57 protein-coding genes, 1 pseudogene and 1 riboswitch (2 of these 59 running past the window's edge) are annotated in these 57,671 nt (G+C 34.2%); of the genes and pseudogenes, 15 read left to right on the top strand and 43 right to left on the bottom strand.

The window, feature by feature from the left end; genetic code table 11:
* Together HR057_RS04170 and HR057_RS04175 are read right to left on the bottom strand one after the other, a co-directional pair.
* On the bottom strand, positions 1-917 hold the 5' portion of the coding sequence (locus HR057_RS04170) for a DUF1538 domain-containing protein (RefSeq protein ID WP_173730162.1). It extends 577 nt beyond the left edge of the window; 917 of the gene's 1,494 nt are visible here — the first part of the coding sequence; the start codon lies at positions 915-917; its stop codon lies off the left edge, out of view.
* Between the two features lie 132 nt (positions 918-1,049).
* Positions 1,050-1,616 (bottom strand): site-specific integrase, encoded by a 567-nt coding sequence (locus tag HR057_RS04175; protein WP_173730163.1) that lies wholly within the window; start codon positions 1,614-1,616, stop codon positions 1,050-1,052.
* 239 nt (positions 1,617-1,855) lie between these two features.
* Here HR057_RS04175 and HR057_RS04180 point away from each other — a divergent pair, with 239 nt between their 5' ends.
* From HR057_RS04180 to HR057_RS04190, 3 genes are all read left to right on the top strand, one after another.
* Complete coding sequence (locus HR057_RS04180) at positions 1,856-2,725, top strand: YitT family protein (protein ID WP_173730164.1); 870 nt, start codon at positions 1,856-1,858, stop codon at positions 2,723-2,725.
* 175 nt (positions 2,726-2,900) lie between these two features.
* Positions 2,901-3,170, top strand: coding sequence for an autorepressor SdpR family transcription factor (locus HR057_RS04185; RefSeq protein ID WP_173730165.1), 270 nt, complete (start codon positions 2,901-2,903; stop codon positions 3,168-3,170).
* Positions 3,170-3,832 (top strand): SdpI family protein, encoded by a 663-nt coding sequence (locus HR057_RS04190; RefSeq protein WP_173730166.1) that lies wholly within the window; start codon positions 3,170-3,172, stop codon positions 3,830-3,832. Before HR057_RS04185 ends, HR057_RS04190 begins: the two co-directional genes overlap by 1 nt.
* 167 nt (positions 3,833-3,999) lie before the next feature.
* Here HR057_RS04190 and HR057_RS04195 read toward each other — a convergent pair whose 3' ends face one another.
* The 3 genes from HR057_RS04195 to HR057_RS04205 all read right to left on the bottom strand — a co-directional run bounded on the left by HR057_RS04195 (position 4,000) and on the right by HR057_RS04205 (position 5,841).
* Positions 4,000-4,584 carry a PilZ domain-containing protein gene (locus HR057_RS04195; protein WP_173730167.1) on the bottom strand — a complete coding sequence of 195 codons (585 nt, stop codon included), beginning with the start codon at positions 4,582-4,584 and terminating at the stop codon, positions 4,000-4,002.
* 188 nt (positions 4,585-4,772) lie between these two features.
* The gene (locus tag HR057_RS04200; protein WP_173730168.1) at positions 4,773-5,372 is read right to left on the bottom strand and encodes a diguanylate cyclase domain-containing protein; all 600 of its coding nucleotides are present in this window, start codon (positions 5,370-5,372) and stop codon (positions 4,773-4,775) included.
* A 94-nt stretch (positions 5,373-5,466) separates the two neighbouring features.
* Complete coding sequence (locus HR057_RS04205) at positions 5,467-5,841, bottom strand: HIT family protein (protein ID WP_173730169.1); 375 nt, start codon at positions 5,839-5,841, stop codon at positions 5,467-5,469.
* 210 nt (positions 5,842-6,051) lie between these two features.
* On the opposite strand from HR057_RS04205, the gene HR057_RS04210 reads away from it, so the two are divergent.
* On the top strand, positions 6,052-6,270 hold the full coding sequence (locus HR057_RS04210; RefSeq protein WP_173730170.1) for a hypothetical protein: 219 nt from the start codon (positions 6,052-6,054) through the stop codon (positions 6,268-6,270).
* Positions 6,271-6,412: 142 nt separating this feature from the next.
* Here HR057_RS04210 and pepF read toward each other — a convergent pair whose 3' ends face one another.
* Complete coding sequence (pepF, locus tag HR057_RS04215) at positions 6,413-8,203, bottom strand: oligoendopeptidase F (RefSeq protein ID WP_173730171.1); 1,791 nt, start codon at positions 8,201-8,203, stop codon at positions 6,413-6,415.
* Positions 8,204-8,548: 345 nt separating this feature from the next.
* Between pepF and HR057_RS04220 the strand changes: the two genes are divergently transcribed.
* The 4 genes from HR057_RS04220 (at position 8,549) to HR057_RS04235 (ending at position 13,097) form a co-directional block, all read left to right on the top strand.
* Entirely contained in the window at positions 8,549-9,418 is an 870-nt protein-coding gene (locus HR057_RS04220; protein ID WP_173730172.1) for a LysR family transcriptional regulator, read from the top strand.
* A 133-nt stretch (positions 9,419-9,551) separates the two neighbouring features.
* Positions 9,552-10,769, top strand: coding sequence for an MFS transporter (locus HR057_RS04225; protein WP_173730173.1), 1,218 nt, complete (start codon positions 9,552-9,554; stop codon positions 10,767-10,769).
* A 46-nt stretch (positions 10,770-10,815) separates the two neighbouring features.
* The gene (locus tag HR057_RS04230) at positions 10,816-12,030 is read left to right on the top strand and encodes a YbfB/YjiJ family MFS transporter (RefSeq protein WP_173730174.1); all 1,215 of its coding nucleotides are present in this window, start codon (positions 10,816-10,818) and stop codon (positions 12,028-12,030) included.
* Between the two features lie 650 nt (positions 12,031-12,680).
* The gene (locus tag HR057_RS04235) at positions 12,681-13,097 is read left to right on the top strand and encodes a CHRD domain-containing protein (RefSeq protein WP_173730175.1); all 417 of its coding nucleotides are present in this window, start codon (positions 12,681-12,683) and stop codon (positions 13,095-13,097) included.
* Between the two features lie 143 nt (positions 13,098-13,240).
* Here HR057_RS04235 and HR057_RS04240 read toward each other — a convergent pair whose 3' ends face one another.
* From HR057_RS04240 to HR057_RS04275, 8 genes are all read right to left on the bottom strand, one after another.
* A complete protein-coding gene (locus tag HR057_RS04240; protein ID WP_173730176.1) occupies positions 13,241-14,896 on the bottom strand; it encodes a b(o/a)3-type cytochrome-c oxidase subunit 1 in 1,656 nt (551 codons plus the stop codon).
* On the bottom strand, positions 14,896-15,375 hold the full coding sequence (locus HR057_RS04245; protein ID WP_173730177.1) for a cytochrome c oxidase subunit II: 480 nt from the start codon (positions 15,373-15,375) through the stop codon (positions 14,896-14,898). The genes HR057_RS04240 and HR057_RS04245 overlap by 1 nt, the downstream gene beginning before the upstream one ends.
* Positions 15,376-15,405: 30 nt before the next feature.
* Positions 15,406-15,546 carry a cytochrome c oxidase subunit 2A gene (locus HR057_RS04250; RefSeq protein ID WP_173730178.1) on the bottom strand — a complete coding sequence of 47 codons (141 nt, stop codon included), beginning with the start codon at positions 15,544-15,546 and terminating at the stop codon, positions 15,406-15,408.
* Between the two features lie 616 nt (positions 15,547-16,162).
* On the bottom strand, positions 16,163-16,825 hold the full coding sequence (locus tag HR057_RS04255; protein WP_173730179.1) for a GNAT family N-acetyltransferase: 663 nt from the start codon (positions 16,823-16,825) through the stop codon (positions 16,163-16,165).
* Between the two features lie 17 nt (positions 16,826-16,842).
* Positions 16,843-17,703, bottom strand: a complete 861-nt coding sequence (locus HR057_RS04260; protein WP_173730180.1) for a carbon-nitrogen hydrolase family protein — start codon at positions 17,701-17,703, stop codon at positions 16,843-16,845.
* Positions 17,704-17,993: 290 nt separating this feature from the next.
* Positions 17,994-19,775: a phosphomethylpyrimidine synthase ThiC gene (gene thiC / locus HR057_RS04265; protein WP_173730181.1), complete on the bottom strand. Its 1,782-nt coding sequence runs from the start codon at positions 19,773-19,775 to the stop codon at positions 17,994-17,996.
* A 176-nt stretch (positions 19,776-19,951) separates the two neighbouring features.
* A riboswitch (TPP riboswitch) is annotated at positions 19,952-20,068 on the bottom strand.
* A gap of 112 nt (positions 20,069-20,180) precedes the next feature.
* Positions 20,181-20,603 carry a DUF1284 domain-containing protein gene (locus HR057_RS04270; RefSeq protein WP_173730236.1) on the bottom strand — a complete coding sequence of 141 codons (423 nt, stop codon included), beginning with the start codon at positions 20,601-20,603 and terminating at the stop codon, positions 20,181-20,183.
* 194 nt (positions 20,604-20,797) lie between these two features.
* Positions 20,798-20,959, bottom strand: coding sequence for a hypothetical protein (locus tag HR057_RS04275; RefSeq protein ID WP_173730182.1), 162 nt, complete (start codon positions 20,957-20,959; stop codon positions 20,798-20,800).
* 307 nt (positions 20,960-21,266) lie between these two features.
* On the opposite strand from HR057_RS04275, the gene HR057_RS04280 reads away from it, so the two are divergent.
* Complete coding sequence (locus HR057_RS04280) at positions 21,267-21,653, top strand: OsmC family protein (RefSeq protein WP_173730237.1); 387 nt, start codon at positions 21,267-21,269, stop codon at positions 21,651-21,653.
* Positions 21,654-22,076: 423 nt separating this feature from the next.
* Here the strand turns inward: HR057_RS04280 and HR057_RS04285 are convergent, their stop codons facing one another.
* Complete coding sequence (locus HR057_RS04285) at positions 22,077-22,307, bottom strand: glutaredoxin family protein (protein ID WP_173730183.1); 231 nt, start codon at positions 22,305-22,307, stop codon at positions 22,077-22,079.
* A gap of 151 nt (positions 22,308-22,458) precedes the next feature.
* The gene (locus tag HR057_RS04290; RefSeq protein ID WP_173730184.1) at positions 22,459-22,755 is read right to left on the bottom strand and encodes a rhodanese-like domain-containing protein; all 297 of its coding nucleotides are present in this window, start codon (positions 22,753-22,755) and stop codon (positions 22,459-22,461) included.
* 558 nt (positions 22,756-23,313) lie between these two features.
* Between HR057_RS04290 and HR057_RS04295 the strand changes: the two genes are divergently transcribed.
* The 4 genes from HR057_RS04295 (at position 23,314) to HR057_RS04310 (ending at position 26,971) form a co-directional block, all read left to right on the top strand.
* Entirely contained in the window at positions 23,314-23,487 is a 174-nt protein-coding gene (locus HR057_RS04295; protein ID WP_173730185.1) for a Fur-regulated basic protein FbpA, read from the top strand.
* A 299-nt stretch (positions 23,488-23,786) separates the two neighbouring features.
* Positions 23,787-24,596 (top strand): squalene/phytoene synthase family protein, encoded by an 810-nt coding sequence (locus HR057_RS04300; protein WP_173730186.1) that lies wholly within the window; start codon positions 23,787-23,789, stop codon positions 24,594-24,596.
* 435 nt (positions 24,597-25,031) lie between these two features.
* On the top strand, positions 25,032-25,805 hold the full coding sequence (locus HR057_RS04305) for a 5-bromo-4-chloroindolyl phosphate hydrolysis family protein (protein WP_173730187.1): 774 nt from the start codon (positions 25,032-25,034) through the stop codon (positions 25,803-25,805).
* A complete protein-coding gene (locus HR057_RS04310) occupies positions 25,802-26,971 on the top strand; it encodes a toxic anion resistance protein (protein ID WP_173730188.1) in 1,170 nt (389 codons plus the stop codon). Before HR057_RS04305 ends, HR057_RS04310 begins: the two co-directional genes overlap by 4 nt.
* A gap of 118 nt (positions 26,972-27,089) precedes the next feature.
* Here HR057_RS04310 and HR057_RS04315 read toward each other — a convergent pair whose 3' ends face one another.
* The 6 genes from HR057_RS04315 to HR057_RS04340 all read right to left on the bottom strand — a co-directional run bounded on the left by HR057_RS04315 (position 27,090) and on the right by HR057_RS04340 (position 36,222).
* Positions 27,090-27,986: a metal-dependent hydrolase gene (locus tag HR057_RS04315; protein ID WP_173730189.1), complete on the bottom strand. Its 897-nt coding sequence runs from the start codon at positions 27,984-27,986 to the stop codon at positions 27,090-27,092.
* A gap of 633 nt (positions 27,987-28,619) precedes the next feature.
* Positions 28,620-29,855, bottom strand: coding sequence for an MFS transporter (locus HR057_RS04320; RefSeq protein ID WP_173730190.1), 1,236 nt, complete (start codon positions 29,853-29,855; stop codon positions 28,620-28,622).
* A 67-nt stretch (positions 29,856-29,922) separates the two neighbouring features.
* Positions 29,923-30,804: a putative RNA methyltransferase gene (locus tag HR057_RS04325; RefSeq protein ID WP_230474351.1), complete on the bottom strand. Its 882-nt coding sequence runs from the start codon at positions 30,802-30,804 to the stop codon at positions 29,923-29,925.
* A 341-nt stretch (positions 30,805-31,145) separates the two neighbouring features.
* Positions 31,146-32,546, bottom strand: a complete 1,401-nt coding sequence (locus HR057_RS04330) for an amino acid permease (RefSeq protein ID WP_173730192.1) — start codon at positions 32,544-32,546, stop codon at positions 31,146-31,148.
* A 567-nt stretch (positions 32,547-33,113) separates the two neighbouring features.
* Positions 33,114-35,231 (bottom strand): heavy metal translocating P-type ATPase, encoded by a 2,118-nt coding sequence (locus tag HR057_RS04335; protein WP_173730193.1) that lies wholly within the window; start codon positions 35,229-35,231, stop codon positions 33,114-33,116.
* Between the two features lie 70 nt (positions 35,232-35,301).
* A complete protein-coding gene (locus HR057_RS04340) occupies positions 35,302-36,222 on the bottom strand; it encodes an aldo/keto reductase (RefSeq protein WP_173730194.1) in 921 nt (306 codons plus the stop codon).
* Between the two features lie 93 nt (positions 36,223-36,315).
* On the opposite strand from HR057_RS04340, the gene HR057_RS04345 reads away from it, so the two are divergent.
* Positions 36,316-36,741, top strand: coding sequence for a VOC family protein (locus HR057_RS04345; protein WP_173730195.1), 426 nt, complete (start codon positions 36,316-36,318; stop codon positions 36,739-36,741).
* Between the two features lie 15 nt (positions 36,742-36,756).
* Here HR057_RS04345 and HR057_RS04350 read toward each other — a convergent pair whose 3' ends face one another.
* The 21 genes and pseudogenes from HR057_RS04350 to HR057_RS04445 all read right to left on the bottom strand — a co-directional run bounded on the left by HR057_RS04350 (position 36,757) and on the right by HR057_RS04445 (position 56,754).
* Complete coding sequence (locus tag HR057_RS04350; protein ID WP_173730196.1) at positions 36,757-37,539, bottom strand: SDR family oxidoreductase; 783 nt, start codon at positions 37,537-37,539, stop codon at positions 36,757-36,759.
* A 64-nt stretch (positions 37,540-37,603) separates the two neighbouring features.
* On the bottom strand, positions 37,604-38,239 hold the full coding sequence (gene folE, locus HR057_RS04355) for a GTP cyclohydrolase I FolE (protein ID WP_173730197.1): 636 nt from the start codon (positions 38,237-38,239) through the stop codon (positions 37,604-37,606).
* 207 nt (positions 38,240-38,446) lie between these two features.
* Positions 38,447-39,499, bottom strand: a complete 1,053-nt coding sequence (locus HR057_RS04360; RefSeq protein ID WP_173730198.1) for a DUF3231 family protein — start codon at positions 39,497-39,499, stop codon at positions 38,447-38,449.
* 237 nt (positions 39,500-39,736) lie between these two features.
* A pseudogene (locus tag HR057_RS17350) lies at positions 39,737-40,154 on the bottom strand (DNA topoisomerase III); the annotation flags it as partial.
* 253 nt (positions 40,155-40,407) lie between these two features.
* A complete protein-coding gene (locus HR057_RS04365; protein WP_173730199.1) occupies positions 40,408-40,686 on the bottom strand; it encodes a hypothetical protein in 279 nt (92 codons plus the stop codon).
* A 10-nt stretch (positions 40,687-40,696) separates the two neighbouring features.
* Positions 40,697-41,101, bottom strand: coding sequence for a hypothetical protein (locus HR057_RS04370; protein WP_173730200.1), 405 nt, complete (start codon positions 41,099-41,101; stop codon positions 40,697-40,699).
* A 15-nt stretch (positions 41,102-41,116) separates the two neighbouring features.
* The gene (locus HR057_RS04375) at positions 41,117-41,569 is read right to left on the bottom strand and encodes an Hsp20/alpha crystallin family protein (protein WP_173730201.1); all 453 of its coding nucleotides are present in this window, start codon (positions 41,567-41,569) and stop codon (positions 41,117-41,119) included.
* Between the two features lie 115 nt (positions 41,570-41,684).
* The gene (locus tag HR057_RS04380; RefSeq protein WP_173730202.1) at positions 41,685-42,716 is read right to left on the bottom strand and encodes an AI-2E family transporter; all 1,032 of its coding nucleotides are present in this window, start codon (positions 42,714-42,716) and stop codon (positions 41,685-41,687) included.
* A 185-nt stretch (positions 42,717-42,901) separates the two neighbouring features.
* Positions 42,902-44,203, bottom strand: coding sequence for an efflux RND transporter periplasmic adaptor subunit (locus HR057_RS04385; RefSeq protein WP_173730203.1), 1,302 nt, complete (start codon positions 44,201-44,203; stop codon positions 42,902-42,904).
* Between the two features lie 20 nt (positions 44,204-44,223).
* Complete coding sequence (locus HR057_RS04390) at positions 44,224-47,358, bottom strand: efflux RND transporter permease subunit (RefSeq protein ID WP_173730204.1); 3,135 nt, start codon at positions 47,356-47,358, stop codon at positions 44,224-44,226.
* A 77-nt stretch (positions 47,359-47,435) separates the two neighbouring features.
* On the bottom strand, positions 47,436-48,350 hold the full coding sequence (locus tag HR057_RS04395; protein ID WP_173730205.1) for a TetR/AcrR family transcriptional regulator: 915 nt from the start codon (positions 48,348-48,350) through the stop codon (positions 47,436-47,438).
* 164 nt (positions 48,351-48,514) lie between these two features.
* A complete protein-coding gene (locus HR057_RS04400; RefSeq protein WP_173730206.1) occupies positions 48,515-49,228 on the bottom strand; it encodes an anthrax toxin lethal factor-related metalloendopeptidase in 714 nt (237 codons plus the stop codon).
* 426 nt (positions 49,229-49,654) lie between these two features.
* Positions 49,655-49,858: a cation transporter gene (locus HR057_RS04405; RefSeq protein ID WP_173730207.1), complete on the bottom strand. Its 204-nt coding sequence runs from the start codon at positions 49,856-49,858 to the stop codon at positions 49,655-49,657.
* 27 nt (positions 49,859-49,885) lie between these two features.
* Positions 49,886-52,282, bottom strand: a complete 2,397-nt coding sequence (locus tag HR057_RS04410) for a heavy metal translocating P-type ATPase (protein ID WP_173730238.1) — start codon at positions 52,280-52,282, stop codon at positions 49,886-49,888.
* 21 nt (positions 52,283-52,303) lie between these two features.
* Entirely contained in the window at positions 52,304-52,600 is a 297-nt protein-coding gene (locus tag HR057_RS04415) for a metal-sensing transcriptional repressor (protein WP_329955837.1), read from the bottom strand.
* Between the two features lie 163 nt (positions 52,601-52,763).
* Entirely contained in the window at positions 52,764-52,937 is a 174-nt protein-coding gene (gene yppF / locus HR057_RS04420; protein WP_173730209.1) for a YppF family protein, read from the bottom strand.
* A gap of 173 nt (positions 52,938-53,110) precedes the next feature.
* The gene (locus HR057_RS04425) at positions 53,111-53,872 is read right to left on the bottom strand and encodes a C40 family peptidase (protein WP_173730210.1); all 762 of its coding nucleotides are present in this window, start codon (positions 53,870-53,872) and stop codon (positions 53,111-53,113) included.
* A 307-nt stretch (positions 53,873-54,179) separates the two neighbouring features.
* A complete protein-coding gene (locus HR057_RS04430) occupies positions 54,180-54,833 on the bottom strand; it encodes a YpjP family protein (protein WP_173730211.1) in 654 nt (217 codons plus the stop codon).
* A gap of 154 nt (positions 54,834-54,987) precedes the next feature.
* A complete protein-coding gene (locus HR057_RS04435) occupies positions 54,988-55,242 on the bottom strand; it encodes a hypothetical protein (RefSeq protein WP_173730212.1) in 255 nt (84 codons plus the stop codon).
* Positions 55,243-55,265: 23 nt separating this feature from the next.
* Entirely contained in the window at positions 55,266-56,438 is a 1,173-nt protein-coding gene (locus HR057_RS04440) for an LL-diaminopimelate aminotransferase (protein ID WP_173730213.1), read from the bottom strand.
* Between the two features lie 181 nt (positions 56,439-56,619).
* Positions 56,620-56,754 (bottom strand): YuzL family protein, encoded by a 135-nt coding sequence (locus tag HR057_RS04445; protein WP_173730214.1) that lies wholly within the window; start codon positions 56,752-56,754, stop codon positions 56,620-56,622.
* Positions 56,755-57,144: 390 nt separating this feature from the next.
* Here HR057_RS04445 and HR057_RS04450 point away from each other — a divergent pair, with 390 nt between their 5' ends.
* Positions 57,145-57,671, top strand: the 5' portion of a protein-coding gene (locus tag HR057_RS04450; protein ID WP_173730215.1) for a C40 family peptidase. 55 nt of this gene lie beyond the right edge of the window; 527 of the gene's 582 nt are visible here — the first part of the coding sequence; its start codon is at positions 57,145-57,147; its stop codon lies beyond the right edge, outside the window.

Consider the following 57,671-nt stretch of genomic DNA (forward strand, 5'->3'; position numbering starts at 1 on the left):
AAGAGGACAAGTCCAACAAAAGTAAACAACACACCCATTAATATTTTATAGACCGCTTTCTTAGACATTTTAAACGAAATTTTCTGAAATACAAGAAAAATTATTAAAATAGGTGCTAATGCCATAGTTATTTCAAATGCAATAATTGGTAGTTTTTGTAAATACGGTCCTATAATTGACGATGAAAACTCATGATGTTCTAAACTCCCTGAGATTTTATCTGTACCTTTGATAATGTTCATGATCATAACAGAGATAATCGCCCCAGCTGAAGCTATTGCTACTAAACCAAAACTATCTTTTTCTGAAGCTTTACTATCTTTTTTTAATGAAGATACACCTAAAGCAAGTGCTAAAATGAATGGAACAGTTAATGCCCCTGTCGTTGCTCCGGATGAATCAAATGATATTGCTAAAAATTCTGGGGAAGTAAATAATGAAAGGACAAAAATAATTACATATAAAATTGTTAATAATTTATATAAAGGATAATTGTATACAATCCTCGCCAATCCTACAGCAATAAGTGCGCCAATACCAATTGAAACAACAACTACTAAACTAAACTTCGATATTTTCCCAGCAGAAACAAAATCAACTTGTCCTGCAAGAATATGCAAATCAGGTTCAGCAACTGAGATAAAAAAACCAAGTGCTAATCCAGCTAATAATACTACTAATAATTTATTTGATTTCGCAACTAATGCTCCCATTTTTTGTCCAATAGGTGTAATTCCTATATCAACACCAAACAAAAATATCGATAAACCAATGATGATTAAAATAGCTCCTAAAATAAACCGAATAATTAATACTGTTTCTAAATTCGTTAGAGTAAAGTTTAAAATTAAGACGATAAATGTTATGGGAAGAACAGCATACAATACTTCAATCAACTTTGAAACTAATACATTCAATGACATCTCATTCCTTTCTATTTGTTTTGATACAAATTTTTTTAAAAGCTGGACTGGTAATAAATTCTGGTATATTATTGAAATTTCTTATAGGATTTGACAAATTCCAATCATTCTTAAAGGTTCACAAAATTACAAATTCACATCAACTTTCACTAAATAATTTTCATTTTTGTCAATTCCTATATAATGCAAAGTTTCTGATGATGATTGGTGATTAAATATTCTGGATAATATGGAAATCGCAATCCCTTTTCGATAAGCATGGTAACCAAATGTTTTTCTTAACGTATGTGTGCCGATATTTCCAGGGATCCCAACCTCTTTAGCTGCACTATTAATAATTCGGTAAGCTTGTTGACGAGTGATTGGCTTTTCGTTTTTCTTTGATATAAAAAGATAATCGTCCTTTTTCAAATCAGCTTGTGCTAAATATTTTTTCAGCTCTTTTTTCACACTGTTGTTAATATAGAATGGGGTTAAAGCATCATTAACACTTCCATTTTTCACGTAAACAAATTCCTTTACATCCTCCCCATCCCATACATCACAAACCTTCAAGGAAAGCAAATCACTGACTCTCATTCCAGTATTAATTCCAAAAACGAAAAATAATAAATCTCTCTGTGAATGTTGCCTTAGTAATCGTTTCATGGCCTTAATATCTGCAATATTTTTAATTGGTTCAACGTATTTCACTGAAGTTGCCTCCTGAAATATATGTTACACAATCGAATTATAACATTTATTAAGTTACATTAAAACCCTTACATTTTATTTAAATTAAGATATTTTTCTTTCAATATTGAACCACGTATTTTTGATGGTGAACACTAAAAGTTTGTAAAAAAATATTGCTTCAAATAAACCTGTCCTGTTATTATAAAAGGTGCCTTAATTTCCCAAATATCAAGTAGTAAAATTGGAGGTGAACTTGAATGGGAGCGAATAAACATAAACAAAGCAAGTTAAAAATGATTATCAAGGGAATCATCATTATTCTTGGAGGATTTATTGCTGCATATGGATTGGAAGCTGTTTTAATTCCAAACAATGTATCTGATGGCGGTGTAACCGGACTTAGCATTGTTGGTTCACAATTATTCGGATTACCACTAGGAGCTTTAATCGCTTTGATCAATCTGCCTTTTATATGGATGGGGTACCAGCAAATTGGAAAAAGTTTTGCAATTTTTTCTATTATCGGAATTGCGTCCCTATCAATTGGCACAATGCTTATGCACCATATTCCAACTATAATAGAAGGAGATACTTTATTAATTACAGTTGTTGGCGGAATTATCCTCGGCTTAGGTATGGGATTAGCACTCCGTAATGGAGGTGCACTAGATGGTATAGACATGCTGGCAGTACTTCTTTCTAGGAAATTGCCTTTTGGTACGAGCGATCTCATATTAATTCTAAACTTTTTTGTATTTATTTTTGTTTCCATTGTCTTCGGTTTAAAAGGGGCTATTCTTTCAGCAATTGCTTACTTCATTGCCTCAAAGGTTATTCATATTGTTGAAGAAGGTTTAAGCGGTTCAAAAACTTTCAAAATTATTACTACTCAACCAGAACTAATGGTTGAAACAATTCGCAATCGCCTTGGCCGAAGCGCAACTTATTCCGATGTATACGGCGGATATACAAACAATAAATTTAAAGAAATTACTTGTGTTATTAACCGTTTAGAAGAAAGTAAAATGAAAGAAATCATTAATGAAATTGACGAAAATGCTTTTATTACGGTTTATGACGTTGCAGAAGTAAAGGGTGGAAGTTTTCGAAAAAGGAATATCCATTAATGGAAAAGAGGCAGGAAGTGTTGGAAATGTCATTTTCTTATACTCCCCTCTATAATCCCCCTTTCAAATTCCTCTCTCAAAGAATTTGAAAAGTTTTCTTGAATATAATAATGATTTGTTGTATTATAAATTTAGATAATTATCTAAATATCTAATTAAAAACGAGGCGATCTTTATGAATGAATCGTTTAAAGCTTTGTCAGATCCTACTCGCAGGAAAATCATACGCCTCCTTAAAGAAAAGGATATGACTGCTGGTGAAATTGCTGATCATTTTGAAATGTCCAAACCAAGTATATCCCACCATCTTAATCAGTTAAAGCAAGCAAAACTTGTGCTCGATGAAAGGCAAGGACAACATATTGTTTATTCTTTAAATACATCAGTGGTCCAAGAAATTTTGGGCTGGTTTTTAGATATACTAGGTAAAGAGGAGGAAAAGTAATGAACACCAGCAAAATAAAATGGAACAAAATTGATCTCATCAGCTTAATAATCGTTCTTATTCCGATTGTTATGACGATTTTTGTATATCAAAAATTGCCGGACGAACTCGCTGTTCATTTTGGTATTAATGGAGAACCGGACGGCTATCAAGGAAAAAGGAGTTTTTTGCTGTTAAATATCCTTATGCTTTTTGGGATTCCTATCTTATTGAAAATCATTCGTTATATCGATCCGAAAAAAAGGAACTATGAAAAATTCGAAGCAACTTATGATATGTTTCGCTTATTGATTACGATTTTTCTAAGTTTTATGGTTATAGCTATTCTTCTGTTTAATTTAGGTTTTTCGATTAATATCCAAATGGTTGTTTTAATTGGTATCGGCATAATCTTTATGTTTTTCGGCAATTATATGTCTCGGATCCGGTTCAACTATATGGTTGGGATTCGTACACCTTGGACTTTGGCGAATGAAGAAGTGTGGCGCCGCACCCATCGTTTAGGTGGACCACTTTGGTTTATTGGCGGAATTGCGATCATTTTTATTGCTTTTCTACCTGGAAAGATGGCATTTATTTTTATGATGGTACTTACAGCGATAATCACATTCATACCAGTTATTTATTCCTTTATTCTTTACAAGAAGTTAGATCAACAATAAGGTATAGAGAACAAGATTCCAAACCAATTTGCAGATTCTTACTAAAAAAAAAAACAGTACTCCATGATTTTCATTTTTTTAAATTCAATACTTTATATATGAATATTTTTGACTTGAGCATAAAAAAACCATTTGTCCTAAAAATGCAACAAATGGTTTCTTTTTTTTTAATACTTTGATTTATTTGAATCAGTAGGTTTTAGAAATTTCCTTCTATCGGTAATGAAAAAACTGTCAGGTGCTATTGATTTATCACGAAGTTTTACTTGCAGCTGATTTAATAATGAAGTGAGGTTTGCACGCTCATTTTCATCTACTATAAAGCTTATTCCATAAAGTTGGGTATGATCATTCGTTTCCCCTTTCCAAACGATGGAACCATACAACTCTATATTTTGCCCTAGAATCCTCGTGTTAAATTTTAAGACTAAATCTGATCGTACTGGAAGTTTTACAATGGATTCAATTTTTAATCCTCCAGGTCCGATATCCTTTATTAATACATTAGTCGAACCAAGTTGAACTTTTTTTCCTTTAAATTCTGAAATTGTCATACCCGCACCAAGCGGAATGGGTAAATTAATTCTAAAAAATTGTCTTCGGTTTACAAAATTCAAATCTTCTTTATGATCAGTGTTTTCTTTCATCAAATACATTTCTTCGATACTTCTATCCACAGAACAACCTATCCCTTCTGCTAGGTTTTGAAACTGAGTAATGTTGCCATTGAACATAGCAGCTGTTATTTTCAATCGATCAATTTCAAAATGATTGTTTTCAGAAGCTTAAGGAATCCATATTAATTTTATCATAAAAAGGTTGTCCCACTTTTATCAATAGTTATTTTCTTACATTATATAAAATATTATATTTTTATTCCGTTTGAATATTCCAATTCTTTATCGCAAATCAGAGTTATATTTCTCTTGTATTGAATTTTTTAGTCGATGAACTCCTCTAAATAAACATTATTCCATATTACTTGATTTCTGCCATTTTTCTTAGCGATATACATTGCTTGTTCAACAGCTTTTAAAAATTTATTTGAATCTTCCCAAATAAATGGCGTTTTTGTTCCTACTCCTACACTTACTGTGACATAATTTGATGTGATGGATTGACAGTGAGGAATTTTCATATTTTCAATACTTTGCCGAATTATTTCTGCGGTTTTCAATGCAGCATTAATGTTAGTCTCGGGGAGAAGTATAAAAAAAGTACCATCTGCAAATTTTGCTAATAAATCATCGGGGCCTTTCAATAAAGACTTCACTTTGATTACAATTTCCTTAACAGTTAGATCACCCAATTCTAAACCGTACGTTTCTTTATATAGTGGTAAATGATCAATATCAAAGACAACTAACGAAATCGGAGTTAATTTGTTCATAGCAGCTTCCCATTTTTTTCCAAAAATATCTTTGAAATAGTTGAAATTTGGAAGCATCGTTACCATTTCTTTAGTTTGGAGATGCTCAATTTTAGAATTTAAAACGATGCTCTCATTAGGGAAATTTAATGAATCTTCTAAATAATTCATATAATCCACCTCCACTTTTAATTATATAGAGTTTTATAAGTGGAAGATAGTACTTATAAAAATTTTCATAATTTATTTAATAAAAAATCTACAGCTACTCTGGATAGTCCACTAAATTTGGAATCATATTTCGGATACCTCCACGAGGATCTTCGATATCTCCTTTGTAACGAGGAATTAAATGAAAATGCAAATGGTGGATCGTTTGGCCCCCGTATGAGCCAACATTAACTCCAATATTGTAACCATCAGGTGAATACTCACGTTCAAGAAATTGTTTTCCTAATTTGATTAATTCATGAATGTCGTAGATCTGTTGATCGTTAGCATCAAAATATGATTCAACATGTTCTTTCGGTATTATAAGCATATGACCTTTTTGAACAGGATATTTATCAAAAAAAGCTATAGCGTTTTTATTTTCTAAAAGAATTTGCTTTTTTTCTATTTGACAAAATGGACAAGTCATCTTTTAACCTCCTTTTGAGCATTGAACCTATAAGACTGATCCAGTCAATAAACAACGTGGCTTGAAAGATTAAAAGAATAATACTTATTAATTTTTTAGTATGAAAGTCAATAGGTCTATTTTAAAAAAAAACCTATATCTTTATATGGAAGATACAAAATATGCTCTTCAGTTTTAATAATTTAAACCAAATGAAATGGGTGAAGGGTCATGTATACTGTCCATTTTTATGAAAACAAAAATTTATTGTTAAGCCAATGGCTAAAAAATATTCCTTCTGTAGGAGATGCATTAAAGATCAAAGGTCGAAAAGGAAAAGTTGTCGAAATTCAAAAGGTAAATGAAACCACCATTCATGTTCAAGTAAATTTAGAAAAAGAAATTAAAAAAGCACCTTTGTTAGATACAAATAAAAAGAAAAAACGGTGATGCTCTCCTAAGATTAACTCAGGTATCCTAAAGGTGGCTACTACAATCATATACTCCCTTGACAATTTAATACTTTAGAGATTTCTCATACAAAGGGGTGTCTTGACCAAAGATGACAAAGTCGACACCCTACTTTTCTGTTTCACAATAATGAACCAAATTCCTTTACTAAGCCTCCAAATTTTTTTAGAGTGTTTTCAATTGGAACTGGACTTGTCAAATCAACACCAGTCTTTTTTAGCAACTCAAGCGGATAATCTGAACTGCCGCTTTTTAAAAATTTTATATAAGAGTTGAGGGTTTTTTTATCGCCTTCTAGTATTTTTGTTGCCAAATGAATAGCTGAAGCAAATCCAGTCGCATATTTATATACATAAAACGGACGATAAAAATGTGGTATTCGAGCCCACCCATATTTTACTTCCTCATCAAAAACGATGTCTGGTCCATAATAATCCCTGAACAATGTTTCATATGTTTTGTTGAACACATCTACATTTAGCGGAATTCCTCGTTCTGCCATTTCGTGGGTTTTCATTTCAAATTCGGCAAACATCACTTGGGTAAAAAATGTCCCCTTGAATAGATCAATAAAATGATTCAAAAGATATTTCCTTACTTTTAAATCTTTTTCTTCATTTAATAAATACTGTATTAATAATACTTCGTTTACAGTTGAAGCTACTTCCGCAACAAATATGCTGTAGCTGGCTGTGATTTGCGGCTGATACTCACTACTGAGTTTACTGTGAACCCCGTGTCCACATTCATGTACGAGCGTAAACAAACTATCTAGATCATCACGATAGTTTAATAATATATAAGGATGGACACCATAAACCCCAAGATTGTAAGCTCCAGAACGTTTTCCCGGTGTTTCCCTTACATCAATATACCTAGAATTTTTAAATTCCTTTAAAATTTCCAAATAATCGTCCCCAAGCGGTGCCAAAGCTTTTAACATTGTTTCATAAGCTTTTTCGTAAGGGATTTCTTGTTTAACTCCAGATACTAGCGGAGCACTTAAATCATATTGACGTAATTCCTCAAGATTCAATTTCTCTTTGCGTATACGTATATATTCGTGCAACGGGGCGATATTTTGTTTAGTTGCTTCAATAAGATTTAAATAAACTTCTTTCGGTACGTTATCAGCAAATAAAGCTTTTTCCAATGCAGATGGATAATTACGAATTCTTGCTAATGTAACATTGTTTTTAATAGCAGCTGAGAGTGTTGAGGCGATTGTATTTTTTGCCTCAACATATGGTTTATAATATGCTTTATAAGCTTCACAACGTTTTTGGCGATTTTCATCTTCAATTAATTTTGCATAAAGGCCTCTTGTTAATGGAATTTTATTCCCATTTTTATCAGTGACTTCCCCAAATTTTATATCTGCATTATTGATCATTTTAAATGTTACGCTCGGTGCAGATAGAGCTTCACCTAATTGTGATAATAGTTCTTCTTGTTCTTTCTTTAAAACATGAGGCTTATATCGGAAAGAATCGAATAAATCTTCTTCAAAATACTTTAACCCTTCCACTTCGGCGATAAATTCTTTTAATGTTATTTCATCCAGACTAAGTAAAAAAGGCATAAAAAACGAAGTGGCAGAATTAACTTTTACACTGAGTGCTTTCGCTCGATCTAATAATGCTTGCGAACTTGTCACTCTTGTATCCTCATCTAGTTTCAACATGCTGTATGCATATAAATGTTTCAATTTGTATGAAACTTCTTCTTTTAGTTTTAAAAAAGCAAATAAAGTTTTCCCATTTGTAATTGCACCATCAAATTCCTTTAATTTTGCAATACTTTGTTCAATTCGTGTAAAGTCTTCTTCCCATTTTTCAAGATTAGGATAAATATCTGCCAAGTTCCATTTTTCATGGGCCGGTACTTCTGAGCGTGATTGATATGTTGTCATTTCAGTTGAACGCTCCTTTTTTTTAGTTTATGTATTAATCATATTATTAAATGAAGGTTTTCATATCACTTATTTTATCATACTTGCTGATCCCTCCCTTCCCTTTTTTATACCACTTTGTGTTCTTTGAGTTTGATCTTGTCTCTCAAATTCCCCAAATTTTTATGAGCGTTAACTATGTAAATTGAAATTAATTAAGACGTTTTACCGCCCCTTTTATCTTTTGCAATTAAAATATTAATAACTATTGGTTATTAATTTTATGCATATTAAGAATTAGAAGTTATATTTTAATGAGAGTATGATATTGTATAAAGAAAACTAAACATTAATGAGGTTTTATTTATGGAGTGGCATCAGATTTATTATTTTCAGACCGTTGCGAGAACACAGCATATTACGAAAGCTGCAAAGGAATTGTCTATTTCCCAACCCGCCCTTAGTCGGGCCATTCATAAACTTGAAATAGAATTAGGTGTTAAGTTATTTGATAGAAAAGGGAGAAACATCTTTTTAAATCGATATGGAAAAATGTTTCTCAACCGAGTAGAACAAGCGATAAAACAAATTGAAATAGGTAAACAAGAAATAATAGATGAAATTCATCCTGAACATGGGACAATTTCTTTAGCATTTTTACCATCGCTTGGAATCAGTTTTGTTCCTGATATTTTGAGCAATTTCCGTTCAAGATACCCACATATCAAATTTCAGTTGCACCAAGCTTCGAATGAAGAAATTTTTAACCAAGTAAAATCTGGGAAAGTTGATTTAGCGTTTCTTACGCTATTAACCACTGACGAGGATATTTGGTGGCAACCATTATTAACAGAGGAACTATTTTTAATAGTATCGAATACCCACCCGCTTGCTAATTATGATGAAGTCGAGTTAGCAATGATCAAAGGCGAGCCATTTATTACTTTCCGTGAAGGATATGGGTTACGTACAATTATTCAAAACTTCTGTATGAAGGCGGGGCTTTCACCTGATATTGTTTTTGAAGGAGAAGATATTGGGACGGTTTCAGGTTTAGTTAGTGCAGGATTAGGAGTATCGTTAGTACCTGATGTAAAAGTGATTGATAAAAGTAAAGTCAAGCTCATTCGTGTAAAAAATCCGCTTTGTACCCGGGATATTGGTATTGCACGATTAAAAAATAGCTATCTTTCACCTGCTACCAAAAAATTTATCGATTTTGTAAAAGGCTTGTAAAAAAATTGGACGAGCAGCTTGTCTAAATTTAAACACATTTGAAACATCTTTTTGAAGGACAATTGGTGTTGGGAAGAAAATTTAACCACAATTCAATACTAATTGAAATCAAATAAAGGGGTCTTCATTGATTATGGATTTTATACAACGTGGAACAAGACAATTTTTATTTGTTAATATTGCTTTATTTGCAGGTGGCTTTACCACTTTTGCAATACTTTGGGGAACACAGCCCCTCCTACCAGAAATAAGCAAAGAATTTCAGCTTTCACCAGCAGTGGCAAGTTTAAGCTTATCCTCAACAACAATAGCTTTAGCTATCAGCATGTTAATAGCCGGTTCTTTATCGGAAGTGTTTGGAAGAAAACCGGTCATGACATTCGCGCTATTAACATCTTCAATTATAGCAGTTTTTACTGCGTTTAGTCCTAACTTTCATCTGCTCCTTTTCGGTCGGATTTTGCTTGGGATCACTCTCGCCGGTTTGCCAGCGGTCGCAATGGCTTATTTAGGTGAAGAAATCGAACCAAAAAGCTTGGGAATGGCTATGGGGCTTTATATTAGCGGAAATTCAGTCGGGGGCATGGCCGGCCGAATTATTTGCGGAATTTTAACAGATTTATTTAATTGGCGAATTGCTCTAGCTGGAATAGGTATTATTAGTTTAATAGCAAGTATAATCTTTTGGTTGATTTTACCACATTCTTCTCATTTCAAAGCTAGAAAATTGGAGATTAAACCATTGGTCCTTTCGCTTTTTACGCAATTTAAAGAACCAAGTCTTGTTTATTTATTTATGATTAGCTTTCTGTTAATGGGAAGTTTCGTATCATTGTATAATTATATTGGTTTTCAACTTATTGCTCCTCCTTATTCATTAAGTCAGACGTTAGTTGGGTTTATTTTTATCGTTTATACGGTTGGTACTTTTAGCTCTACATGGATGGGAATGCTGGCAGACCAATATGGGAAAAAGAAATTATTACAAATTTCATTGGTAATTTTACTGGTCGGTGCCTTTCTAACACTAAATACATCTTTATGGATAAAAATTATTGGAATAGCAATCTTTACATTTGGTTTTTTTGCTGGACATTCTATTGCCTCAAGCTGGGTTGGACAATTGGCCACTCATGATAAAGCCCAGGCTGCAGGATTATATTTATTTTTCTATTATGCAGGCTCAAGTATTGGCGGTACGGTGAGCGGTACATTTTACAGTAGTTTTGGCTGGATTGGTGTTATAATGATGATTACTGTTCTTAGTATTTCATCTATTATTCTATCAATGCGCATAGCAGCTCGCAAATCAAGCCGATTCCTACAAAAGAGTTCACCCCATCAAGTTTAAACATGAAAAATTCAAATGCGTTATCTCGAAATAAGAAGGTGATTGTTTGGCAAAAAAACCTTTTCTCTTTTTAATTGGTGGAATATTTGCATTAATGGTTGCAATGGGAATCGGTAGATTTGCATATACACCACTGCTTGTACATATGCAAAATGATCTTGGTTTTTCAGATGCCGTTGCTGGTTATTTAGCAACAACCAATTATGCTGGTTACTTAATCGGTGCTATCATTGCTAGTATGATACCGATGAATGGACAAAAAACAAGCTACTTGCGCAAAAGTTTGATCCTCAGTGTTTTTACAACTACATTGATGGGAGCAACACATTTTTATTGGCTTATGTTTGTGCTTCGATTTTTATCCGGTGTTGCAAGTGCGTTTGTATTTATTGTTTCTTCAAGCATTGTGCTAGACAGACTTGCTAAAATAAAAAAAACATATTGGTCTGGATTATTTTACAGTGGGGTAGGCCTTGGAATCTTTTTTACAAGCCTTATCATTCCAAAATTCAATCAAATTTTTGAATGGGAAGGATCTTGGGCAGGTTTAGGTATAATTAGTGGCATCCTTACTCTTTACATTTCATTTTCTGTTATAGAATTGAAAACATATAAAGAAAATCAACAGAATCAACAATTTTCCCTTCAAATCCCATCGGACAAATCCCTTTCTTGGCTTATTATTGCTTACGGTCTTGAAGGATTAGGATATATTGTTACGGGTACTTTTATTGTTGTAATAGCTGAAAAAAATGTGTTATTAACTTTTGATCCTATTTTCATATGGATGGTTGTTGGTTTAGCTGCCATTCCTTCCTCCTATATGTGGTCAATATTAGGCAAAAAATGGAGATATGTCCACGCATTAATTTTAGCGATGCTTTTACAAGCAATCGGTATTTGTTTACCTGTAATTTCAGCATCTCCAAATTTATTGCTCATAAGCGCGGTTATATTCGGGGGGACTTTTATGGGAATTACAAATCTGGCAACTACACTATGCCGACAAATAGACCCAAACAATAGCAGCCGGACTATCGGGATTATGACAGTGGTTTATGCAATTGGCCAAATGATTGGACCTTCAATTGCAGGTATTATAGCAGATATTACAAATAACTATAATTCTTCCTTATTCGGTGCTGCCATGGTTGTATTTATTGGCGGTTGTTTGCTTATTAACTGTATCCCATTTGAAAAGAAACAAACGGAATTTGCCAATGAACAATTAACAACAGGAAAAAGAAAAATTAATCTTTAAAATAATACGGACAAGTAAGCATTAGTCAAAGCGCTTCTATTTTACAACAAGCAGAACAAAATCTTTATATAAAAACTTTCCTTAAATTAAAAAGTTCCATTTAACCTTTTTGAGGTCAAAAACTACTTATTAAAAAATTAAGATAACGATTTTCGATTTCATTTTTCTTAAAGAAAATTTTTGAATCAGCCTTAGATTAGAATTATGACAACTTATTTGTCCCATGTTCGACTTTAATAATTTATAGATAATTGGTTTCATCTCTCATCTTTTTTTAGAGTGTGGAAATAAAAATAAGCATTTGCAGCATTTTAAAGAACAAATACGGTAAAATTTTTTTAAATCGATTTGTTCATTAATGTCTTATAAAACTAAAATACGAATAACAATAAATCATCTACTCTCTTTTTGAACGATTTTTATTCTAAATCTAATACATATTGAAAAAAATAAAAATTTCGACCTAAGAGCTTCCCCTTTTCTAATCGAATACCCCTATTACCACAAAAAATAGCTCGTTCATATAAAACTTCAATTGTTTTACGATTTTCACCTATTGACAATGGAAAATTTATGATAAAAATACAGGCAAAAATGTCCCGGGATTAATAAGATACATTAATCGGAATTTCAATTGAAGGAGGACCATCATGGGACAAAATAATGAATTATTTTTTGCAAGATTATCGGGTGTAGAAGAAGTACCACCTGTGAGAACAAAAGCTTTCGGAGTTGCAAAGTTTAAAGTAAGTTCAACCGAAAGAAAAATTGGATATAAATTAACTGTCAATGATCTCAAAAATTTTACTGTAGCTCATATTCATCTTGGGAGGAGATGTATGAACGGGCCAATCGTGGCTTTTTTATTCGGTCCAATTGATCCTGCTATTAGTGTAAATCAAGGGGTTGTTGAAGGTATCATTACAGCAGAAAACCTTGTAGGGCCACTTCAAGGTAGGCCGCTTTCGGATTTATTAAATGCCATGCGAGCTGGAAGAGCTTATGTTAATGTCCATACAGTTCAAAATCCAAACGGAGAAATTCGAGGACAAATTCAACCATGCTGATCTAAATTATTGTATTGTAAAGAATAATTAAAAGGTCTGACAGCACTTCCTATCAGACCTTTGTTCATTTTATTACAATTATTGTTACTGTTTAACCACTTTCTTCTATATTAATACTTTTTCCTTTTATTATTTATTGACAATTAACGGCCAATCACACTTGTCCAACCAGGGGAGCCTGGAGGGGCATTTTGAATCATATCAATAAAAGGAATTGTATATGCAAATAAGATTAATGCAATACAAACTGCAATCCATATTTTGAAATTTTCAAAAATGGGTGGAACTGGTTCTGCAATATTATTTGTTTCAGCTATTGGGAAATCCTCTTGTCCATTTGGTGCTTTAAATGCAAGATAAAAAAATATATAAACGACAAGAAGTGCACCAATGAATAATATTGAACCACCCACCGCTTGGGCAATTTGGTAAGGGATCCAAGCGAGAGTATCTTCGTTTCCAGCATATGTCGAAAAAGCTGAACGGCGAGGAGCTCCAATTAGGCCGGCAGCGTGCATCGAACCCGACATAAATAACATACCAATTGTCCATATCCACGTTTGGATAAGGCCTAATTTATTTATTGCTGGAGTTAACTTCCGTCCGGTGATCGACGGAACCATCCAATACATCACACCAAAAAATGTTAGAGCAACTGCTGATGCAACGGTTAAATGGAAATGCCCTGTAACCCAAACAGTATTATGAACAACTTGGTTCATTTGATGAGAGGCGTTGATTAATCCGCCTACACCTCCAGGAATAAAGAATAACATACCCATAAAAGGTGCAAAAAAGCGGACATCTTTCCACGGCATCTTTTTCCACCATCCTAAGAGCCCAGTTGCCCCTAATTCGCGACCACGTATTTCAAATGTTGCAAATAATGCAAAAGCTGTCATTAAGGATGGTATTACTACTAAAAATGTTAATACAACTTGCAAGAACTTCCAGAATGGATCAATACCTGGTTCAAGCAATTGGTGGTGGAAACCGACTGGTATCGAAAACAAAATAAATAAAATGTATGATAATCGGGCTAAGCTGTCGCTAAAGATTTTTCCACCAATTACTTTCGGAATAATTACGTACCAGGCAGCGTAGGCTGGCAATAACCAGAAGTAAACGAGCGGGTGACCAAAATACCAGAATAAAGTTCTACTAATTAATACATCAATTGTTGGTATAAGTCCCAATGACCAAGGTATGATTTGAACTAAAACAGTTATTGCTAATCCAAGGCATGCTATTAGCCACATGATCATCGTGCTCACACCCATAAAACTTAAGAGCGGAGAAACTTTTTCAGGATTGTCCTTTTTCCAACGGAAATGGCGGTGAAAAACTACAAAGCCGCATACCCAGCTACCAACAACAACAAGTGTAAGGCCGATATAATGCAATGGATGAGCCATCATTGGTGCATACATCGTATAAAGGACGGTAGCTTCTCCGAGTAAGATAAATATAGCAGAAATTAATGTCCCAATCGTCATCATCCAATAGCCGATCCAACCGTAGCGCCGTTCCCTTTCACTGTAAGTTCCACAAGACTTGCTTTGTGTAGCAAAAATAAAGCCAATAATAAAAAAGGTTGTTAATACAAGACCAAGTAAAACACCGTGTACAGTTAGAATTTGGTAATAATTAATGCTTGCAGGAAGCATAAGTTTTCCAGTTCTTACTAACGTTTGGAAAAGTCCAGCAAATGCTCCAATGAATAAAGCAATAAAAGCAACATAAAAATGAGCCATTACAAGCTTCGCGTCTTTTGGATTAAAATTTTTAAGAGCTTCCATTATTCCACCACCTCCAAAGTCGCAAACATTAAATGATGGCCTAATCCACAATATTCATTACAAACAATCGTGTATTTTCCTGGCTTTTTAAAAGTCGTTTCTACTGTATTTATATAGCCAGGTTCCAACATCATGTTCGCATTCGTTCCAGCAACCTCAAAACCATGAACAACATCTTTTGTCGTTCCTATAAAATTGACAGTTGAACCAACTGGGATACGTATTACTTTTTCTGGGCCAACGTTAAAATTAAATGAAGAGGCAACGACAATCACCTCATATTCTTTTTCACCTACCTGCCTTAAACCAGGCTGATCAAATGGTTCTGTTGTTTCCACCTTTGATGGGTCAACAGTAACAAGACAACTTGGCGGTTGATTTCCCATATAAAAAGCACTAACGCCAATCGTAATTGTAAAAACGAGTAAAGCACCTATCCCAAATAACAACCATAATTTTTCATATTTATGGATGTGCATTAATAATAACCCCCCTTTCTAAAATTTGATTTAACGCTGTACAAAAATATTGAAAACATAAAACCATGAAACGAGCATGATGATGCCAAGGATCGTCGCACAAAAAAGAGTTCCTTTTAATGATGATCGATCCTCAAACTCTGTCTTTGGGTAGATCTCTTTTTTTGACATTTCAATCACTTCCTTTCTTTTGCATGTTAGGAAAATAAAATGTAATGAAATCCGTCCTCAGGCTCATTATTACAAACATTGCAAAAAGTCCATATCGAATACACCACATTTTGGCAAGTTTCATAAATATTTCAAAAAAATTTCAAATAATATTAAATTTGTGGTTCAGGACAAGTTCCCTTACACGATTAACAAAGATTATTGAAAGCAATTTAATATTTTGGTTACGTTAAAATCATAGGAAATTTGAGATATGGACATAGAAGGAAGTAAAAAATAAAATTCCTAATAACCATTGCTTAGCAAAAAAGAAGTCTATCGTTTTACCAATAGAGGCTAAAGAAAAATCATGGAAAATTTTTATTAATAAGTTTTGATAAAAAAATGAAACGGATAAAGAGGAATTTGATGAGAATGTAGATGGGGATGTATTTGTAAATCATACATTTTTTATGTATAAATAATTAATCATAATAAACACATAAAAGGAATTCCAAAAGCTTTCGTTATATTTAAAAAATATGTAAAGTGAATCGGAGAAACAGATAATTACTAAATTGCAAAACAGGGGCGTATTTTTATAACGCCCCTCTCTTCATGCTCTTTTTTCTTCCTTTTATTTAAATGGGTTCTTCCACTCCATTAACACACCGTAATTAAGTGACTCTTTATCTTCCAAATAATTTTCAACAATGGTTAGTGGCGTTCGTCCGCAGCGCATTAAAAACGAAATCACTGGGTCTTTGATTGTTCCTTTTGTAACAGCTTGAATATATTCTTCCGGGGTTAACTGGTGTGCTATTTTGTAGTATCCAGGCATCCGACCACCACCGAGTAACCTCTCTAAATTTAACTTTATTACAGTATGATACATCGCTTGCATTAACAGTTTTCCAAGACCATATTTCCGAAAAGATGGTCTTACAGCAATATCGACAACATAAAGAGTATTGCCTTTTGGATTGTGATTTCTAATATACCCATTATCTGTTATTTCTTCCCATGTGTGTTTCGGATTGTTTGGATCAAAATCGACTATTAAAGTCGTCATAGATCCTGCTAATTTCCCGTCAACTTCAATGCATAAAGCCCCTTCAGGAAATAAAGTCACATGATTTTTAAGTTGCTCCTCGTTCCACCATAATTCCGATGGAAATGGGGGTGGAAAACATTCTTCCTGAATTTTGATTAATTCAGCAAAATCTTGTTCGTTATAGTTACGGATGGTGACAGGATAAAATTTCTCATCCTTTAAGATAAAGAAATTACTCCGATACACGAACGCCACACCCTTTCTTATATCAATTTTTCCCAATCAACATATAAGTCTACACGACGGTCACGCCAAGTCGTTACTGCTCCTTTTTGACGTACTTTGTAAAGCAAATTTAGATCAAGATCAGCTGTTATGACCATATCTTGATTGATTTCTCCTTCAGCCATTAATCCTTTTGGTGGAAACGGAATGTCATTTGGCGTAATAACAGCAGCTTGCCCAAAGTTTGCACGCATGAAGTCTACAGTTGGCAAGGAGCCTACTGTTCCTGTTACTACAACATATACTTGGTTTTCGATCGCTCGAGCATGACATGTATAGCGAACACGATGGAACCCATGACGGTCATCTGTACAAGACGGACAGAAAATGACATCTGCTCCTTTTGCTTTAGCAATTCGAACAATTTCAGGAAATTCGATATCATAACAAGTTAGGATTGCAATTTTTCCTTTTTCAGTCTCAAAAACTTCCAAAGAATCTCCTGCAGCCATTTTCCATTCTTTAACTTCAGTAGGTGTGATATGAAGTTTTGCCTGTTCACGAATCCGTCCATCGGGATAAAAAAGATGGGCAATATTATATAGACGACCGTTTCTTTTTATAACATGGGTACCTCCGATAATATGCATACCGGTATCTTGTGCAAATTTTTTAAACAAGTTAATATACACTTCTGTAAAATTTGACAACTCCTCAATTGACAAAGCTTTTCCCTGCTCATTACCAATAGAAAGAAGCTGGGTTGTAAAAAATTCAGGAAACAGCACAAATTCAGAACTAAATTCTTGAGCAGTTTTTATATAATGTTCACATTGATTTGCAAAATCTTCAAAGGATTTAATCGTATGCAGATGATATTGAACAGCAGAAACCCGCATTCCACTTGCCCCCATTTCTTAAAAAATAGTAACTACTAAAGGTTAAAAGATATTCCACACTTTTTAATATACTTTCTATTTCACTATCATTCTTCCAAGATTTAAATTGTTCATTTATTAATTCAAGCAAGGAACTATTTCCCTAATGACTATATGTACCATTATATTTTTGTATATGATCAATAGCAAGCATGGCAAAGGTAACGGTTTATTGGAATGAACGTAATTAACTGCATAAAAAAACCGGAATCCAATTTAAGATTGGACCCGGTCAATAAGTTTGCAATTCATTATAAATAAAGATTACTTCCAGCCTGTTTAAATTGTTCAGCTTTTTCTTTCATTCCTTTTTCTATAGCTTCCTGAGTATCCATATTGTTTTCAGCAGCATATTGGCGAATATCATGAGAAATTCTCATGCTGCAAAATTTTGGGCCGCACATCGAGCAAAAATGAGCAGTTTTCGCCCCTTCCGAAGGCAATGTTTCATCATGATATTCCATAGCCCGTTCTGGGTCTAAAGATAAATTGAATTGGTCTTGCCAACGGAATTCAAAGCGAGCTTTCGATAGCGCATTATCACGAATTTGCGCACCCGGATGGCCTTTTGCTAAGTCTGCAGCATGGGCAGCAATTTTGTATGTAATGACCCCTGTTCGAACATCTTCTTTATTCGGCAAACCTAAATGTTCTTTTGGTGTAACATAACAAAGCATAGCCGTGCCAAACCAACCGATCATGGCAGCACCTATTGCTGATGTAATATGGTCATAACCAGGTGCAATATCTGTCGTCAATGGACCTAAAGTATAGAAAGGTGCTTCATTACAAATTTCAAGTTGTTTATCCATATTTTCTTTTATGAGATGCATTGGAACATGCCCCGGTCCTTCTACCATCACTTGGACATCATGTTTCCATGCAATCTTTGTCAGTTCGCCGAGTGTTTCCAATTCTGCAAACTGTGCTTCATCATTGGCGTCTGCAATTGAACCTGGGCGTAGTCCATCACCTAATGAAATAGAAACATCATACGTTTTTAATATTTCGCAAATTTCTTCAAAATATGTATATAAGAAATTTTCTTTATGATGGTATAAACACCATTGGGCCATAATAGAACCGCCCCTAGAAACAATTCCAGTAACTCGTTTTGCTGTTAATGGAATATAACGAAGCAAAACTCCAGCATGAATCGTAAAATAATCTACCCCTTGTTCTGCTTGCTCAATCAACGTGTCACGAAAAATTTCCCAAGTGAGATTTTCGGCAACACCATTTACTTTTTCAAGAGCTTGATAAATTGGAACGGTTCCAACTGGCACAGCAGAATTACGGATAATCCATTCACGCGTTGTATGAATGTTTTTACCCGTAGAAAGATCCATAATTGTATCAGCACCCCAACGCGTTGCCCATGTCATTTTTTCTACTTCTTCTTCAATTGATGAGGTAACTGCTGAGTTTCCAATATTTGCATTTACTTTGACATGGAAGTTCCTACCGATTATCATCGGTTCAAGTTCTGGATGGTTAATATTTGCAGGAATGATCGCCCGACCTCTAGCAACTTCATCTCGGACAAATTCTGGTTTGACATTTTCCCTGATCGCAATAAATTCCATCTCAGGTGTGATAATTCCTTTTCTAGCATAATGAAGCTGAGTAACATTTTTTCCAGACTTTGCCCGTAATGGCTTCCGTTTGAGTCCCGGAAATATCGCTTCGTTTGCCCGTGGATCATCTTTTCGATATCCGTTATCCTCCGGTTTCACTTGGCGGCCTTCATACTCTTCAACATCGCCCCTCTCTTGAATCCAAGTTCTGCGAAGTGGAGGAAGCCCTTTTGTAAGATCGACTGTATAGGCAGGATCTGTATAAGGTCCACTAGTATCGTAAACCCTAATCGGTTGATTTTCTTCTTTTCCAAAAGTGCTTGTAGTTGGACTTAATTGAATTTCTCTCATTGGCACTCTAATATCTGGCCTTGAACCTTGTACATACACTTTTTTACTTCCTGGAAAATTTGTCATCAAAGCAATGTTATTGACATTAAATGAAGATGTTGACATTTCTAAATCTCTCCTTTTTTCATTATAGGACGAGATCTAGACCAAAATTGCGAGGAAAGGATTGGAGTATGAAGCAGTATAACGTATAAGACTTCTTACAATTCCTATGATTCCACAAACAAAAAGCCGGATCCAAAAACGGATGGACCCGGCTAGATATGTAAGATAGCCATATCAAAAGAAGAGGTTAACTTCCCTACGCTGGTATGATCCAGATCAGGTCCAAAGGGTCAAGAATCTTCATCGCGGATTCTCTCTCAGCCCAAGCTCATTGGACGCCCCTAGTTATTACTATTCGATTTGTCTCAATTATACATAACTTTCCATTAATTGAAAAGAATATTTTAATAAATTCATTGTTTGATTTAAAAAAAAAATTCATTCAATACATCATTTCAATTGATCTTATAACGGTTCAGCCTCGCTCCTCAATTTCCTCTGCCTTTCCCCTACCCATTTTCCATTCTTAAACATACTACCCAATCCTTTAATTCCAGCCTTGCAAGCGCCATAAGAAAGCCAAGAACATCCTTCACATAAATAATCAAGATCTTCGGGTTTAACAAGTTTCGCAACAAGGGACACCAGTTCGCTTTTCTTATACACTTTTCCGCTTTTTATTCCTAGATGATTTATTACTTTTTTGTCTAAGTTCATTACAAAAGCGTCTGACTTTGGGGAGTTGCAAAATCCATCTCCTTTATTGGGACAATAGGAGCAAGCTTCATCCAACCCTTCTATAACCTGAATAGAAAAATCGTAAAACGGATCTCTTATTTCTGCAACAATTTCCTCCATCTTTTCTACAAAAGCAGGGCTATAACCCATTCCTTTGAAGCCGTGCACACATAGAAGATGATGCCCCCGAAGTATTCGTTTGTTCAATCATCTCCAACCTTTCTTTCAAAATAAAAACTTTTTAAATACAAGCAAAAGAACCTCATTTTTGAAAAATAACACTTCATTAAGTAATTTAGCGATATTTTTTATTCTTATGCCCATTTCTTCATTTTAATCAATCCTCATTTTCCTTTCATCAAGTGTAATATTTCTTTTAATGTGGAATGAATATTGTGCAATGTAATTAACACAAAACCTAACATAAGAAAAGTTACTATTTCATGGGTTACAAATGAAATGATTCCAATGATTAAGAAATAGAAAGTATAGTACCAATTTTTCAATCTCTTTTCCTCCAATGTTTTTCCATTTTACACCAATAACCATTGTTAAAATTCTTTCAACCAAAACACACAACAAAGACAATGCATCTCATGTGCACTGTGTGAAAACATTGGCAATAAAATGTTATAATAATTAAACGTTATTGTCTTCTATTGCGGATCAATTCATTTAAACCTGGTAGTTTTTAGTAAATCTCATATATACAGTAACATAGTTTTCTGCTATTTTTTTAAAAAATTTTCGAAATTTCTATTTCATTTCAGCGGCTCCTATAGAAAAGTGTAGGTGGATTAGACAGTGAAGAAAATGAAATTCACTTTTGAAGGTCATCATATGATTGGAAAATTAGATCATGGAGATCTTGCCATTTCAGGTGATAAACGAGAAGGATTTTGCCCATACGAGCTCTTTGTCTCTTCATTAGTAGGTTGCAGTGGAATATTATTAAACAAAATCCTAAATAAAAAAAGACTTCCTTTCAAAAAAATTGAATTGGAAGCCGTTGTTGATAATAATGAAGAAAAAGCTAATCAGATTAAAAAAGTGGCAATTATAGCCTATATCAGGACGAATCAATCAATTTCTGTTGAACAAGCAGAAAAAATCAGTCGGTTAGTTGTAAAAAATTGCGGTATGATTCAATCAGTCAATAATTCGATTGAGACCTCATTTTCGATCAAAATCCTTGAATAAATTCTCATCAATTGATAGTCGATGTACTGTCATTTTTATATTTTTCCTTCCTTGTTTTAACTATGCCTTTAAAAATATTTTGTTCTGAAAAATCATTATAAAGAATTTTTTTATGGAAAAATATAGGTACAGAAAATTCGGATTTATAAAGTATGACAAATTATTTAATGCGACACTAATGACATTTTATGAAAAAATTTTTTGAAGCAGTAAAATGGCTCCTACCAGAAGCCATAACAAAACCCCAGGTCAGACTGGAGGAGAATATTTATTCTGGGGTTTTTCCAGCTTAATACCTCAATTTCCTGTACTGCAATATTTTGGACTGTTGTTTTTCATATATTAACCACCTAAACTTTTATCTCATAAATCAACAATACCACATTTCAGTCATTATTAAAATAATGCTTCTTCATTTTTCATTTAATTTAAAGCATGCATAATAGCTGTCGGATCATAGCCAACTATCCATTTCCCATTTACTTCCGATTGCGGCACTCCCATTTGCCCGGTTGTTTGAACTAGTTTTTGCATTATTTCTGGATTTTTTTCGACATTTACTTCTTTAAAAGGTATATTTTGATTCGTTAAGAAATTTTTTAACATTACACAATATGGACAACGAGTTGTCGTGTAGATAGTAATTGAGTTCATAAAAATTCCTCCCAAAGATATTTTATACCCTTATAGGTATTTTATTTGATAAAAAAAGAAAAGTCAATTCATTCATCTCTTCCCATACTGACCATTTTCCGATTTTCATTCATTATTAATAAAATTCGTGTATGGGTTTAAATAACAAAAATTACTCGATTGGACCTTCCCAAGCAACCATGCCATCAATCATGTTTACTGCTTTAAAACCATATGATGTTAGAAAATTTGCTGCCATCCCGCTTCTCCCTCCAGAATGACAGACAATGATGTATTCTAAATTTTTATCTAATTCATTCATTCTTACATCTAAAAAACCTAATGGAATATGGATAGCTCCAGGAATTTTTCCATTTGCAACTTCCTCATTTTCTCTCACATCAATGATATGTAATGTTTTTCCTTCTTGAAGAAGTGCTTCTACCTCTTTTGCAGTTATTATTTTCATAACGTATGAGTCCTCCTGTTCCAGTATCTACTTATTCTTTACAACTTTATATTTAAGGGAAAGGTCTAGGCTTAACTCAACTCTTCGAACCAATATAATGCAAGCAACTAACAATACTCATCTTATATATTTCGAAGGATTTTGCCAAGCCAATAATTTTAGAAAATTACAAATGGACCAAAAATCTTTCTGTGTTTAAAAAACTCATACTTTTTATCAATTTTTTCTAAAGTAGTTTCGTTCTTTTCTATTTCCTTTTTCTTATTCACTATCTATTCTTTTTACACGCTCTACCTTCTTTCCATTAAATCCTCATTCCTTTTTCTCATGCAGATTATGAATTAAATAAAATTATACTTAATAATATTGGTCAACTCCATTGCCTGTAGTCTAAATACAATTTCTCCACAATAAAAACTAATCAATCGAAAGAAAAACGATTTAAAAAAACTGCTCTTCACACAATAGATATTTCTTGAGGTATTTATCATATTGACAAAATATTTTAAGTTCTTTATAATAAGTAATGTAAACGCTTTCAATCCAGGGGTGAGGGTTATGTTTTGTAATATTAATGAAAGAAAAGATTACTTTATCGAAATTCTCATAAATCATGGTTTATATAAAATGCCAGATGGTCGTCAATTATATGAAGCAAGTGAAAAGGAACTAAAAAAGGAACTTTGTTTAATTACAAACAATCAATTTCCATTTTGCCCTATTTCACAATAATACTGACTCATTTAATACCCATATTTCCCCAAAGATATTTAATATTTCTTAAAACATACGATGTATCTAGTTTTGTCCTTCCCTTTAAATATATGGATGTCCCATTCGTCTATTTTTGACTTGGGACATCCTTTTCATTTTATTTTTATTAATTTAAAGGCAAGTTTTGTAAAAATTCGTATATGTATTAGTGGTACATTTAACAAATTTCTTTTATGATAGATTTATAAAAGATTTTTTATGTAAAGTTCTACTTCCTTTCCAATAAAGTAGAATCATAAAAGAAATGAGGAAATGAGATGAAAGAGACCAATGTTTTGTTACAAGAAGCACAAGCAATGCTCATCGAAACGAGCCGCACATTTGCTATTCCAATTTCAAGGTTGGAAGGAAAATTAAACCACGTCGTGATGGCCTCTTATCTTTGTATGCGCAGTATTGATGAAATTGAAGATCATTTATCATTACCAAATGATCAAAAAATTTTCTTGCTACAATCTGTCGCAAAGCAAGTGCTAAATGAAAAAGATTCACTTTTCCCACTATTTGCACCATTTACCAAGTACTTGCCAGAGGTAACGCTCCGTATAGATGATTGGCTAAAACTTATTCCTGATGATATTTCTGCGGATGTACGTTTTTTTATTTCAAAAATGGCTAAAGGTATGGCAAAATGGACAGAACGGAATTGGCAAATTGAAACAGAAGAAGACTTAGATGATTATACTTATGTTGTGGCTGGTCTAGTTGGTGAACTTTTGTCTGTCCTTTGGCAATGGCATGATCAAATTGAAACAGATCGACAGCTTGCGATTTCTTTTGGTCGCGGTTTGCAAGCTGTCAATATCATTCGCAATAAAAGTGAAGATCAAGAGAGAGGTGTTTCTTTTTATCCGAAAGATTGGACACAGGAAAATATGATTGCTTATGCTAAAAAACAACTGGCTCAAGCAGACAAATATATTGCCTCTATTAAACCAAAGCATATTTATGAATTTTGCTCGATCCCATTAGCCCTTGCTTATGGAACACTTCAAGTGATTGAAAATAATCAAGAAAAATTGAAACGCGATGAAGTCATTAATATTGTTAATACTATTATTAAATAATAAAAACTCCTTACGGCTGTCCAATATTCAAAAAGGACAGCCAATTTTTTATAGACCCAACCCTTACCTAAAAGTTCAAACACATTTTTTTACTGCCCGAGAAACTTCGATACAAGCTATTTTGTAGTAAGATAAATGATTACTTTTTAGAAGTTATAATGAAGAATATGCAGTTTCAAATTGGTACACATGTTTCAGCCGATCTCAATTTTCTTTGCTAATTTAATCTTAATTTATTAAGTGTTATTCATTTTAACGGTTACAACTAAAATAATTTACCCTCCCAACTTCATTTTTCAAACATCTCTATACCTTTCTTTTTTTGGTAAATGCCCTTAATGATTTTAAAAAAATAGCTTTTACAATGAAACCTGTCCAAGAAAATTGTCGTATAATAGTAGAAAGTGGACGATTTTTCTGTAGGAGAAGATTTGTATGAAAACAATACTATCATTTATTTACCGCATGATGATCTCTTCCATTGTTTTTGTAGTAACATTGCCGATTGCCCATTTTGGGCTTTCTATGTCAATAGGGGTGTCCTCGTTAATAGCATTAATTTCTGGTGCAACTTCTTATTATTTCTTAAAGCTTCGAAGCAAGCAAAAATTGTTAAAGGATAACCATTTAACAAGAAAGGAATATCAATCCATTGAGCGTAATCTGAAAGAAGCAAAAGAAAAAATAAAACGTTTAAACAAAGCTATGTTAGGTATTCGGTCATTTCGTGCAGCTAAATTAATTGGCAGCTTGCAGCGTATTGTTAAACAGATTTATCAAATTGTTAAAAATGAACCAAAAAGGTTTTATCAAGCAGAACGGTTCTTTTTCTACCACTTGGATTCCGTTGTAGAAATATCGGAACGTTATGTATTTTTATCAAGACAAAATGTAAAAAATGTCGATGTACGTTTGTCCTTAACTGAGACCGAAGAAACAATGGAAAATTTGTTGAATTTATTGAATGATGATTTACTGCGAGTATTGGCAAATGATATCGAAACACTGCAACTGGAACTTGATGTTGCCAAACAAGCTCATGAGCGTCATCAAACATTTATGGACATGGGACAACAAAGCTTTCAATTTGAAAAAAGTGAAGAACAGAAACTTTTGACAAATGAAAATCCATCAATAAAAATCAATTTCACAACAAGAACGAATCGAGATGAAGAATTAATACGAGATGAAAGGAGTCACAAATCATGAGTGAGGAAATAAAAACACAAACTACATCAGAAACTAATGATATCTTGTCAGATTTATTAGCTAACCCATTCGGTAATGTTGAAAATGAACCTATATTAATTCAAAATGATCAAAAGCCAAAACGGATGATTGATGCTTTACCTGAGAATCATCGCCAAAAAGCGGTCGACATTGCCAAACAAATTAACATTCAAGATCCTCAGACGATCATCCAATTTGGCACCGCAGCCCAAACGAAGCTTTCTGATTTCTCCCATTCAATGCTTGAACATGTACAGAGGAAAGACACTGGTCCAATTGGTGATATATTAAAAGAACTTATGGTAAAACTTGAACAAGTAAATCCTGAAGAATTGAGCCAAGAAAAACAAAACTTTTTTAAGCGGATTTTTAACAAAGTTTCAAGTTCGATCAATGAAATCATGTCAAAATACCAAAAAATTGGTGCACAAATTGATAAAATTGGAGTTAAACTCGAGCATCAAAAAAATATTTTGCTCAGCGATAATCAGATGTTAGAAGAGTTATTTAAGAAAAATAAAGAGTATTTTGAAGCTCTCAATATTTTTATTGCTGCCGGAGAACTTAAGTTGGACGAGCTACGCACAAAAGACATTCCTGCCCTAAAGCAGAAGGCCGAAACAACAGATGACCAAATGGTTTACCAAGATTTAAATGATTTAATCCAATTTGCAGACCGGTTAGAAAAACGGCTCCATGATTTAAAACTAAGCAGACAAATTACAATCCAAAGTGCACCGCAAATACGCATGATTCAAAATATGAATCAAGCGCTAGTTGAAAAAATTCAATCGTCGATACTAACAGCGATTCCGTTATGGAAGAACCAAATTACAATTGCTTTAACTCTTTATAGACAAAGAAGAGCTGTAGAAGCACAAAAACAAGTTAGCAAAACGACAAATGAACTATTACTAAAAAATGCAGAAATGCTAAAAACAAACAGCATTGAAACTGCACGTGAAAACGAGCGCGGTCTAGTAGATATCGAAACATTGAAAAAAACGCAAGAAAACTTATTAACAACCTTGAAAGAAACAATCCGCATTCAACACGAAGGACGTTTAAAACGCCAACAGGCAGAACAGGAACTCATTAAAATGGAAGATCAAATGAAACAAATGCTATTAAGCATGAAACCATAGCCGTTAAAATGATGAAGAGAGGCAGTTCAGTCGCATCTGAACTGCCTCACCTTATCTATATATCCGACAAATTTCATTAATCTTTTTCATATATCTAAACCAATCTATTTTATTGCTTTTAGTTCTTCACATGCATCTCATCTAGTTGACCCTTTTTTTCAATATATTCAAACAAAAATGATTGCCCATTCCGGTAAAACCTTGGATCATATAATCCTAAATGTTTATCATTATCAACAATTACGACAAAAGGTGCCCATTCATATAATGTTTTTGCTTCTGGGCGCTCTCGAAATAAAAGGTCTAAGTCTGCATTTTCACTCGATTGTAATGTATAAAGTAATTTTTCTGATTGGAACAGATTATCTTCAACAATTTCTACAATATCATCTTTTTTTCCAATTACAGTGAAGTGATAAGGAATAAAGTTTGCTGATAGAGCTATTTTCTCATAATTTTCTTCATGTTGCTCATAAATAATGTAACCACACAACGATTGTGCCGCAATGTGGACCGCCACCAAAAGCCAAGCTGTTCGAAAAACTTTTTGCGATGGGATAGATGATCTTTTTGCAATGATAAAAGCTCCTAACATAATAATCCAAAACACAAAATCAATGATAGGGATGGTTCCAAACGTAATTCTAATTTTCGAAAATGGTTCTAAATAGCCGGTTCCCCAAGCATTAAATAAATCGCTAGTAACATGAATAAAAACTGCAAGCCAAGCGATAAAAAACAAACGGATATCTTTTATTCGAAAGAGGAGCCAAGCGAGTCCCCAAAAAACAAAAGCCCAAATAGGTGTTATGAATATGGAATGGGTGATTCCGCGATGCCACATTTGATATAAACCTTGGGTATCCCAAAATTGCGATACAACATCAATATCCGGAATTTGGCTGGCACCGATAGCTGTAACGAGCAAAGCTCGGTTATACCTTTTTGTTTCCTTTTCCGTTTTTAAAGCGCCATATAGTGTAAGACCAAAAAGAGTATGTGTAATGCTGTCCATTTCCTCTCCCCCAAGATATCCTTTACTCCCTATTGTAAATTGTAGTCTAGAAAATTAAAATTTATTTACTACAAAGGGTCTGAATCAGGAAGATGTTTTCACCATCTCATTAATAATTTCAGATTAAATCAGTGAAGGAAGTTGAAACCAATATTACATGGATTAGTTTCTTATTTTTTACGGGTAAAATTTATCAAGGTTGAGATCAATACATTATGTTTGCAAAATTCTGTAACAACTTTTCTTTTAAATAGGAAATTATTGTCATTAAATTTCTATAGAATATTGAAAAAATGATAGGTCGATCGGAAGATTTAAAAATTTTTTGAATGGCTGAAAATCAATAATAGATTTTAAATAACGTTAATTTTAATATTTTAGACCAATACTTTCCCTACAGCTTTAAGAAATGTAAAGCATCCTTCTTCCGAAAAATAAGAAAATCCGAATAGAGTTGTACAACATCTTTTTACATAAAAATATATAGGACAAAAGGGAGCAATAATAAAATACTTTTTAAGAGAAAAGCATCCCTTTTGCCATAACTGATATTATTGATTTCAAATTCTATTCGTATAATTTTTTCATAGGATCGATCTTTCTTGAATAGTATGACTACTTTCTCCAATTTTATTAATTTGCAGGTTTTCCAGCTTCAACCAATACTTTACTCCCAATTAAGAAAAAGCTCTGAATGAACATGCACAAACCAGTTCCAATTAATAGCCATTCGATTTTTATATAGTCAGCAATCGGTCCGAATATGAGCATGCCGATCGGCATCATTGAAGTTGAAATCATTCCATAAATGCCAAAGATACGGCCTTGAAAATCCTCCTCTATTTTCTCTTGCAGTAAAACAGTTGAAGGGGTGTTAAAAAACGGCATCGCAACACCCGTTACCATCATAAAAAACAAATATATCCAAAAATTTGGTGTAATTCCGAGTGAAAACGTACAAACACCAAATAATAGGCTGGCTAATGTCATGGTATGAATACGATTTCTAAAACCGCCCCAAGCGGCTATTACAACCCCGCCAATCATCATCCCGGAGGAAAAAGCAATTTCAATCGCTGTCAAGCGCCAAACTTCATCACCAAAGCTGCGGGCAACTTGTAGAGGTGTCAAAAATGCAGCGGGTGCAACAAAAATGAAATAGATCGTAAGAAATAAAAAGAATTTTAATAAAAAAGGATGCTGCTTAATATAAGCAATCCCTTGCTTTAAATCCGTAAAATAGTTAACCATTTGCTGTTCACGAGCCTTCCGGTGAACGGGAATCTTAAACGAAGTCAACATAAACAGTATGGCGACAGCTGCTGTGATGATATCAATAAAGAAAATCATTTCTAGTGAAGCCATCGTTAACAATGCCGCACTTGCCATTGGGGCAACAAGCATCACCAACGCTTGGATACTGCCATTAATGCCATTGACTTTCGTTAATTTTTCTTCAGGAACAATTTGCGGCAAAATTGCCCCAATTGCCGGAGTTTGAATCCCTGTTCCAATAGCCCTTATACTTGCCATAGCAAAAAGAAGCCATAATTCCTTATATCCTGTTAAAAATAATACGGCAAGGACGAGTGTTGCCAATGCAACTAGCGCATCTGCTAAAATGATCAACATTTTTCGATTAAAGCGGTCTGCCCAAACGCCTGCAAACGGTGAAAGCAAAAATGTAGGAACGAATCCACAAAGAATGAAAATGGTCATTAATAACCCTGATTTTGTATTAAGAGTAACATACCAAAAAATCGCATATTGGACTAGCGAGGAGCCAAAAAGAGAAACTGTTTGACTAGTTAAAAAAATGACGATATTTTTTATCCATTGTTTATAAACTTGTTCATTTACTAAATTCATTCTTATTGCATCGACTCCTGTTTCATTTATTAAATTTATATTGTGTTGAAAGACAAAATTTCGTGATTTACACAACTCCTACTAAAAGATCCAGATCGATCGTTATTTCAGACATTTCCTGATTTACAAACGATTCAATTCTCTGTTGATCTGCAGTCCAAGCAAGGGGGGTCATTTCCACCAAATTTTTCAATTCTTCTTTTTTTAATTTTTTACAATATCTAATATTGCTGACTTCTACCGTGCGGAAATGATCTTTAAAAAGGGAAATGGTCTTGTCATTTTGATAGATGCTTTTTTCTTGACCTTTAAAAAGGGTTTGACGTAATTCTTTTAAATATTCAGTTCGTGGAACAACTTTAATTACAATTCCTTTTTCAGCAACTATTCGCTTAAATTCATCATAATTCGAAGGAGATAAAATATTTAATATCACATGAAACGTTTGATCTGCAAATGGAGTGTTAGCCAAATCACCCACAAGCCAAATTAACTCATCATGGCGCTTAGCCGCCATCAAAATCGCCTCTTTGGCAATATCAAGGCCAATACCAGACGCTTTCAACTTACAATTTTCAACAATTTTATGTAAATGCGACCCTTCTCCACAGCCAATATCTACAAGAAACATTTGGGATTGTCGGTCATTTGCCTTCAATGTGTTATCAAAATGCTCTTCAATAATAGATGCTATCAATTGATGCATTTTACCGTATAATTCTGTTTCACAAATAATTTTTCGCCTTGCTTCAAACAATTCTTTTGTATACTGGCTATTTATTTGACGTGTTAATAAATTAACATACCCTTGTTTAGAAAAGTCAAACGTATGCCTCTTTGCGCATACCATCATCCGGAGATCATCTACGATTAATGGGTGATGGCATATGGGGCAACGAAAAGCAAATTCGATTTCTTTCACTCGCATAGCACTTTTTATTTTTTTCATCATTAAGCATCCCCCTTACGTGCGAAAATAACTAACAGTCTTCCTGTCTGTATTCAATCCTATTTTGTATATTTAGAAATATTATTTTTCTATCATGAATAGAAATTCCCGTTATTAATAGCTTAATAAATAAAGAAAGGCAATCCAAAGACTGCCATTAATTTGTAATTTTTTATCATCTTCATAGTCTTTATACATGTTGCATTCTTTCTACATTTTTCAGTTAGTATTCTTAAATAGTTATGTTGAATATTTTACCATTTTTAATTAAGAATTTCTAATTTTCTTCATATAAATTTTAGAAACATAAAGCGGACTCCTCTGTTGGAACCCGCCTCCATTTATTTCAATGATCCTACTTGTTCTTCTTCAAGTCTATTTTTTTCTTTGGTCTTATTTAGTTGGTAACCTATATAAAGAATGATAAACCAAATTGGAGCCACTAATAATGCGACTCGCATTTCTTCAATAAAAGCCATCAAAACGATAACAAGTGCCAAAAAAGCAAGGGCAAAGTATGAGGATATCGGATAAAACGGCATTTTGAAGGAAAGACGGCTTATTTCATCACTTGTTTTTGCTTTTCTAAACTTAAGCTGAGTAATTAAAATGATCGTCCAGCTTGTAATTACTGCAACCGTTGCTATCGAAGATATATACAAAAATACTTTTTCTGGGACAATATAATTTAAAAATACAGCAACTAACAAAAATGATGATGAGAACACAATACCTCTCCGAGGAGTCCGATACCTATTCAATTTTGCGAAATACTTAGGTCCGTTACTTTGTAATGCTAAATTAAAAAGCATCCGGCCGGAACTGTATAAACCGCTGTTAAATGCAGATAATGCAGCAGTTAAAACAACAAAATTTATAATATGGGCAGCTCCAGGAATGCCAATTTTATCAAAAATTAATACAAACGGGCTGCCTTCTGTTCCAATTTCATTCCAAGGGTATAAACTCATCATTACTCCTAAAGCTGCAATATAAAAAATTAATATTCTCCAAACAATGCTGTTTACTGCAGCTGGGATTGATTTTTTCGGGTTTCTAGCCTCTCCTGCAGTTATGCCGACAAGCTCCACTCCGCCAAACGAAAACATCACCAAAACAAACGATAATAAAATCCCAATCATTCCGTTTGGTACAAATCCCCCATTGAGCCACAGGTTCGTAAAACCGATTGGATCTCCGTCATTTCCGATTCCAAATAGAATAATGATAAGCCCAAAAATTATCATTGCAATAATTGCTACAACTTTTATCATCGCAAACCAAAATTCAAATTCACCAAATGCTTTTACATTAAAAATATTAATCAATGTGATAACAATTAATGAAACAAGAGCAGTTACCCATTGAGGAATATGAGGGAACCAATAGTTAACATAAACCCCTGCAACCGTTAGTTCTGCCATTCCTACAACTACCCACATAAACCAATACGTCCATCCGGTTAAATATCCAGCAAATGGACCTAAATAACGATTCGCATAAGCACTGAATGAACCGGATACAGGTTCTTCAACCGCCATTTCACCTAAGGCGCGCATAATTGTAAAAATTACAAATCCCCCGATTAAATAAGAAAGGAGAACAGCTGGTCCAGCCATTTGAATCGTAGAACTAGAGCCGTAAAAAAGTCCAACCCCAATCGCACCACCAAGTGCAATTAACTGAATATGCCTATTATCTAAACTTCTTTCCAGTTTTTCAGCTTCATTCCTTTTCCCCACACATCTTTCCACCTTTTAAGAAAATAACTTTATTATCTTAGAATAACCAAGAAATTCGATATTTTCCATACGTAAAAAAATTCATTTTATTCTGTTAATAATAATTCTTTTGTTGTTTAAGAGAATATTAGAAAAAGCGAAATATCATAATTAGTTTACCAAAATTCTATTACTTCTTTACCAACATATTTTTATCAGAAACAACTTTATTCAAATCTATTTAAGATTCCCTTTTAATACTTGAAAATGTTTAAACCCTAGGACCATTGGTTGTAGTATGATCTTCCACTGAAAGAGTAATGCATAACTTACAAGAAAAGAGTGGGATACAAATAGTTTGTCACTACAAACTCTTTAATTTATTTATAAAAAAGGAATTTGCATTTCTTTTAATGCTGTAATAAGTACGCAATAAAAATAGCGGACATAAAGCCCGCTTTTCATTCTTTTAATATCGTATGGAACTAAAAAGTTATATTTGCTCGGTATTTGAATCTATCATTTATATCTATAAAACCAAATCACTAATAAAGTTTCAATTAATAGATCAAGTATAGGCAATAGAAGCTAATCTTCCATTCTTAATATCCTCATGCTATTCAAAGTGACAAGCAAGGTTGCACCCATATCCGCAAAAATGGCTATCCAAAGAGTCAACCATTGTGGGATAACAAATAATAATGCCAATGCTTTTATCCCAAGTGAAAACACAATATTTTGTTTTATGATTGATAATGCTTTCCTACTTAGTTTAATCGTATAAGGCAATTTTCTTAAATCATCTGACATTAAGGCAATATCCGCAGTCTCAAGTGCCGTATCTGTACCTGCGGTGCCCATTGCCACTCCGACCGAAGCCGCTTTTAGTGCAGGGGCATCATTGACACCATCGCCGACCATGGCAACTTTTCCATATTTTTTTCGAAGTGTTTTTATAAAAGTTAATTTTTGTTCTGGTAATAATCTTGATTGAATATCTGTCAATCCAACCTGCTTGCCAATGATCTTTGCTGTATGTTCATTGTCACCTGTTAACATTATTGTTTTTTCAATGCCAAGTTCATGCAACTTGCTGATTGCTGCCTGTGCTGAATGGCGAACTTCATCTTCTGCGGCAATTATTAAGTGAATACAATGCTCATTTCCTAAAAGTATCACAGTTTTTCCTACACTTTGGAAATGAATAATCTGGTTATTGATCGATGCAGGGATACCGGTTCTTAAAAGCTCAGCAAATAAGACAGGGCTGCCAACAACATATATTTCGTTGTTTACAAGTGCTCTAATTCCTTTCCCTGTTATAGATTGAATGTTTTCAATAGGGATGTCCCTAAATTCCAAATGAAGCTCCTCAGCTTTCCGGACAATGCTAGAGGCGAACGGATGTTGTGAATTTTTTTCTATAGCAGCTGCAATGGACAACAGTTCACGTTCATCTCTTCCTAATGAAAGAACGTCTGTCACAACCGGAGAGCCTTTTGTCAATGTACCGGTTTTATCAAAAGCAATTGCCTTTAAAGAACCCACTTCTTCTAAATAAATTCCACCTTTAATCAATACACCGTTGCGGGCCGCATTACCAATCGCTGTCACGACGGCAACAGGGGTTGAAATAACTAGTGCACAAGGACAACCGACGACGAGGACTCCAAGTCCTTGGTAAATCCATTCAGTCCAACCTCCTCCTAAAGCTAGCGGCGGAACGACTGCAATGAATATCGCCAAAGCGATGATAATTGGGGTATAATATTTCGCAAACTTATCGACAAACCGCTGTGTTGGAGCCTTTTCAGCTTGCGCCTCCTCTACTAAATGAATAATTTTAGCTAATGTTGTATCTTCAACTCTTTTAGAAACTTGCACCTCAAGCAAGCCTTCCTCATTTAATGTACCGGCAAAAACTTCATCACCAACTGTTTTGAAAACGGGAACACTTTCACCTGTAATCGGTGCTTGGTTGATGGTAGATTCCCCTTTAACAACTACTCCATCCAACGCCAGTTTTTGTCCAGGTTTGACTATCATTATGTCTCCGATTTCTATTTTGTCAACTTCGGCAATCATTTCGCTGTTACCTCGTCGAATGAGAGCGGTTTTAGGTGCAAGATCGATTAATGATTCGATCGAAGCCCTCGCTTTGTCCATTGAATATCGTTCGAGCGCTTCACTAATGGCAAATAAAACGACGACTGTCGCTCCTTCACCCCACTCGCCAATTAAAACTGCACCTATAATAGCAATCGTCATCAATGTGCTCATATCAAAATTAAAACGAACTAAATTTTTCAATCCTTTTATGAATAACTTATATCCTCCGATACCAATCGCCGCTAAGTAACCGAAAACATAGATAAAATTTTCATTCCCATAAAAATGACTGGCCATCCAACTCAAAAAAACTAAAATTGCAGAAATGTAAACTTTAATAATTTCTTTTTGTTTAAAAAATGGTGTTCGTTCTATCGTTTTTTCTTTTTCATCACGAATTTTTAAATTTTCAAAAGCACCTGCTTTTTCAAGTTGCTCAATTGTTGCATCTCCAAATACTGTAATTTTGGAAGCTCCAAAATTTACTTGGGCATCAATAACACCATCTAAGTTTTTTACATTATTTTCAAAAGTCTTTGCACAATTGGCACAGGTAAAACCTTGCACACGGTATGTTTTCACCTTTATATTAGACATCAGCTTTCACTCCCTTCTAATAGGAGTCATAATGGCTCATGATATTTATATTGAAACATCCGTTTCATTTCTAAATACGATGCTCCCTATATTTACTAGGTTTTGTGATAGATTGTAGCTTTTCGTATTGTTCATTGGTGATTGGAATATTGAGTGCTTCGACATTTTCACGTAATTGCTCAATATTGCTTGCACCTGGAATAATCGTTGCAACCCTCTCATTATACAATGGATATCGCAAAGCGAGACTATTAATCTTTTGTTGCGATACTGTGATCGATTTCATTTTTTCATGAAGGGAAATAATCTCTTCATATGAATAATCTAGATACCCATTTTGTTTGACATGTATTGAAGCTTTTTCCTTCATTTTTTCAGTTAATAACCCTTTCGCCAATGGCCCTCTAGCGATGACGCTAATATTGTTTTCAGAAAGTAGTGAAAAAAGTTCTTCTGGCCGACGGTCAAGCAAGCTATACTGCATCATGACACTAACTATATTTGATTTTTTTACATATTCATAAATAACATTCGGGCGAATGGATGAAATTCCATAATAACGAATGAGTCCTTCTTTTTTCAAATTCTCAAAAGCATCTATGATATCATCAATTGGATCATCGATCGTACCTCCGTGTAATTGGTATAAATCGATGTAGTCGGTTTCTAAGCGTCGTAAACTCTCTTTTACCTCTTTTTTTATGTAATCCGGCGATGGATCCCAAAACCATCCTGTACGATCTTCCTTCCAGCGATTTCCGACTTTCGTAGCAATAATAACTTGGTCCCGACAACCTTTGATGGCTTTACCAACAATTTCTTCATTCAAACCGTAATCATAAAGATCAGCTGTATCAAAAAAATTGATTCCCAACTGTATGGCTTCATGAATAATACGGATTCCTTTAGCAACATCGGTACCAAGCGACATGCACCCAAGACCCATTTCACTAATGAATAAATCTGACGTTCCTAACCGTTTTTTCTTCATATTTAAACCTGCCCCTTAGAATTTGTTTAAAATAGTTTTTTTGGTTAAAATAGGGTTGTTAATTGTTTAAAAAAATATTGAGGAGTGATTATTTTGCCATTAAATGTTTACTTAATTTTTAATGGAGATTGCCGCGATGCGGTTGAATTTTATGGACAAGTCTTTGGTTCAGAACCAAGAATTATGACCTACGGTGAAGCTCCATCAAATCCGGAATTTCCTCTTCCAGAAGAAGCGAAAAATTTAGTAATGCATGCTGAATTGATGATTGAAGGAAGCCGAGTGATGTTCTCAGATACATTTCCAGGCAAACCTTATGTAAAAGGAAACAACATTGAGTTAACGATTGTAAGCAAAGATATGGATAGGATAAAATCGATCTTCAATCAATTAAAAGAAGGCGGCAACGTAGAAATGGATTTGCAAGAAACCTTCTGGAGCAAAGCTTATGGCAAACTCACTGATCGCTTTGGAATCGAATGGCAAGTAAGCCACGAAAGTGAACATGCCGGTTCTTAGTTGGGATTCCGGTCTTCATTTTTCATATGAAGACCGTTTTTCTATACTACGATTGACTACTTGAATACCGCCTGTTGCTGTTATGATACTACCGGTGATAAAGTCAGAATCTTCTTCACATAAAAAACGGACGATTCTCCCTATGTCTTCGCCGGTTCCAGACCGACCTACCGGTGTATATTCATCTTTTTTCTTTCTAGCTGTTTTAATATCCGCTTCTTTCATTTCTCCTATAATATCTCCAGGACATACCATATTTGCAGTAATCCCATATTCAGCCTCTTCCAAAGCAATTGTTTTCGTCAAAGAAGCCAACCCTGCTTTTGCAGCGCTAAATGCAGATCGATATTTCCAACCAGGTGTATGTTCTGCATCTTGAAAACCATAGGTAATGATTCTACCAAACCGTTGTTTTCGCATAATTGGAATAGTTAGTTTTAAAAAGTGATAAACAGCATTTAGGTTTCCGTTAATAATTTCATACCACTCATGATCATCATAATCAACAAGTTTTTTTCGTTCAAAAATATAAGGGCCGGCATTATTAATTAAGTAATCAATACGGCCAAATCGCTGCATCGCATGATCTACAATTTTGACAATATCTTCTTTTTTTGTCACATCGCCTTGTACAAATTGCAATCGATTTTCATATGTGGCCCATTCTTTCATTAATTGCGACACTCTCTCATGATCGCTACGATAATTAACCGTGACTGAACAACCCATTTCAAGCATTTGTTCTGTAACTTTTTTTCCTAGCCCTTTTGATCCTGCCGTTATGACTGCATGCCTCAACAAATTCACCTGCCCTATTCAGTAATTTCCATATATAATCATTCGATCGAAATGCAAGCAACTCCTATCGATTTAACAATGACAAAAATTCAATACGGGCATCCGCTTGATGGGCAAATACACCTCTGACAGCTGTAGTCGTTGTAGACGAGTTAGCTTTTTTAATTCCTCTACCGCACATGCACATATGTTTTGCTTCAACGACAACCATTGTTCCCTGTGGCTTTAGAACTTCTTCAATGGCATCAGCAATTTGATTTGTCAACCGTTCTTGAACTTGAAACCGTCTTGCATATCCTTCAACCATTCGGCCGATTTTTGATAGACCGGTGATCTTTTCTTGAGGAATATATCCGACATGAGCTACACCGAAAAAAGGAGCAAAATGGTGCTCGCACATTGAATAAAACTCAATATCCCGAACTAGAACTAATTCCTGATGGTTAACATCAAATACTTTTTCTAAATGTTCTTTTGGATTCTCACGATAGCCTACAGTATATTCAAGAAAAGCTTTTAAAACTCGAAAAGGTGTTTCGTGTAGACCATCACGAGTAGGATCGTCTCCACATAATTCAATTAAATCTCGAAATCCATCGAGTACATTTTGTGACAAAACGAGTTTTTTTTCAAAATTTACATCATCTCCGAAAAGTTCAAGTATTTTTTGAGAAATTAATTTTTTTTCTGTGATAGACATTCGTTTATACTCTCCTCTAACGCTTCCATTCGAAAGCTTTTTCGTTGCATTCATTTTTAGTAAATAAAATACTATCGTATAAAAAATAGCGTATTTGTTTCTTTAAAGTCAATTAATTTGAATTATTATGTAATAATTAATACAAATAAAAAGAGTCATCCCCAAAGATATGTTTATCATTTGGAGATGACTCATCCGTTGCTTAAGTTATTTATTCTTTTTACTTTTTGCGTACAACTCTTCTCTGCTTACTGCTTGCGGCGGTTGTTCCATCCACCCTTCATTGATCATGATGTTGGATGCGTCTTCAAGGTATAATGTTATATCCATCAGAAATTTGACATACATTCCGCCGATATCGCGTCTGCCGTTAAGAGACATGGCATTTGCATACGTACGAATCTTCATTGTAAACATGTCAATCTTATGCATTAACATTAATTTATCTGAAAATGGTGGGATCGTTGAAGGTTCCACTAAATCATCAAGTAATGAATGAGAAGGCAAATCGTTATTATGGAGTTTTTTCATGCAATTTTCTATATGCATCATCGTTAAGTCCTTGCCGCGTATAAAAAGATCTTTCACTTGTTTATTTTGAGCAACTTGACTAAATCCAGTTAATAAAGCTTTGCTCGTTACATTATTTTCAACCGCATCATGAAGATATGCAATTTCTAAAGCATGAAGTGGCCTGATTTTTCCAATAAAACCACTAAAATAGTAATGTTTATTTACAAAATCAATCTTTTCTGGATATGGTATTAAAGGAGGTTTTTTCAAAACTCCCTTTTGTAATAATGCTTCGTTAAGTGTTGTTAATAAATCCACCGTTGTTTCAGTACAATAATTTATAAAATCCCTAACATCTTTTCTTAACATTAATGGAATAGCTGTAGAATAAATACTAAGTCCAGCTTTTGCGGCATATTTTAAATAATGTAAGTAAAATTCGTCTTTAAATAATCGTGGAGCGTTTTTATTTACGTCACCATCTGTAATGCCAATAGGAATAGGGATTTCTTCTTTTTCAAAAATATTTCTAATTTCATTAATAAAATCGTCGCTTGTTTTTAATGCTTTCTGAACGATTGTCTTAATCGTTTCATCAGTTACGTGTTGTGAAAAATAACTTAGAACACCTTTAGACAGCGTATTGCCAACGTAGGAAGCCCAAAGCTTTCCTAATTCAGCAGAGTTCAAATTCGTCTTATTTTGCATTTCATCTGCTTTCGTTAATAATGGTGTTATACTTTCCATATGCACATTCTCCTCGGTATCCGTTTTTTTTAGTATTTTTTTATATAAAAATTTTATACAAACCAAAATAACAACAGTGTCATCCTTTATGCAAAAGGAGTAACACTGTTTTTTATTTCAAAAATTTCGCCAAAGCATCAGCTAAAGCTGTATAAATGGCTCGTTCTGTTTATTCTGTTGTTTTAGTTAATTTGTAATTTCTTTCTTCGAATCTAATGAATATTGACTTTGTTTCTACCTTTCTTGGAAGGTTGAAGGTTTTCCACGAAAGCCGAATGAACAAACAAAAATTTGACCTTCCCTTTGTCCACGTAGCTCAAATCATTTTATGACAGTTTGGGCATCTTGCGTTAGTTATTTTGCTATTGTTTTCTTATGTCCACATGCACGGTAATGAGAAATTTGCATCTTTCCTTTTTTGCCATTTACCTCAAGCATCAGCTTGCCGCATTCTGGACATTTTGTACCAGTACTCTTATCATGCTTAAATAATTGTGTACTTTTTTTATTTCAGCGACAACGACTTTTGTATAATTTTTTATATCATTGATAAATATATGTTTAGGCATATTTCCTTTAGCAATCAATTCGAGTTTTTGTTCCCACTCTGCTGTAAGCACCGGTGATTTTAATTTTTTGGTACTAATTCTAATAATTATTTAACCCACTTTTTGTTTTAATGGCTTTCTTTCAACAGCCTATAAGGTATGGTTTACTGTACTTCATTGCTAATTAGATGATTTTGGCCGATTTACCACACCTTAGTATATGGGAGTTTTTATACGGGCTATCAAAAATTAGTACTATGTACCATTCTTTTTTCACTAAAAAATAAAAAAGTACAAACCAATGTATGGTCTGCACTAGTTTTTTAAAGTTAATCGTTTCGAGTGAACAAAATATTTTTCTTAAGATTCATGTGCGATCGCTGCCATATCTTCCAACTCATCAGGCAGATGGCCGCTTCTAGGCTGATTATACATATCGATGACATCCCGGTCATCTAATCTAGAAAAGATGTGTTTCAAATCATTATGATCGCCTGTAATTGAACCAAAACCTTGGTTTTGTTTTTTATGACTAGTAAAATTCGTAGGAAAATTGTTTCCGAAATTGATGCAAGATGCCCCTTCGATTGTACCAATACTAATCGATCCTATTAAAAATTTGGGTGATAAATAGCTCATAAACCTCCTCCTACCTGTAATCACGTATGGATCCATTAACCTTAATAATAATATCAGGAACTGCTTGTTTGAATTCATTTGTTTTAACTTTTTTATCCTGTACTTTCCGTTCATTTTGGACCCTTTCATCATTTTGTTTTCTGTTTTGATGAGTTTTTTGAGCTTTCTTTTCATTCCCTTTAATTTTTGGAGTTTGTTCCACTTTAGGATTAAAGTTATTCCCAAGATTAAGCGCTCCGCTCAGTTCCTTTATATCTAATTTATCAAGGCTAAAAGAAAGCTCCTTTAATTGTGGATCATGAATATCCAATTTTTCAATATGAATGTGAAATTCAATGTTTTGTCGAATCTCAGTTAATTTTTTTTCAATCTCATTTAATCTTTTTATTATAGCTTGAATTTCTTGGTCATCCATTTCATGCTCATTCCTTTAATTTTGATTGAGATCATCATCTACAAAATATACAGGGATCTCATTTTTTATCGGGGCTTGATCATCTCCGCCTACAGGAATGACAATTTGTAAAAGCCCATTCTTATATATTGCTTTCATTTTTTCCGGAATACAATTATCAGGGATTTTAATTTTACGTTTAAAAGGTCCGCTAAATCGCTCTTCTTTTATTATTTCATATTTATCATGCAAATAAGGACGATTGTATTCACCCTTAATTATCAAATATTGCCCTTGCCAATTAAGTTTAAGGTCTTTTTCAGATTCAATGCCAGGAATTTCAGCAACGATAAATACTTCATTATTATTTCGAACAACATCTATTCTCGGGCCTAGAAAAGGTAGGACATCCGTTAACAACTCCCAGAAATCTTCACCAAGAAACGAACCAGCATCTAAAAATGATTGAAACTTTTTTGCATTTTTCAATCCAACCCCCTCCTTGCCCAATTCCTTTATCCTTATAAATATATTCAAAACAAAAAAACTTAAAACAGCTCTTCTATTTAAAGGCATAAAAAAAGCTGAACGACAAGTTCAGCTTTTATCTTGGTGGTTCTATTCCAACTTTTTGATCGTCTACTTTTGTCACTTCAAATACATCAAGCAAAAAGACAAAAACTGGGATGCCGATAATTAAGCCCCAAACACCAAAGAAATGCTCAGAAAAAATTAGAACAATAAATGTATAAAAAATCGGCAAATCGGTTTTAGAACTCATGAGTTTCGGATTCAAAATATAAGCTTCAACAGCATGAATAAGAGCGATCATCACTAGTACATAAACGACCTTAATAATTCCGCCGATACTATAGGCAATCAGACATAGTGGTATTAACGAAATGATCACCCCGGCAACCGGTATTAAACCTAAGAAAAATATCATAATCGATAATCCAAAAAGCTGCGGGAAACCCATAAAATATAATGCTACAGTCGATAAAAAGCAATTGACGACAGCAATGATAAATTGAGCTTCTAATACTTTACCAAAAGTTCGAATGAATTTTCCTCCAAAAAACTCAATTTCATTATAAATAGGAGCTAACTTACTATATTTTATTTTTTTTGTAAAAGCTACTAAGCGTGGTTTTTCAAGCAAATAAAACAAACTTAACAATAAAGCGAGAAATATTTGCAATGCCAAATGGCTAATATCGGAAAACGACCTCATAACAAACGTAAATCCCTGCTCTAAATATTGGGAAATTTCATTTTTATCGATTACATTAAATAGATAGTTTAAAATTCGATTGTCTTGAGGTTGTTGATAAAAAGCAGTAACTTGAATGAAAAGCGCCTTTATTTGAACGATAATAATTGGTAAATATTTAACAATCCCCCATGTTAACAATCCAACGATAGCTGTGTACATGATGAGGACAATAACTTTCCAGTTAATTGGCAACTTCCGTGAAACGAACGTCACCAAACGATCCATTAAAAATGAAAATATAAATGTCAATAAAATAAAATTAATCATGCTTTTCATACTATAAAGAACAAGAATAATTAAGGCAAAAATAAAAATTCTTTTCAAACTTTTATTTTGCAACCATTTCGCAATCTCTTCCATCGGCATTCCCCTTCATAATGAAACAAACAATAATAATCGTAATATAACTTAATTCCATATTATAATGATTTTGTCGATAATGAAAGTATAAAACGTGTATAAAATTGTTTAAAATCATAAAAAAAGAGGTCCAAAAGTCGAATTTGTACTTTCGGATCTCTTTTAAAAAATTAATTGAAATAAATCTACGCTTGTTTTTGAATCGTAACTTCTGCTCCGTCTGTTAACAATGTTTGACCTTTCACAACAATGGTATCATTCTCTTTTATTCCTTCGAGGATAACAATTTCTTCGCTTGTTTCCTCTCCTGTTTTTACTTCGACTTTTACAGCTTTGTTATTTTCAATCTTATATACATATTTCTTTCCTTCTTCTTCAAATACAGCTTTTCTAGAAACAATAATAGAATTTTCAAGCTGGCCATTGGTACCTTGGAAAATAACATTTACAACCATATCCGCTTTCCATTTCCCATCTGCATTTGGAATTTCGATTTCAAATGGGTAAGCCTTCAATTGCTGATCCATTACAGGACTTATTGCTGTCACTTTTGCATCAATTGTTTTTCCGACAGTTGGTACTTCCACTTTAACAGCTGCTCCAGTTTTAATAGAAGTCACTTCATTTTCTGATAAATAACCTTTTACAACAATTGGATCCAATTTAACAATCGTAATCACACTTGATTGCATACTAGACATTTGTCCAGGAGCTCCATTGACGCTGGCAACAATACCGCTGATCGGTGCTCTCACTGTTGCATTTGCTAATTGCTCCCGTGCATTATCAAGATTTACTTTCGCTTGTGCTACTGAAGCTTTGGCAACTTCTATATCTGTTTTCTGACCTGCATAATGAACAGAATCTTTTGCGTTTTCATAGGCAATTTCTGCATTTTTCAATGCGATTTCTGCATTTTTAAAAGCCGTTTCTTTTTGTTCCAATTCAACAGAAGGAACTGCACCAGCTTCGAATAGCTTTTTAGTTCGTTCTAAATTAATTTTTGCATCATTATATGCTTGTTTCGCTTGAGCAACAGCTGATTCGGATTGAGCGAGATTGTTTTTTGCTTGATCAAGTCCTTGGCTTGAACCAATTTCAGCTTTCTTTAAATTTGCTTGTGCCACTTGTAATTGTGCTTCTGCTTGTTTCACTGCATTTTGCAAATCAACTTGGTCCAAGGTGAATAATACATCACCTTTATTCACCTTTTGACCTAATGAAACAGAAATCTCAACGATCTTTCCATTTACTTTTGGTGCAATAGCAACCTTTTCATACGGTTCAAATTTTCCGGCAATACCTGCTTTCGCATCTAAAATTCCTTTTCTTGCTTTTTCCACTTGAACAGGAACTGCGTTTGTTTCTTCTTTATTTGAAGTTGCCGTTTCTTTTGCGGTACAACCGGCAACTGTCAAACCGGCGAACAATATAAAAGTTAAACTAACGAACAGTACAAATACGCTGATGTTCGTTTTTTTATGCATCCTCTTCACCCTCGCTTTTCTTATACGGATTGTGTGATTGCTTTTCCTTTTTTGGCCAGTTTTTCAATTTTCTTTTGTTTTCTCTTTTTCCCTATATCATCAAACCAGCAATAAACTACTGGTATAAGAACAAGGGTTATTAATGTTGAAAAACTTAAACCAAAAGCAACGACGATCGCCATTGGTGCTTGGCTTTCATTACCAGCTCCACCGCCAAATGCCAAAGGAAGTATTGCAAGTATCGTTGCGAGTGTCGTCATTAGTATTGGACGGAGGCGAATCGGTCCTGCTTTTAACACAGCTTCATCACGATCCATACCCTCTTTGCGTAACTGGATGACATAGTCTATTAACACGATCGCATTATTTACAACGATACCAATTAACAAAATATAGCCGATAATCGCCATTACACTCATCGTTTTCCCTGTTAATAACAGTCCTATAACAACACCTATAAAGGTTGGAGGAATTGAGAACATTATAACAAATGGTGTAAATAAGGATTCAAATTGCCCAGCCATTACCATATAAACTAGGATAATGGACAAAAGCATTGCTAATCCTAATTGGACAAAGGATTCCATCATTTCTTGGCTTTGTCCACCCATATCGACTGAATATCCATCTGGTAAATTGATGGTATTAATTCGCTCTTGAATTTCCTTTGAAATGGAAGCTAAATCCCGGCCTGAAACATCGCTCGTAATTTGTACTTCTCTAGTTTGATTATTCCGCGTTATCATTTGCGGTACATCTTTTTTAACAATTTTGGCTACTGAAGATAATGCAACCGTTCCTCCTTGAGGGGTTGTAATTCTTATTTTCTCCAAATAAGTTTTATCACCTTGTAGATTTCTTGGCAACTGAAGTTTTACATCGATTTCGTCATCCCCTGTCCGGAAGGATGTCACTGTTTGCCCATCAAACGCAATGCGGACTGCAGATAATACTTGGCTTGTTGTCAAACCAAATTCGCTTGCCCTCTTTTGATCTATGACAATTTGAAACTCTTGTTTTGTTGCTTCTAAGGAAGTTTTGACATTGTTTGTTCCTTCAACTTTCTCTATTTCTGCTGCCAAAATGTCAGCAATATCTTTTAAAACATCAAGATCATCACCGCGAAGATTGATTTGAATTGGTGAACCTGCCATCCCATGGCTCGTAGATACTTCCGATACAGTTATTTTAGCATCAGGCAAGAAATCGAGCTGAGGACGTATTTCATTAGCGATTTCTTCCGTTGACCTGCTTCGTTCTGATATATCTACTAATTTAATGCTTATGTTTGCAATATTGGAAGATGATGAACCAAACACCCCTGGCCCGCCATCAGAACCAATAGAAGTATACATATGTTCTAATTCCGGTACTTTTTTCACAATTTTTTCAATTTGAGTCACCGTTTTCTCGGTTTCTTCCAAAACTGTACCGTTAGGCATTTCTACTGAAATACTTATTTGACCTTCATCCATCTTCGGCATAAATTCCATCCCGACAAATGGAAAAAGAATAACTGCTCCGCCAAGCATGGCAATTGTTGATAAAAGAACTGTTTTTCGCTTATGTAACGCCCATTTTAATAAGCGGCCATAGCCATTGGCAATTTTTCCAAATCCGATTTGAAACCATTTAACGGGATTAATTCCTTTATAACCTTCAATATGAAAAGACTCCTCATCTGGCATTTTATCTAACCATCGAGAACTTAACATTGGAACAATCATGAGTGAAACGACCAAAGCTGCAATATGGGAAAAAATTACTGTCAACGCCAATGGTCCAAATAGTTCAGCTGCAATTCCATCTACAAACACAATTGGCAAAAATACAACAATTTGTGCTAGTGCAGAAGCCATTACCGCATTTTTTACCTGCTTTGAACCTTCAAGTGCAGCTTCAAGCATCCCTTTTCCTTCTTGGCGTTTTCTAAAAATATTTTCCATAATTACAACAGCAAAATCGACAAGCGATCCTAAACCGAGCAATAGTCCGCTAAGTGAAATTAAGTTGATGGTTTGTCCAGTAAAATACATCAACGTAAATGTTGCGATAATTGATATAGGAATTACGATTGATACTACTAAAGTTGAACGTGCACTGTTTAAAAAGAAATATAAAATTAGGACAGCGAAAATTAATCCTAAAAGGGCATGCTCTGCAACTGTATTTATCGAGTCTTTAATATATTCGGAAGTATCCATAATAACAGCCAATTCGATGCCTTTAGGCAATTTCTCTTTAATTAGTTCCATTTCTTTATAAACAGCTTCGGCTACTTCCACAGTATTTCCGCCTGTCGCTTTCGTAATCGAAATTCCAAGGCTCGGTTTTCCATTTAAATAAGCTAAGTGTGTCACATCTTCATAAGTATCTTCTATAACTGCTATATTTTTAAGTGCAATGCTGCCGCCAGAAATAATAATTGGTGTGTCACCAATTTCTTTCACACTACCATATTCGCCTTGTACACGGATTTGCAGCTTTTCATCGCCTTCTTTAACTGCACCGGCTGAACCAGAGAGGTTTGTAGCAGCTATCGATTGACGAATTTGATCAAAGGTAATACCATACATCTCAAGTTTATTAGGATCAGCTGTAATTGTAATCACTCGATCGCGGCCGCCGCTAATCCCGACAGATGCTACACCATCGATTCTTTCCAAGTTTGTTTTTATTAAATTATCAGCTATTCCTTTTAATTCAGCGACATTTTCTCTCCCATATAGCGCAAGTGTCATAACTGGCTCGCTGTTTGGGTCAAATTTCAATATTTTTGGGTCATTCGCTGAATCAGGCAGAATCCCTTCAATTAAATCTACTTTATCACGCATATCTAAAGTGGCTTGGTTAATATCCGTACCCCAGTTAAACATGACAATGACTAAAGATGAACCTGAAACAGAACTTGACTGTATCGAATCGACATTAGCAATAGATGCTAATGCCTCTTCAATTGGCTTTGTAACAAGTTTTTCCACTTCCTCAGGTGTTCCGCCATCTACACTTGTTGCGACAACTGCAACAGGAAGATTCATTTCCGGCAATAGGTCAACAGCCATTTTCGGAAAGGAAATAAAACCAAAAATCACCATTGAGATAATAACCATCAATACCGTAACTGGTCTTCTGATGGAAAAATCCGATAAATTCATTCGTTTCACCCTTTTTGACTATTTGTTCAAAAACTAAATGACCAATCGGTCATCACGAAGAGTACTAATCTATTTTACTATAATTTAAAGGCGATGTTGCTCTTTTTTTCTTGTAAAATTTCATCCAGTTGCTCCCAATAATGTTCAAAACCTGAAATTGGTAATGTTTTTAAAAATAGGACTAATCCTTCTACAACAACGAGCTTTGGCTCTTCTTTATGTAACCACTCTTCCTCTAGCACTTCCAATGTCTCTATCACTTTGTTTTGAATTTCAGGGGTTATTCTCTGAATAGAAAGATCTTTTCGTACTTTCTGAATAATATCATTTACTTTGTAATTTAATTTGGCGTGCTTTTCATCTGATATCTTTAAAAACTCTTCAAGGTCAGATGCATTCAAAAAATTTTCATCGCTATTTTTAACACTTAAAACAAGATCATCGATCCGATGGATGAGAAATAAAGATAATTTTTCAGTATTGAATTCTTTTTTATCAAGAATGATATATTCTAAGTATTCACGGATCATTCCACTAATCATTGTTGCTAAGTCTAAAGAGTATTTTTCTATTTCCTTTCCATAAACATCATATAGACGGTTGATTAGCCAATTCAACCGTGATGCACGAATTTCAAAAACGAAATCATTTATTTCCTCATTTACAGGGATGGCATATTCACGAATTTGCATTTCAATAAAATCTCGGTGTTTGACACATTCATCAAGCTGATAATGGATTTGCTTTAAAAAAGCTTCTTTTGGAGAGAGCGAATCATCTTTCGCAATTTTTTCAATTTCATTTCTGATCGTTTCCGAATAATATTTTAAAATTGAAAGCATCACTTCCTCTTTGGATGAGAAATAATTATAAAGTGTTCCTTTGGCAATCCCACATGCATTCGCAATTTCTTGGATTGAAGTAGAATGATAACCTTTTGCAGCGAATAGTTTGATCGCTTTTTTAATAATCATTGTTTTTCGATCAACCATAATGTACCTTCCCTTAAATTTTCATTTTCCAATTGTTAGTTTACCAACTGATTAATAGCTGGTCAACAAAACTAAAGAAGGATGACCTCCGTTTCATTTACAAAATGAAACGGGTGTCATCCTTATTAAATAGGAATAGAATATTGAGGTTGTTAGCTCATATTCTATCTATTTTCTAATTTTTGGATAAAAGCATATGTTTTTGGTGCTTTCACGAAAACTTCCATTCTTGAAGCTTCGTTTAAATAGAACATAGCAAAGACTTCGGCAAAGTATTCTTCAGGATAATTATTAAAATATTCTTTTTCATTAAATAATCGTGAAACTTCATCTCTCCAAATTGCCAAAAATTCTTCATTTTCCCGAAGACCATTCCCAATTGTATATTCTACAGAATGCGCAATTTCGTGCAATTCCAAATTGATTGAACCGTGGCCATGCCCTTTATCACTTGCTCCAATTTTTGCTGCAACAATTTCGGCACCGCCTGCACCTGGCACTTCATCCCATGTAATATTTTGATTCCAACCTCTTGGAGAAACTCCTTTTAAATCTGAAAAATATGGTTCATCCGTTAATTTTCCTGAAAATAATTTAATTTTAACATCGTTGTCAGCTAATTGATGTAATATGGAAGGATGAATGCGGGAGATTCTATAAATCATCCCAACCACTTCCTCGTGGCTGTACTCATTTTCTAACGGCACCAATATTAATTGGTTAATGAGTCCTTCAACCTCTTTATTAGGAATTTTTACGGAAAGACCATGCATTTTTGCTGCTTCCCCTAAAGTCAACCCAGTCACTTCTTCCTTTGCTAAAGCAAATGCTGGAATAAAACTAATTAATATCAAACAGACAATAACAAACTTCTTCATGCAGCAAAACTCCTCACAATTATGAAAAATAAGGAATATTTTTGTATTTTTTAATTATTTTTAATTTATTATACAATATAATTTCATAAATAGAAAAAAACTCCTCAAAATCATTGAAAAAATAGGGGATCTCATAAAAACATTTTAGTTCACTGCACTTAGGTCTTTCTTTTCGAAATAATCAAGACAGAACAAAAAGATATATGAAGACAATCTATTGTACAAATGTAGTGTAATTTTGTGGTTAAAATACGGCTCTTAGCCCTATCACACGCTAGGGCTTCATCGTTTTTTCGATAAAAAACGGATCGGAGTGAGGAATTTCCTATCGTGTTTTAATGCTAATAATCTATTCTACACTCAAAATAAAAAAGCTGTCTAGGATTTCATATACCCGACAGCTCTCAAATACATTTAATGGAAATATTATTTTACATCATATCCTTGCTCTTCGACTGCTTCTTTTAAAACTTGTTCGGAAACATTTTCTTGAGCATTGATTTTCACATTGCCAGTTTTTAAATCTACTTCAACATTTTCTACTCCTTCAATAGCCATCAATGCATTTGTTACTGCCTTCTCACAATGGCCGCAAGTCATTCCGGAAACTTGTAATGTAATTGTTTTCATATTAACATCCATCCTTTGTCAAATATTTTATAATTTAACTCGCTTCAAACGAAGAGAGTTCGCCACAACTGAAATAGAACTGAACGCCATTGCTGCACCGGCTATCCATGGCATCAGCAAGCCAGAGGCAGCAAGGGGTATGCCAGCTGAGTTGTACACAAGCGCCCAAAACAAATTTTGACGAATATTTTGCATCGTTTTACGACTTAAGTAAATAGCTTTAGGAATTAACGTTAATTCTCCACCTAAAATTGTCAAATGCGCTGCTTCTATTGCAACATCTGTTCCTGTACCTATAGCAATTCCAACATCAGCAGTTGCTAAGGCAGGTGCATCATTAATGCCATCACCAACCATTGCCACTTTTTTTCCTTTTTCTTGCAATTGTTTTACATGTTTAGCTTTATCTTCAGGTAGTACTTCTGCTATCACATTGTCAATTCCTACTTCTCTCGCTATTGCCCGTGCTGTTTTTTCATTATCACCTGTTAGCATATAAACATCGATATTTAAAGCTTTCAATTGAGCAATTGCTTCTTTTGCCGTTGATTTAACAGTGTCTGCCACAGCAACGATGCCAACAACTTCATGATTAATAGCAATAAGCATTGCTGTTTTTCCATCTTCTTCGAATTGGATTAATTTTTCTTCATACGAACCATAATTGATTTTGGATTTGTTCATCAATCTTCTAGTTCCTACATGAACAGTATTATTTTCAACCATTGCAATAATACCATGCCCAGGTACTGCTTCGAATTGTGTTGCTTCTAACAGAGGAACCTGTTCTTGTTTGGCAAAATCAACGATTGCTTCAGCTATCGGGTGTTCTGAGGCCTTCTCAGCAGCATATAAATATTTTAATGTACGCAAGTCACTAGTTTCAAAATCAGTAACTTTCGGTTTACCGACAGTAATCGTTCCGGTTTTATCCAATACAACGGCATTAATTTGGTGTGTGATTTCTAAATGTTCGCCACCTTTAAAAAGAATCCCGTATTCCGCTCCTTTTCCAGTCCCGACCATGATTGATGTTGGTGTGGCAAGACCAAGAGCACAAGGACAAGCGATTACTAATACAGCGATCGCAACTTCAAGGCTTTTCGGTAAATCACCTGGTGTAATAAATAAAATCCATATTACAAATGTGAGGATACTAATTGCGACTACTATTGGAACAAAAATGCCGGAAATAGTGTCGGCCATCCGTTGGATCGGAGCCTTTGACCCTTGGGCTTCTTCGACAATTTTAATAATGCCAGAAAGAGCTGTATCTTTCCCAACTTTAGTTGCTTTCATCTTCAATATACCATTTTTATTGATTGTTCCACCAATAAGCGGTGAACCTTCCTCCTTTTCAATCGGCATCGATTCACCAGTAATCATTGATTCATCTACCGCTGAACGTCCTGAAATAACGATTCCATCGACCGGTATTTTTTCACCCGGCTTTACAATAATCAACTCACCAACTATAACTTGCTCAATTGGAATTTTTATCTCTTTGTTTTCACGAATCACCGTAGCTTCCTTAGCCTGCAAACCTAAAAGTTTTGTAATCGCTTCTGTTGTCCTGCCTTTGGCTAATGATTCAAAGAGTTTGCCGAGGAGTATTAATGTAATTAAAACAGCACTTGTTTCAAAATACAAATGCGGCATATAATGTGGATTTCCGATTGTCCGCATCCCTTCTATTAAACTGTAAAAGTAAGCTGCAGATGTTCCCAAAGCAACAAGGACATCCATGTTGGCAGTTTTATTTTTTAATGATTTGTAAGCTCCTACATAAAACTGCCAGCCAATGTAAAATTGAACTGGTGTTGCCAGTATTAATTGAAACCAAGGATTCATTAATAAATGCGGCATCGGAAGTCCGAGATCAATAAACGACATATGACCAACCATCGTATAAAGGAGAGGCAATGATAAAATGATTGAGATTATAAGCTTTCTTTTTTTCTCCTGTAAATCTTTTTCTTTCTGTTTTGCTTTTTCTTCATGAACCTCTTTTAACTTTGCTTCATACCCAAGTTTTTGGATTAAATGAATAATTTCATTAACTGAAATTTGTGCTGGCACATATTCAATTGTTCCGGTTTCAGTTGCCAAATTGACGGAAACAGTTTTAATCCCCGGCGTTTTTCGAACAACCTTTTCAATACGTGATGAACAAGCTGAACAGGTCATTCCGTAAATATCGAACTCAACTTTTTCGGTACGAACTCCGTACCCTAATTTTTCAACTTTTTCAAAAATGTCATTTGCATTTACTTTGTCATCATTATAAATAACCGTCGCATTTTCCATTGCCAAGTTTACTGTTGCTTTTACGCTATCCATTTTATTTAGCACTTTTTCAATTCTTGATGAACAGGCAGAACAAGTCATTCCAGTAATGCCAAATCGCAACTGTTTCTCACTCATTGCCATCCACCTTCTTCTCCTTTAAGATTTAGTAAATTGCTCAATAACTTTCATTAACTCTTCAATCGATTCTTTTCCATTTCCGTTTTGGATAGCATCAGCGACACAATGATGTGTATGCTGTTCCAACATTGTTAAGCCAACTTTTTTCAATGCAGCATTGATTGCTGATATTTGGACTAACACATCAATACAATAGCGATTTTCCTCAATCATCTTTTGCACTCCACGTACTTGACCTTCGATTCTTTTAAGCCGATTAAGCAACCGTTTTTTTTCATTTTCCGAACGGTTTGTTTCTCTATATTGATGTTGCATCGTCTCATTTGAACAATTTTCATGCATGAAATGTCACCTCTTCATAGATACTATACCCCCGTATCGTAATTTGGTCAAGAAAAAATACAACAGCCCACAGGTGAGCTGTTGTATTAGTATCTCCAATAAACAGATCTATTTTGCAAACGCTTTCGTATTTCTTTTATGCAAGTGTTGCTCCACGTTGATCAAGTTCTTGAATCAATTTTCTGTATTCAACAAATGAAAGTTTCCCTTGAATATAACCCCTTTTTAAAAAATCTAGCAGATCATTTGCACTTGCAGGTTTTTGTTCCTTTTCAGCGATATACTGTTGAATCAAAACTTCCAATGTCAAATGAATCCCCCCTGTAAATTGTTTATCTATATAATATCATTAAATTACTAGTTACGTAATTTTTTAGAATTTTTAAACTTCCGACAAATTTCTTCTATTTTTCTACAAGAATATATTTTTAATTTTTTATAAAACACATTTACAAAATAAAAAAGGGCGGTATATGCCCTTTTTTATTTAAGTATTCTTACCACTTTAACCATCCGTTCTTTCCAATAATAATTAGTATTTGAATAATCTACTCCTTTTGATGATGATGCATGTAAGATCGTATTTGGATCAATAAAAAGGCCGACATGATCAATTGTACCATTATAATCCGTATCATAAGAAACTATATCCCCTAATTTTGCTTGGGAAAAAGGAACGATAGATCCAAAATCAGCCTGCTCTTTAGATGTGCGTGGCAAATAAATTCCGTTTTCTTCATAAACTCTTTTAATAAAAGATGAACAGTCAAATACATCAGTACGATCCATTGATGCTCCATATAAATAACCAGCGCCTATGTATTTTTTAGCAGTATTAATGATATCCTGACCGGTCACTATCCTTACCGGAACATTATGATTAGAGGATGGAACATTGATAACTTGACCGATATATAAAATATTTGGATTAGAGATTTGTGGATTTATTGCAATGAGCTCTGAAATGGTCGTATTAAATTTTTGTGAAATAATATAAAGCGTATCTCCAGGGGTAACTGTATATTTAGTGATATTATTATCTTCAGATACTTTTAATATTTGACCAGGATAAATTAAATCAGAACTTAATCCGTTCCATTCCATCAATTGGGAAAGAGTAATATTATGTTGGTAAGCAATTTTCCAAAGGACATCTCCACTTTTAACTGTGTAATTTGCGGCTTCAACTTGCGAGGAAAAAAAGAGTGATCCAGCAATACTTGCCGTTAGAATAATTTTCTTCATGTTGCCCTCTCCTTTGTTGCAATTCTTAGTTGTATGTCGAATCTAACAATCTATTAGATTCTAATATGGATTGGTTTCTACAACCTAATCATACCAAAGTTACAAAATAATAGGGCAGGTAATTACTGGTTATTTTCAATCCTATTAAGTAAGAAATTGATAAATAAGTAGAAAGCTAAAAGGAGAGTTAATGAAGGGAAAGTTGGTTTGAGCAGGTAGATAATTCGATCGATAATTAAATGTTGGTTAAAAAATACTTAATCTATGTATTCCCACACTCAAACCAACTTTATCTTAAACGCACGTTTTAACTCCAATGGGGAGGTGTATTTTTGTCCCAATATATTGATCCTAAATCATGATGTGTCATAAATTGATCTTCATAGGTGTGATAGTGGAAATTGAACCAATACCCTTCTTTTGGGGGATGGTCACGACGCACATGAAATCTCATTAAGTCTTTGCCTGTTTTATCATGATAAATATGGAAAATCTTTTCACCTAACCCACTAGCTGGCTTTTCAGTAATTGCTAACTGCCGAAGATCATCCTCACCAACTTTTTCCGCAAATTCGGAAATCGCTTCTTCTATTTTTGGCAAGATTACTTGCTTAAACTCATCTCCAATGACATTCCCAATACTTTCTCCAAACTTCATCATCGACTGCTGTTCAGCTTGTCTCAAAGAGTAGGCGGTAAAAGATGAAATTAATTTTTCATAATCAGTGATCGTCGGTGCAAGCGTTTGCCATGATTGCTCTTCACTTTCATCCTCATGCTCAATAGGCTCAATCCCATCAATTAACAAATGGTCATTTTGATTTGAAAGACCGCTATTTTCTTTTATATCCTTTACATCTTTTATATCTTTATCAAGTTCAACAGGAAGTTGCGGAACTATTGTGCCAAAAGTGAGAATAGTAACTGCTGTAACAGCGAGCTTCCTAATCCATAATTTCATCTTTTCCGAATCTCCTTACATTAATAGTTACTATTCATTTTCTCATGAATACCACAAAAAAACTATAATATTGCATATTTTTAATAAACCTGTAAATTTTGCCATAAAATTGATAGATTTATTAAATTTTCATTACATCGTTAATAAGTAGGGACTATCCTTTTTGTAATTGATCAATTTTACCATGTAAATAAGTAATTGCTTCTGTTAAAATATGAATCGCATTTTGGCGATTTTCCCGTTGTTCATACGCTTCTTGAACCAATTCAATCAATTGACGATCTTTTGCTTGTTTCATAATATCAAGGACCATTTGTCCTAACTCATTAACATCATTTGCATTTCTAAGTTGAGTTCTAAATTCTAGCACTGCTTCCGTTAACAATTGCAATTTTGTAAGTTCATCCATCGTTTTTACTCCTCAATCAATATTTATTTATTAAAAATACCACTCTCTCTTATTTTTCGTACCGCTTCTTTTAATACATCCTCCGATTGAACAAGAGCGATGCGGACATACCCTTCACCGGATGGACCAAAAGCATTTCCAGGTGTAACAACGACTCCCGCCCTTTCCATTAATTCAAATGCAAATTGTTTTGAAGTATAATCTTTTGGTATTTCCGCCCAGACAAACATTGTTGCAGAAGGTTTCTCTATATTCCAACCGATCTCTTGTAGTCCTTCAACTAAAACGTTTCTTCTTGATTCATACCGCTTATTATTTTCCTTCAAAAATTCGTCCCCTTCTAAAAGTGCAGTTGTTGCCGCTTTTTGAATCGGTGCGAAAACTCCATAATCTAAGTTTGATTTTAACTTAGCAAGTAATGAAACAATACCGGCATTGCCAATCATATAACCAATTCGGCATCCAGCCATATTATAACTTTTTGATAAGGAGTTAAATTCAACACCAACATCAAAAGCTCCGTTCGCTTTTAGAAAACTAATTGGTTTATTCCCATCGAATATTAGCTCAGAATAAGCAAAATCATGAACAACGACGATATTATATTTTTTTGCAAATGCGACTACTCTTTCAAAGAACGACAAATCTGCTAAAGCTGGTACAGGATTGCCGGGAAAATTTAATATCATCATTTTTGCTTTTTCTGCTATATGTTCAGGAATTGCCTCTAAATCAGGTAAAAAACCATTTTCTTTTAATAGCGGCATTGGATAAGCTTTTGCTTTTGCCATTTTTACACCTGCTTCATAGGCGGTATAACCTGGATCTGGCACTAAAATAAGATCTCCTTCATCGGCAATTGTCATCGGCAAATGCAAGAGCCCATCTTGAGATCCCATTAATTGAACAATTTCAGTTTCAGGATTAAATGTTACCCCATAATGTTTTTCATAAAATAGTTTGACGGCTTCGTGAAATTCTTTTGTTCCTTTTAGTGTATAACCATATTGGTCAGGTGCCTGAACATATTTCGTCAAAGTATCTACGATAAACTTCGGTGGCGGCAAATCTGGACTTCCAATACTTAAATCAATCATCTCCGTCCCTTGTGCTTGTTTTTCTTTCTTAAAAGCAGCCAATTCCGAGAATATATTCGTTTCAAAAGATTGAATTAATTTTGATGCTGTAAAAACCATCCTGTAATTGCCCCCATTTTCTTTATTTAAACAATATTTTACCATAAAATTGATTAAAAAAATTTTGAAAAATAGAAAATTCAAGTGCCATTCTAAAAAAAAAGACCGTTTCCATCTTAGTGGAAACAATCCTAAAGTGTAAATGGGGGAATGAACGTCTTTCGATGCAATTTTGATCATATTATTTTTTTCTATTTCTTCTTCGTGCAGAATCCATTTTTTTCTTTCCTGTTTCCTTCATTGTTGTTCCTTGACCTTCGACCTCTGGTGAACCTAAACCTATTGTAGTCGGATCTGCCTTCTTTTGTCTTGACACCAAGGCCACCTCCCAACTGATAAATTTATTATTTTCCATAGGAACAATATTATTCTCTCCATGTAGGAATAAATTAAATATCAAAAATTACTGCCAATTTTTTATATGATTAGCCAATCGAAAATCTATCGATTCAATATCTTGAGATTTAACAACGTTCATTTCAAGCATCAGAAGGATGAAATGCTAGAATCATTCATTTTCAAAAAGTTATATTATAAAAATGTTTAAGATGAAACAAAACTATTCATTAGAACATTCCTAATAATAGGGACTCATTTATAAATGTTTTCCAACAGAATAAATAAATTTTAAAAAAATGGGGATATTTATATCGATGTTCCCTAAATGTCCATTTTGAATAAAGAGTAAACTTATAGGAGGTTTAAAATGTCTATAAAAACACCCTTTGTTCATCGACTAGTGGTGAACATTGCTTTCGTTTTTTGGATCGCTTTAACAATAACGCACTCTCGCGCCCATGCAACATATACGCCGGATGTAGACTTGCATGCAATAAAAAACGATCTTCCTGTCCCATACGATACAATTATTTCCCATGCATTATCTTTAATTGGTACACCTTATATGTGGGGCGGTAGTACTCCAAATGGTTTTGATTGCAGCGGATTTATTAAGTACGTGTTTGCAAAAACAGGCGTATATACACCCCGAACAATTAGTGAAATTTGGAATTACAGCTCCGATGTTCCAAATCCCAGCATCGGTGATTTAGTTTTTTTCGAAACTTATAAACCTGGACCATCTCATGCTGGCATTTACCTTGGAAATGGGAATTTTATACATGCTGGGTCATCATCCGGTGTAAAAATTAGCAATTTAAATAGTAAGTATTGGAAAAGTAAATACATAGGTTCTAAAAGGATTAACATCATATCGGGACAAAAGAGCGAAAA

This window comes from Calidifontibacillus erzurumensis, from assembly GCF_013303125.1.
In the GTDB taxonomy this organism is placed as follows: Bacteria; Bacillota; Bacilli; order Bacillales; family Bacillaceae_J; genus Calidifontibacillus; species Calidifontibacillus erzurumensis.

Bases quoted from the DNA above. Each gene is read 5' to 3' on its own strand.
- HR057_RS04180 (WP_173730164.1), top strand. From the start codon at position 1,856: ATGGGAGCGAATAAACATAAACAAAGCAAGTTAAAAATGATTATCAAG.
- HR057_RS04185 (WP_173730165.1), top strand. From the start codon at position 2,901: ATGAATGAATCGTTTAAAGCTTTGTCAGATCCTACTCGCAGGAAAATC.
- HR057_RS04190 (WP_173730166.1), top strand. From the start codon at position 3,170: ATGAACACCAGCAAAATAAAATGGAACAAAATTGATCTCATCAGCTTA.
- HR057_RS04200 (WP_173730168.1), bottom strand. From the start codon at position 5,372: ATGAATTATTTAGAAGATTCATTAAATTTCCCTAATGAGAGCATCGTT.
- HR057_RS04205 (WP_173730169.1), bottom strand. From the start codon at position 5,841: ATGACTTGTCCATTTTGTCAAATAGAAAAAAAGCAAATTCTTTTAGAA.
- HR057_RS04210 (WP_173730170.1), top strand. From the start codon at position 6,052: ATGTATACTGTCCATTTTTATGAAAACAAAAATTTATTGTTAAGCCAA.
- pepF (WP_173730171.1), bottom strand. From the start codon at position 8,203: ATGACAACATATCAATCACGCTCAGAAGTACCGGCCCATGAAAAATGG.
- HR057_RS04220 (WP_173730172.1), top strand. From the start codon at position 8,549: ATGGAGTGGCATCAGATTTATTATTTTCAGACCGTTGCGAGAACACAG.
- HR057_RS04225 (WP_173730173.1), top strand. From the start codon at position 9,552: ATGGATTTTATACAACGTGGAACAAGACAATTTTTATTTGTTAATATT.
- HR057_RS04235 (WP_173730175.1), top strand. From the start codon at position 12,681: ATGGGACAAAATAATGAATTATTTTTTGCAAGATTATCGGGTGTAGAA.
- HR057_RS04240 (WP_173730176.1), bottom strand. From the start codon at position 14,896: ATGGAAGCTCTTAAAAATTTTAATCCAAAAGACGCGAAGCTTGTAATG.
- HR057_RS04245 (WP_173730177.1), bottom strand. From the start codon at position 15,375: ATGCACATCCATAAATATGAAAAATTATGGTTGTTATTTGGGATAGGT.
- HR057_RS04250 (WP_173730178.1), bottom strand. From the start codon at position 15,546: ATGTCAAAAAAAGAGATCTACCCAAAGACAGAGTTTGAGGATCGATCA.
- HR057_RS04260 (WP_173730180.1), bottom strand. From the start codon at position 17,703: ATGCGGGTTTCTGCTGTTCAATATCATCTGCATACGATTAAATCCTTT.
- thiC (WP_173730181.1), bottom strand. From the start codon at position 19,775: ATGTCAACATCTTCATTTAATGTCAATAACATTGCTTTGATGACAAAT.
- HR057_RS04270 (WP_173730236.1), bottom strand. From the start codon at position 20,603: ATGGGTTATAGCCCTGCTTTTGTAGAAAAGATGGAGGAAATTGTTGCA.
- HR057_RS04280 (WP_173730237.1), top strand. From the start codon at position 21,267: ATGAAATTCACTTTTGAAGGTCATCATATGATTGGAAAATTAGATCAT.
- HR057_RS04285 (WP_173730183.1), bottom strand. From the start codon at position 22,307: ATGAACTCAATTACTATCTACACGACAACTCGTTGTCCATATTGTGTA.
- HR057_RS04290 (WP_173730184.1), bottom strand. From the start codon at position 22,755: ATGAAAATAATAACTGCAAAAGAGGTAGAAGCACTTCTTCAAGAAGGA.
- HR057_RS04295 (WP_173730185.1), top strand. From the start codon at position 23,314: ATGTTTTGTAATATTAATGAAAGAAAAGATTACTTTATCGAAATTCTC.
- HR057_RS04300 (WP_173730186.1), top strand. From the start codon at position 23,787: ATGAAAGAGACCAATGTTTTGTTACAAGAAGCACAAGCAATGCTCATC.
- HR057_RS04305 (WP_173730187.1), top strand. From the start codon at position 25,032: ATGAAAACAATACTATCATTTATTTACCGCATGATGATCTCTTCCATT.
- HR057_RS04310 (WP_173730188.1), top strand. From the start codon at position 25,802: ATGAGTGAGGAAATAAAAACACAAACTACATCAGAAACTAATGATATC.
- HR057_RS04315 (WP_173730189.1), bottom strand. From the start codon at position 27,986: ATGGACAGCATTACACATACTCTTTTTGGTCTTACACTATATGGCGCT.
- HR057_RS04320 (WP_173730190.1), bottom strand. From the start codon at position 29,855: ATGAATTTAGTAAATGAACAAGTTTATAAACAATGGATAAAAAATATC.
- HR057_RS04325 (WP_230474351.1), bottom strand. From the start codon at position 30,804: ATGAAAAAAATAAAAAGTGCTATGCGAGTGAAAGAAATCGAATTTGCT.
- HR057_RS04335 (WP_173730193.1), bottom strand. From the start codon at position 35,231: ATGTCTAATATAAAGGTGAAAACATACCGTGTGCAAGGTTTTACCTGT.
- HR057_RS04340 (WP_173730194.1), bottom strand. From the start codon at position 36,222: ATGAAGAAAAAACGGTTAGGAACGTCAGATTTATTCATTAGTGAAATG.
- folE (WP_173730197.1), bottom strand. From the start codon at position 38,239: ATGTCTATCACAGAAAAAAAATTAATTTCTCAAAAAATACTTGAACTT.
- HR057_RS04360 (WP_173730198.1), bottom strand. From the start codon at position 39,499: ATGGAAAGTATAACACCATTATTAACGAAAGCAGATGAAATGCAAAAT.
- HR057_RS04365 (WP_173730199.1), bottom strand. From the start codon at position 40,686: ATGAGCTATTTATCACCCAAATTTTTAATAGGATCGATTAGTATTGGT.
- HR057_RS04370 (WP_173730200.1), bottom strand. From the start codon at position 41,101: ATGGATGACCAAGAAATTCAAGCTATAATAAAAAGATTAAATGAGATT.
- HR057_RS04380 (WP_173730202.1), bottom strand. From the start codon at position 42,716: ATGGAAGAGATTGCGAAATGGTTGCAAAATAAAAGTTTGAAAAGAATT.
- HR057_RS04385 (WP_173730203.1), bottom strand. From the start codon at position 44,203: ATGCATAAAAAAACGAACATCAGCGTATTTGTACTGTTCGTTAGTTTA.
- HR057_RS04390 (WP_173730204.1), bottom strand. From the start codon at position 47,358: ATGAATTTATCGGATTTTTCCATCAGAAGACCAGTTACGGTATTGATG.
- HR057_RS04395 (WP_173730205.1), bottom strand. From the start codon at position 48,350: ATGGTTGATCGAAAAACAATGATTATTAAAAAAGCGATCAAACTATTC.
- HR057_RS04400 (WP_173730206.1), bottom strand. From the start codon at position 49,228: ATGAAGAAGTTTGTTATTGTCTGTTTGATATTAATTAGTTTTATTCCA.
- HR057_RS04405 (WP_173730207.1), bottom strand. From the start codon at position 49,858: ATGAAAACAATTACATTACAAGTTTCCGGAATGACTTGCGGCCATTGT.
- HR057_RS04410 (WP_173730238.1), bottom strand. From the start codon at position 52,282: ATGAGTGAGAAACAGTTGCGATTTGGCATTACTGGAATGACTTGTTCT.
- HR057_RS04415 (WP_329955837.1), bottom strand. From the start codon at position 52,600: ATGCAACATCAATATAGAGAAACAAACCGTTCGGAAAATGAAAAAAAA.
- HR057_RS04425 (WP_173730210.1), bottom strand. From the start codon at position 53,872: ATGAAGAAAATTATTCTAACGGCAAGTATTGCTGGATCACTCTTTTTT.
- HR057_RS04430 (WP_173730211.1), bottom strand. From the start codon at position 54,833: ATGAAATTATGGATTAGGAAGCTCGCTGTTACAGCAGTTACTATTCTC.
- HR057_RS04435 (WP_173730212.1), bottom strand. From the start codon at position 55,242: ATGGATGAACTTACAAAATTGCAATTGTTAACGGAAGCAGTGCTAGAA.
- HR057_RS04440 (WP_173730213.1), bottom strand. From the start codon at position 56,438: ATGGTTTTTACAGCATCAAAATTAATTCAATCTTTTGAAACGAATATA.